The 57,671-nt window shown below is 47.3% G+C and carries 55 protein-coding genes and 1 pseudogene (2 of these 56 only partly in view); 49 read left to right on the forward strand and 7 right to left on the reverse strand.

Annotated elements, in window-relative coordinates:
* Nucleotides 1-455, forward strand: partial view of a DNA internalization-related competence protein ComEC/Rec2 gene (locus tag KNQ14_RS10160; RefSeq protein WP_214860943.1) — the 3' end only. It extends 1,708 nt beyond the left edge of the window; 455 of the gene's 2,163 nt are visible here — the last part of the coding sequence; its start codon lies off the left edge, out of view; its stop codon occupies nucleotides 453-455.
* Nucleotides 456-491: 36 nt separating this feature from the next.
* Here KNQ14_RS10160 and KNQ14_RS10165 read toward each other — a convergent pair whose 3' ends face one another.
* Nucleotides 492-653 carry a YqzM family protein gene (locus KNQ14_RS10165; RefSeq protein WP_023467431.1) on the reverse strand — a complete coding sequence of 54 codons (162 nt, stop codon included), beginning with the start codon at nucleotides 651-653 and terminating at the stop codon, nucleotides 492-494.
* A gap of 97 nt (nucleotides 654-750) precedes the next feature.
* Here KNQ14_RS10165 and holA point away from each other — a divergent pair, with 97 nt between their 5' ends.
* Both holA and KNQ14_RS10175 read left to right on the forward strand, forming a co-directional pair.
* Entirely contained in the window at nucleotides 751-1,755 is a 1,005-nt protein-coding gene (gene holA / locus KNQ14_RS10170) for a DNA polymerase III subunit delta (protein WP_231681748.1), read from the forward strand.
* 13 nt (nucleotides 1,756-1,768) lie between these two features.
* Nucleotides 1,769-2,212, forward strand: a complete 444-nt coding sequence (locus KNQ14_RS10175) for a GNAT family N-acetyltransferase (RefSeq protein ID WP_251055771.1) — start codon at nucleotides 1,769-1,771, stop codon at nucleotides 2,210-2,212.
* Nucleotides 2,213-2,338: 126 nt separating this feature from the next.
* Here the strand turns inward: KNQ14_RS10175 and rpsT are convergent, their stop codons facing one another.
* Nucleotides 2,339-2,599 carry a 30S ribosomal protein S20 gene (gene rpsT / locus KNQ14_RS10180; RefSeq protein ID WP_023467434.1) on the reverse strand — a complete coding sequence of 87 codons (261 nt, stop codon included), beginning with the start codon at nucleotides 2,597-2,599 and terminating at the stop codon, nucleotides 2,339-2,341.
* A 232-nt stretch (nucleotides 2,600-2,831) separates the two neighbouring features.
* Here rpsT and lepA point away from each other — a divergent pair, with 232 nt between their 5' ends.
* From lepA to KNQ14_RS10255, 15 genes are all read left to right on the forward strand, one after another.
* On the forward strand, nucleotides 2,832-4,655 hold the full coding sequence (lepA, locus tag KNQ14_RS10185; RefSeq protein ID WP_023467435.1) for a translation elongation factor 4: 1,824 nt from the start codon (nucleotides 2,832-2,834) through the stop codon (nucleotides 4,653-4,655).
* A gap of 58 nt (nucleotides 4,656-4,713) precedes the next feature.
* A complete protein-coding gene (hemW, locus tag KNQ14_RS10190; RefSeq protein ID WP_214860946.1) occupies nucleotides 4,714-5,859 on the forward strand; it encodes a radical SAM family heme chaperone HemW in 1,146 nt (381 codons plus the stop codon).
* Between the two features lie 304 nt (nucleotides 5,860-6,163).
* Nucleotides 6,164-7,210 (forward strand): heat-inducible transcriptional repressor HrcA, encoded by a 1,047-nt coding sequence (gene hrcA, locus KNQ14_RS10195; RefSeq protein ID WP_371743349.1) that lies wholly within the window; start codon nucleotides 6,164-6,166, stop codon nucleotides 7,208-7,210.
* Between the two features lie 24 nt (nucleotides 7,211-7,234).
* On the forward strand, nucleotides 7,235-7,792 hold the full coding sequence (gene grpE / locus KNQ14_RS10200) for a nucleotide exchange factor GrpE (RefSeq protein ID WP_214747491.1): 558 nt from the start codon (nucleotides 7,235-7,237) through the stop codon (nucleotides 7,790-7,792).
* A gap of 52 nt (nucleotides 7,793-7,844) precedes the next feature.
* Nucleotides 7,845-9,671: a molecular chaperone DnaK gene (gene dnaK, locus KNQ14_RS10205; protein WP_064300340.1), complete on the forward strand. Its 1,827-nt coding sequence runs from the start codon at nucleotides 7,845-7,847 to the stop codon at nucleotides 9,669-9,671.
* Between the two features lie 132 nt (nucleotides 9,672-9,803).
* The gene (dnaJ, locus tag KNQ14_RS10210) at nucleotides 9,804-10,910 is read left to right on the forward strand and encodes a molecular chaperone DnaJ (RefSeq protein WP_023467442.1); all 1,107 of its coding nucleotides are present in this window, start codon (nucleotides 9,804-9,806) and stop codon (nucleotides 10,908-10,910) included.
* Nucleotides 10,911-10,935: 25 nt separating this feature from the next.
* The gene (prmA, locus tag KNQ14_RS10215) at nucleotides 10,936-11,883 is read left to right on the forward strand and encodes a 50S ribosomal protein L11 methyltransferase (protein WP_058704803.1); all 948 of its coding nucleotides are present in this window, start codon (nucleotides 10,936-10,938) and stop codon (nucleotides 11,881-11,883) included.
* Nucleotides 11,884-11,887: 4 nt separating this feature from the next.
* The gene (locus tag KNQ14_RS10220) at nucleotides 11,888-12,634 is read left to right on the forward strand and encodes a 16S rRNA (uracil(1498)-N(3))-methyltransferase (RefSeq protein WP_058704804.1); all 747 of its coding nucleotides are present in this window, start codon (nucleotides 11,888-11,890) and stop codon (nucleotides 12,632-12,634) included.
* 5 nt (nucleotides 12,635-12,639) lie between these two features.
* A complete protein-coding gene (mtaB, locus tag KNQ14_RS10225; protein WP_023467445.1) occupies nucleotides 12,640-13,974 on the forward strand; it encodes a tRNA (N(6)-L-threonylcarbamoyladenosine(37)-C(2))-methylthiotransferase MtaB in 1,335 nt (444 codons plus the stop codon).
* Nucleotides 13,975-14,081: 107 nt separating this feature from the next.
* Complete coding sequence (rluF, locus tag KNQ14_RS10230) at nucleotides 14,082-14,777, forward strand: 23S rRNA pseudouridine(2604) synthase RluF (protein WP_023467446.1); 696 nt, start codon at nucleotides 14,082-14,084, stop codon at nucleotides 14,775-14,777.
* 47 nt (nucleotides 14,778-14,824) lie between these two features.
* A complete protein-coding gene (gene rarD / locus KNQ14_RS10235) occupies nucleotides 14,825-15,706 on the forward strand; it encodes an EamA family transporter RarD (RefSeq protein ID WP_251138376.1) in 882 nt (293 codons plus the stop codon).
* A gap of 16 nt (nucleotides 15,707-15,722) precedes the next feature.
* Nucleotides 15,723-16,607: an EamA family transporter RarD gene (gene rarD, locus KNQ14_RS10240; protein ID WP_214860950.1), complete on the forward strand. Its 885-nt coding sequence runs from the start codon at nucleotides 15,723-15,725 to the stop codon at nucleotides 16,605-16,607.
* A 76-nt stretch (nucleotides 16,608-16,683) separates the two neighbouring features.
* Complete coding sequence (deoC, locus tag KNQ14_RS10245; RefSeq protein WP_023467449.1) at nucleotides 16,684-17,349, forward strand: deoxyribose-phosphate aldolase; 666 nt, start codon at nucleotides 16,684-16,686, stop codon at nucleotides 17,347-17,349.
* Between the two features lie 135 nt (nucleotides 17,350-17,484).
* Nucleotides 17,485-18,459, forward strand: coding sequence for a BMP family lipoprotein (locus KNQ14_RS10250; protein ID WP_214860952.1), 975 nt, complete (start codon nucleotides 17,485-17,487; stop codon nucleotides 18,457-18,459).
* The gene (locus KNQ14_RS10255) at nucleotides 18,456-20,105 is read left to right on the forward strand and encodes a methyl-accepting chemotaxis protein (RefSeq protein ID WP_214860954.1); all 1,650 of its coding nucleotides are present in this window, start codon (nucleotides 18,456-18,458) and stop codon (nucleotides 20,103-20,105) included. Before KNQ14_RS10250 ends, KNQ14_RS10255 begins: the two co-directional genes overlap by 4 nt.
* 76 nt (nucleotides 20,106-20,181) lie before the next feature.
* Here the strand turns inward: KNQ14_RS10255 and KNQ14_RS10260 are convergent, their stop codons facing one another.
* Complete coding sequence (locus KNQ14_RS10260; protein ID WP_035398401.1) at nucleotides 20,182-21,429, reverse strand: murein hydrolase activator EnvC family protein; 1,248 nt, start codon at nucleotides 21,427-21,429, stop codon at nucleotides 20,182-20,184.
* 334 nt (nucleotides 21,430-21,763) lie between these two features.
* Nucleotides 21,764-22,513 carry an SDR family NAD(P)-dependent oxidoreductase gene (locus tag KNQ14_RS10265; RefSeq protein ID WP_023467453.1) on the reverse strand — a complete coding sequence of 250 codons (750 nt, stop codon included), beginning with the start codon at nucleotides 22,511-22,513 and terminating at the stop codon, nucleotides 21,764-21,766.
* Nucleotides 22,514-22,649: 136 nt separating this feature from the next.
* Between KNQ14_RS10265 and KNQ14_RS10270 the strand changes: the two genes are divergently transcribed.
* From KNQ14_RS10270 to KNQ14_RS10280, 3 genes are all read left to right on the forward strand, one after another.
* A complete protein-coding gene (locus tag KNQ14_RS10270) occupies nucleotides 22,650-23,084 on the forward strand; it encodes a YkvA family protein (protein WP_023467454.1) in 435 nt (144 codons plus the stop codon).
* 131 nt (nucleotides 23,085-23,215) lie between these two features.
* Nucleotides 23,216-23,779, forward strand: a complete 564-nt coding sequence (locus tag KNQ14_RS10275; RefSeq protein WP_035398399.1) for a DedA family protein — start codon at nucleotides 23,216-23,218, stop codon at nucleotides 23,777-23,779.
* Between the two features lie 13 nt (nucleotides 23,780-23,792).
* Nucleotides 23,793-24,422, forward strand: a complete 630-nt coding sequence (locus KNQ14_RS10280) for an HAD family hydrolase (RefSeq protein ID WP_214747502.1) — start codon at nucleotides 23,793-23,795, stop codon at nucleotides 24,420-24,422.
* A gap of 85 nt (nucleotides 24,423-24,507) precedes the next feature.
* Here KNQ14_RS10280 and KNQ14_RS10285 read toward each other — a convergent pair whose 3' ends face one another.
* Nucleotides 24,508-25,566, reverse strand: a complete 1,059-nt coding sequence (locus KNQ14_RS10285; RefSeq protein WP_058265069.1) for a PTS sugar transporter subunit IIC — start codon at nucleotides 25,564-25,566, stop codon at nucleotides 24,508-24,510.
* Nucleotides 25,567-25,754: 188 nt separating this feature from the next.
* Here KNQ14_RS10285 and KNQ14_RS10290 point away from each other — a divergent pair, with 188 nt between their 5' ends.
* Nucleotides 25,755-26,750, forward strand: a complete 996-nt coding sequence (locus KNQ14_RS10290; RefSeq protein WP_023467457.1) for an NADP-dependent oxidoreductase — start codon at nucleotides 25,755-25,757, stop codon at nucleotides 26,748-26,750.
* 58 nt (nucleotides 26,751-26,808) lie between these two features.
* Here KNQ14_RS10290 and KNQ14_RS10295 read toward each other — a convergent pair whose 3' ends face one another.
* Nucleotides 26,809-26,973 (reverse strand): hypothetical protein, encoded by a 165-nt coding sequence (locus KNQ14_RS10295; RefSeq protein ID WP_023467459.1) that lies wholly within the window; start codon nucleotides 26,971-26,973, stop codon nucleotides 26,809-26,811.
* A gap of 287 nt (nucleotides 26,974-27,260) precedes the next feature.
* Here KNQ14_RS10295 and KNQ14_RS10300 point away from each other — a divergent pair, with 287 nt between their 5' ends.
* The 13 genes and pseudogenes from KNQ14_RS10300 to pulA all read left to right on the forward strand — a co-directional run bounded on the left by KNQ14_RS10300 (nucleotide 27,261) and on the right by pulA (nucleotide 44,812).
* The gene (locus KNQ14_RS10300; RefSeq protein ID WP_214860956.1) at nucleotides 27,261-29,885 is read left to right on the forward strand and encodes a glycosyltransferase; all 2,625 of its coding nucleotides are present in this window, start codon (nucleotides 27,261-27,263) and stop codon (nucleotides 29,883-29,885) included.
* Nucleotides 29,882-30,886 carry a class I SAM-dependent methyltransferase gene (locus KNQ14_RS10305; protein ID WP_251138377.1) on the forward strand — a complete coding sequence of 335 codons (1,005 nt, stop codon included), beginning with the start codon at nucleotides 29,882-29,884 and terminating at the stop codon, nucleotides 30,884-30,886. Before KNQ14_RS10300 ends, KNQ14_RS10305 begins: the two co-directional genes overlap by 4 nt.
* Nucleotides 30,781-32,097 carry a glycosyltransferase family 4 protein gene (locus tag KNQ14_RS10310; RefSeq protein WP_251138378.1) on the forward strand — a complete coding sequence of 439 codons (1,317 nt, stop codon included), beginning with the start codon at nucleotides 30,781-30,783 and terminating at the stop codon, nucleotides 32,095-32,097. The genes KNQ14_RS10305 and KNQ14_RS10310 overlap by 106 nt, the downstream gene beginning before the upstream one ends.
* 11 nt (nucleotides 32,098-32,108) lie before the next feature.
* Nucleotides 32,109-33,347 carry a glycosyltransferase family 4 protein gene (locus KNQ14_RS10315; RefSeq protein ID WP_251138379.1) on the forward strand — a complete coding sequence of 413 codons (1,239 nt, stop codon included), beginning with the start codon at nucleotides 32,109-32,111 and terminating at the stop codon, nucleotides 33,345-33,347.
* Between the two features lie 278 nt (nucleotides 33,348-33,625).
* Nucleotides 33,626-34,918: a nucleotide sugar dehydrogenase gene (locus tag KNQ14_RS10320; RefSeq protein ID WP_214860960.1), complete on the forward strand. Its 1,293-nt coding sequence runs from the start codon at nucleotides 33,626-33,628 to the stop codon at nucleotides 34,916-34,918.
* A complete protein-coding gene (locus KNQ14_RS10325) occupies nucleotides 34,915-35,715 on the forward strand; it encodes an ABC transporter permease (protein ID WP_023467468.1) in 801 nt (266 codons plus the stop codon). Before KNQ14_RS10320 ends, KNQ14_RS10325 begins: the two co-directional genes overlap by 4 nt.
* Before the next feature lie 11 nt (nucleotides 35,716-35,726).
* Nucleotides 35,727-36,467, forward strand: a pseudogene (tagH, locus tag KNQ14_RS10330) (teichoic acids export ABC transporter ATP-binding subunit TagH); the annotation flags it as partial.
* Between the two features lie 112 nt (nucleotides 36,468-36,579).
* Nucleotides 36,580-37,680 (forward strand): non-hydrolyzing UDP-N-acetylglucosamine 2-epimerase, encoded by a 1,101-nt coding sequence (wecB, locus tag KNQ14_RS10335; RefSeq protein ID WP_214860961.1) that lies wholly within the window; start codon nucleotides 36,580-36,582, stop codon nucleotides 37,678-37,680.
* A complete protein-coding gene (locus tag KNQ14_RS10340; RefSeq protein ID WP_214860962.1) occupies nucleotides 37,677-38,162 on the forward strand; it encodes a hypothetical protein in 486 nt (161 codons plus the stop codon). Before wecB ends, KNQ14_RS10340 begins: the two co-directional genes overlap by 4 nt.
* Nucleotides 38,152-39,540, forward strand: a complete 1,389-nt coding sequence (locus KNQ14_RS10345; RefSeq protein ID WP_023467476.1) for an MBOAT family O-acyltransferase — start codon at nucleotides 38,152-38,154, stop codon at nucleotides 39,538-39,540. Before KNQ14_RS10340 ends, KNQ14_RS10345 begins: the two co-directional genes overlap by 11 nt.
* Before the next feature lie 15 nt (nucleotides 39,541-39,555).
* Nucleotides 39,556-40,731, forward strand: a complete 1,176-nt coding sequence (locus KNQ14_RS10350; protein WP_075642014.1) for a DHHW family protein — start codon at nucleotides 39,556-39,558, stop codon at nucleotides 40,729-40,731.
* Nucleotides 40,732-40,744: 13 nt separating this feature from the next.
* Complete coding sequence (locus KNQ14_RS10355; protein WP_023467480.1) at nucleotides 40,745-41,671, forward strand: LCP family protein; 927 nt, start codon at nucleotides 40,745-40,747, stop codon at nucleotides 41,669-41,671.
* Between the two features lie 228 nt (nucleotides 41,672-41,899).
* Nucleotides 41,900-44,812 (forward strand): type I pullulanase, encoded by a 2,913-nt coding sequence (gene pulA, locus KNQ14_RS10360; RefSeq protein WP_214860963.1) that lies wholly within the window; start codon nucleotides 41,900-41,902, stop codon nucleotides 44,810-44,812.
* A gap of 68 nt (nucleotides 44,813-44,880) precedes the next feature.
* On the opposite strand, the gene KNQ14_RS10365 is transcribed toward pulA, so the two are convergent.
* Nucleotides 44,881-46,140: a dicarboxylate/amino acid:cation symporter gene (locus KNQ14_RS10365; RefSeq protein ID WP_058265080.1), complete on the reverse strand. Its 1,260-nt coding sequence runs from the start codon at nucleotides 46,138-46,140 to the stop codon at nucleotides 44,881-44,883.
* Between the two features lie 313 nt (nucleotides 46,141-46,453).
* On the opposite strand from KNQ14_RS10365, the gene rpsU reads away from it, so the two are divergent.
* From rpsU to glyS, 14 genes are all read left to right on the forward strand, one after another.
* On the forward strand, nucleotides 46,454-46,627 hold the full coding sequence (gene rpsU / locus KNQ14_RS10370) for a 30S ribosomal protein S21 (protein WP_012369719.1): 174 nt from the start codon (nucleotides 46,454-46,456) through the stop codon (nucleotides 46,625-46,627).
* A gap of 21 nt (nucleotides 46,628-46,648) precedes the next feature.
* Nucleotides 46,649-47,095, forward strand: a complete 447-nt coding sequence (locus tag KNQ14_RS10375; RefSeq protein WP_023467485.1) for a GatB/YqeY domain-containing protein — start codon at nucleotides 46,649-46,651, stop codon at nucleotides 47,093-47,095.
* A 169-nt stretch (nucleotides 47,096-47,264) separates the two neighbouring features.
* On the forward strand, nucleotides 47,265-47,786 hold the full coding sequence (locus KNQ14_RS10380; protein WP_235147624.1) for an NfeD family protein: 522 nt from the start codon (nucleotides 47,265-47,267) through the stop codon (nucleotides 47,784-47,786).
* Nucleotides 47,783-48,766, forward strand: coding sequence for a flotillin-like protein FloA (floA, locus tag KNQ14_RS10385; RefSeq protein ID WP_023467489.1), 984 nt, complete (start codon nucleotides 47,783-47,785; stop codon nucleotides 48,764-48,766). The genes KNQ14_RS10380 and floA overlap by 4 nt, the downstream gene beginning before the upstream one ends.
* A gap of 13 nt (nucleotides 48,767-48,779) precedes the next feature.
* Nucleotides 48,780-49,250, forward strand: a complete 471-nt coding sequence (locus tag KNQ14_RS10390) for a hypothetical protein (RefSeq protein WP_023467490.1) — start codon at nucleotides 48,780-48,782, stop codon at nucleotides 49,248-49,250.
* A 171-nt stretch (nucleotides 49,251-49,421) separates the two neighbouring features.
* Complete coding sequence (locus KNQ14_RS10395; protein WP_023467492.1) at nucleotides 49,422-50,384, forward strand: PhoH family protein; 963 nt, start codon at nucleotides 49,422-49,424, stop codon at nucleotides 50,382-50,384.
* A gap of 36 nt (nucleotides 50,385-50,420) precedes the next feature.
* Nucleotides 50,421-52,478, forward strand: a complete 2,058-nt coding sequence (locus KNQ14_RS10400; RefSeq protein WP_055966923.1) for an HD family phosphohydrolase — start codon at nucleotides 50,421-50,423, stop codon at nucleotides 52,476-52,478.
* Nucleotides 52,475-52,951 carry an rRNA maturation RNase YbeY gene (ybeY, locus tag KNQ14_RS10405; protein WP_029341033.1) on the forward strand — a complete coding sequence of 159 codons (477 nt, stop codon included), beginning with the start codon at nucleotides 52,475-52,477 and terminating at the stop codon, nucleotides 52,949-52,951. The genes KNQ14_RS10400 and ybeY overlap by 4 nt, the downstream gene beginning before the upstream one ends.
* A 29-nt stretch (nucleotides 52,952-52,980) precedes the next feature.
* Nucleotides 52,981-53,298: a diacylglycerol kinase gene (locus tag KNQ14_RS10410; protein ID WP_241492327.1), complete on the forward strand. Its 318-nt coding sequence runs from the start codon at nucleotides 52,981-52,983 to the stop codon at nucleotides 53,296-53,298.
* Between the two features lie 48 nt (nucleotides 53,299-53,346).
* The gene (locus KNQ14_RS10415; protein WP_023467498.1) at nucleotides 53,347-53,745 is read left to right on the forward strand and encodes a cytidine deaminase; all 399 of its coding nucleotides are present in this window, start codon (nucleotides 53,347-53,349) and stop codon (nucleotides 53,743-53,745) included.
* Complete coding sequence (gene era, locus KNQ14_RS10420) at nucleotides 53,738-54,646, forward strand: GTPase Era (protein WP_214860964.1); 909 nt, start codon at nucleotides 53,738-53,740, stop codon at nucleotides 54,644-54,646. The genes KNQ14_RS10415 and era overlap by 8 nt, the downstream gene beginning before the upstream one ends.
* Before the next feature lie 3 nt (nucleotides 54,647-54,649).
* Nucleotides 54,650-55,399 (forward strand): DNA repair protein RecO, encoded by a 750-nt coding sequence (gene recO / locus KNQ14_RS10425; protein WP_214860965.1) that lies wholly within the window; start codon nucleotides 54,650-54,652, stop codon nucleotides 55,397-55,399.
* Nucleotides 55,400-55,687: 288 nt separating this feature from the next.
* Complete coding sequence (gene glyQ, locus KNQ14_RS10430; RefSeq protein ID WP_029341034.1) at nucleotides 55,688-56,578, forward strand: glycine--tRNA ligase subunit alpha; 891 nt, start codon at nucleotides 55,688-55,690, stop codon at nucleotides 56,576-56,578.
* Nucleotides 56,571-57,671, forward strand: partial view of a glycine--tRNA ligase subunit beta gene (gene glyS, locus KNQ14_RS10435; protein ID WP_214860966.1) — the 5' portion only. The gene runs 960 nt beyond the window's last position; the window shows 1,101 of its 2,061 coding nt (coding positions 1-1,101); the start codon lies at nucleotides 56,571-56,573; the stop codon falls past the right edge of the window. Before glyQ ends, glyS begins: the two co-directional genes overlap by 8 nt.

Genomic DNA, 57,671 nt, shown 5'->3' on the forward strand with positions numbered 1-57,671 from the left:
AGCGAAACGATTTGATTCGTTCGATCGAAGCAACTGGGACGCGTGTTGAGTTCGTTCAAAAGGGGCAAACGATTCGTCCCTGGTTACATGTACTTGCACCGACAGGACGAAAAGAAGAAGAGAATGATCGGTCTATCATATTACTTGCACAGATCGCCAAACAACGTGTTTTACTGACGGGTGACGCTGGCCTAGCAATCGAGGACGAATTAAGCGTTGGACCAATCGATATTCTAAAAGCAGGTCATCATGGTTCGAACACGTCGACCGGTGAAGAACTCTTGCAGAAGACAAATCCGAAGATTGTCATCTTATCAGTCGGACGAAAAAATCGATACGGGCATCCGCATCCGGACGTGCTTGAGCGGATCGGGACAGATCGGATCGTCTTTCGAACGGATGAGGACGGGAGTATAACTTGTTCTTCAGCGGGCTGTGAACCTATGATAAAATAAAAAAACAGCAACCCCCCAAGGTTGCTGTTTTACTGATTATAGACTTAAGAACTTAATTGCGACACCGATGATGAACAAGACTGCGAAGAAGCCGAATGATGCACCAAAACCAACGGCAGAGTCGAGCGCATCGTTGCGTTTTGATTGAATATCGTTTTCGAACGCGTTTTCACTTGGTGGGCGTACTGAATGTGCCATGCTGCATTCCCCCTTAATAGATTCCGCTTCTAGTATAGCGGAATAAAAGAGGATTATCTATGATGAAGTTAAGAACAAACTGTGAAATGTGGTGGGAATGATGAAAACTCCTTGGCTCGTCAACGGAAAATTAGCGAATTTATACTTATTATATGGAACAGAACGACACTTGTTAGAAGAATGGGAACGTGAAATCGTAAAAGCGGCTCTTCCGGACGGAGAACGCTTTGATTATATGAAAATCGATTTGAACGACCAACCGCTTGATGCGGTACTCGATGAAGCGGAGACGGTCCCCTTTTTAAGTGACTATCGCGTCGTCGTTGCAAAACCTGCAACGTTTCTGACAGGGGCAAAAGATAAAAAACAACATAACCTCGAACGGTTAGCGGATTATATCCTACAACCGGCAGACTACGCGGTCGTCGTCTTGATCGTCGAAGCAGAAAAGCTCGATGAACGAAAAACCGTCGTCAAACGATTGAAGGAGCGCGCGACGGTGTTAGAAGCGAAAAAACCGACGACCGAAGAGTTGTTCCGCTTCGTCCTGGATGCTGTCAACGACAAAGGATACCGGATGGAACGTCCGGCAATCGAGCGACTCATTTTCTTGACTGCTGAGATGTGGGGGACATTAGCCCATGAACTTGAGAAGTTGATGTTGTTTGCAGGGGACCGACCAACAATCGAAATCGAGGATGTCGATTTGCTTGTTCCGCGGACATTAGAGGACAACGTCTTTCAATTAACGGACTACTTGATGAAGCGTCAACTCGAACCAGCGATCCGCTTGATTCGCGACCTTGAAAAACAAGGACAGGAAGTGTTGGCTCTCCTTGGACTGATGGCACGCCAATACCGGATGATGTTGCTGTCGAAACGATTAGCAGAACAAGGATACGGAGAACGACAAATCGCATCAAAAGTCGGAGCTCATCCGTATGCGATCAAATTGGCACTCCAGTCTGCCAAACGGTTTACGTTTGCGCAGCTCGAGCAAGCACTCATCGCCATCACGACGACAGATGAAGGCATGAAAACAGGACGCGGTGATAAGAAGATTCTATTCGATGCGTTGATTGTTCGCTTAGCGACGCTATAAGAGGAGGCAAACGATGATGGAAGTCCAGATCATTACAGCAGAAGAGGTCATCCCATTACGGCATGATGTGTTACGTCCCCATCAACCACGTGAAGCATGTATCTACCCAGACGATGCGCTTGCATCGACGTTTCATCTCGGCGGGATAAAAGCACAACAAATCGTCGCAATCGGTAGTTTCTCGGAACAATCGCATGCACAAGCGCCAGGAGCGACGTATCAGCTTCGTGGTATGGCGTCGAGTGAAGAAGTGCGTGGTGAAGGATATGGTCGGGCGCTGATCGAAGAAGCCCGTCGTCTATTGAAAGAACGACAAGTGACAGCATGGTGGTGTAACGCCCGCGTCACGGCACTTCCTTTTTATGAGCGCCTCGGACTGGAACGTGTTGGAGAACCGTTCCTCATTGAAGGGATCGGTCTTCACTATGTCATGATCGATCGTCTAGACGACAAGTAAGACAAGAAATGGCGGACGAAGGAATCGTTTTACACGAGTCCTTCGTCCGCCATTTCAGATCATATAAAAAATCGCCACTGGAGAACCCTCCTAGTGGCGACCCATCACCGTATTCTTCGGAAAGAATTAAAGTGCGTTTACGAGTTTAGCGAGACGTGATTTGTCACGACCAGCTTTGTTGCTGTGGATGAGACCTTTAGCAGCAGCTTTGTCGATTTTTTTAGAAGCTGTAGCGAAAGCAAGGACCGCTTGGTCTTTGTTACCTTCAGCTGCGAAAGTTTCGACTGCTTTAATCGCTGAACGCATTGCCGATTTACGTTGTACGTTAGCGACGCGGCGTTTTTCAGCTGTTTTAACGCGTTTGATTGCTGATTTAATGTTAGCCATGGATGATTCACCTCCAATAAAACTCATTCGAGATTTATATTCGCATATCTGCAGTTATCGTTCAACAGAACAAACACAATTGTAGCAAACGTTTTTCTTAAAAGCAATACGACGTCTAGGGAATCTTCACATTTTGTTTTTCGGGTAAAACAAAACGAGATAGTACAGTGAAGCGCTTTTTGGTATAATGAACCGTATGTACGTTTGAAAATAAGGTAAGGTGACTCTAAACATGACGAATGAAGACCGTTTAAAGCGGCAGAAGAGTATTCGTAACTTCTCGATCATTGCCCATATCGATCACGGGAAGTCGACGCTCGCTGACCGAATTTTAGAAAAAACTGGCGCGTTGACATCGCGCGAAATGAAAGATCAGACACTTGATGCCATGGATCTCGAACGTGAGCGTGGCATCACGATTAAACTCAACGCTGTTCAATTGAAGTATACAGCAAAAGATGGGGAAGATTACATTCTTCACCTCATTGATACACCTGGACACGTCGACTTCACATATGAAGTCTCGCGTTCACTTGCAGCTTGTGAAGGGGCTGTCCTCGTCGTCGATGCGGCGCAAGGAATCGAAGCGCAGACGCTTGCGAACGTTTACTTGGCACTCGACAACGATCTCGAAATCCTTCCGATCATTAACAAAATCGATTTACCTTCTGCGGATGTCGAACGCGTCCGTCAAGAAATCGAAGATGTCATCGGACTTGATGCATCTGAAGCCGTTCCGACTTCTGCGAAGGCAGGGATCGGGATCGAAGAAATTTTGGAGCAAATCGTCGAGAAAGTACCAGCTCCGACGGGTGATCCGTCTGCACCACTCGAAGCATTGATCTTTGACTCCTATTATGACGCTTACCGTGGTGTCGTAGCATCGATTCGAATCGTCAACGGAACAGTTAAAGTCGGCGATAAGATCCGGATGATGTCGACAGGTAAGGACTTTGAGGTTCTGGAACTTGCCGTTGCGACACCAAAACCATTACGTCAGCAAGAATTGACGGTCGGTGATGTTGGGACGTTGTCTGCGTCGATCAAAACGGTCGGCGACGTACGTGTCGGGGATACGATTACGCTTGCGAAACAGCCAGCTACTGAAGCACTGCCAGGATACCGGAAGATGAATCCGATGGTATACTGTGGACTCTATCCAATCGATGCTGCGAAATACAATGATTTACGAGAAGCGCTTGAAAAACTACAACTCAGTGACGCGGCGCTTGAGTTCGAACCAGAGACATCACAAGCACTCGGATTCGGATTCCGTTGTGGATTCCTCGGGATGCTCCACATGGAAATCATCCAGGAGCGGATCGAACGTGAATTCAACATCGATATGATCACGACGGCACCATCGGTTATCTATCACGTGACGACGACAGCGGGTGAAGTCTTGCACGTCGATAACCCATCGAAGATGCCGGATCAGCAAAAAGTCGAATTCATCGAAGAGCCGTTCGTTAAGGCTGCTGTCATGACACCGAATGATTACGTCGGTGCGATCATGGAGTTGTGTCAAAAGAAGCGTGGGACATTCGTTGACATGCAATACATCGATACGACACGTGTCAAAATCACGTATGAGTTACCGTTATCTGAGATCGTCTACGACTTCTTCGATCAGTTGAAATCGAGTACGAAAGGGTATGCGTCACTTGATTATGAATTGATCGGCTACCAACAGTCGCGTCTCGTCAAGATGGACATCCTGCTCAACAACGAGAACGTCGATGCGCTCAGCTTCATCGTTCACCGTGACTTCGCGTACGAACGCGGGAAAGTCATCGTTGATAAGTTGAAAGAATTGATTCCGCGGATGCAGTTCGAAGTGCCGATACAGGCCGCTGTCGGAACGAAGATCGTCGCTCGTTCGACGATCAAGGCATTACGGAAGAACGTTCTCGCGAAATGTTACGGGGGAGATATCTCTCGGAAACGGAAGCTGCTCGAGAAGCAAAAAGAAGGTAAGAAACGCATGAAGATGGTAGGCTCAGTAGAGGTACCGCAAGAAGCCTTCATGTCCGTTCTATCCATGGACGAAGATTAAACAGGTGGGGGGCGCTTGCGTCCCCTTTTTGGTTTTTATAGAGAAAGGATGAGGCGAAATGGGAATACGCGCCGCATATGTCCACATCCCTTTTTGTGAACATATTTGTTATTACTGTGATTTCAATAAAGTCTTTTTAAAGAATCAGCCCGTCGATGAATACCTCGATGCGCTCGAACGCGAAATTGAACTGACGTTGAAACAATACCCGACGAATCATCTCGAGACGATCTTCATCGGTGGCGGAACACCGACAGCATTGAACGAACCACAGATGCAACGGTTGATGGAAATCATTCAGAAGCACTTGTTGCCACTAACAGGTGATGATTTAGAATACACGGTCGAGTCGAATCCAGATGGTGTATCAGAAGAGAAACTCGATATCATGAAGGCGGGCGGTGTCAATCGCGTCAGTTTCGGTGTCCAATCGTTTGATGACGGTTTGCTCGAACGCATCGGTCGGACGCACCGGGAAGCAAAAGTCGCGCAGACGCTCGACGCAGCAGCGAAACGGTTTGATAACATCTCCGTCGACTTGATGTTCGGCTTACCGAATCAGACGCTCGATCAGGTCCGCTACGACGTCTCGCGGGCACTTCAATTACCGATCACGCATATCTCCTCCTATTCGTTGATTTTAGAACCGCACACGGTCTTTGCGATTCAAGAGCGAAAAGGAAAGTTACCGCTACCGACGCAAGATCTCGAGGCAGAAATGTATCAAGTGATGATCGATACGATCGAAGCAGGTGGATATGCGCAGTATGAGATCTCGAACTTCGCGCAAACAGGAAAAGAGAGTCGTCATAATCGCGTCTACTGGGAAAACGATGAGTACTACGGATTCGGTGCAGGATCACACAGCTATATCAATCAGACGCGTCGTGCGAACATCGCACCAATTCCGCACTATATCAAGGCGGAAGGGTTACCGGTTCGAAAAGAGACGCCGTTGACGAACGTCGAGCGGATGGAAGAAGAGATGTTCCTCGGACTTCGAATGAAGGATGGCGTATCACTCGAACGTTTCCAGACGAAATATGGAGTAGCGTTTGAAGATGTGTTTGGTGATGTCATGAAACGTTTATTGCCAAACGGTCTCGTCGAACAGACGGAGACACATATCCGTTTGACGCCAGCCGGTGTTCCATTAGCGAACGAAGTCTTTGCAGAATTCATCGGTGAAGCGCAGGTTCAATGAGTCTTGAATAAATGAAAGGAAGCGGTGTTCCCTTAAAAAAGAGGAAGACCGCTTCTTTTCATTTTTTGGATTTCCTTAAAAAATAGGCAGTCGTTCCGATGACCGCGATGAACAGCCAGACAAAGACTCCTGCCATTGCCAATAATTCAATCATCCGATTCATCCTTTCCATTCTTTGTTTCACTGTATCGCAGAATGGGAAACTGTTCAAAGGGTCACGCAATTCGGTTGACATCGGACGGACAATTCCTTATAGTAAAAGATGTAATTAGCACTCGTTAAAAGTGAGTGCTAACAAAATAAGGTGGTGAAGAAGGTGCTGACGGATCGTCAATTGTTGATTTTACGTGCAATCGTCGATGATTACATCAAGACTGCTCAACCCGTCGGCTCACGGACGCTCTCCAAGCGAGACGACGTGACGTTCAGTTCCGCGACCATTCGTAACGAGATGGCGGACCTCGAAGAGATGGGTCTGATTGAAAAGCCACACACTTCCGCAGGACGGATTCCTTCCGAACTCGGATATCGTTTTTATGTCGACCATCTGATTCGTCCGGAAAGCATCACACCAAAAGAAGCGCAGGCATTGAAATCACTCTTTGCCCATTCCGTGAATGAGAATGATCGGTTGATTCGGCACACAGCAGACCTGTTGAGCGATTTAACCCATTACACGACGCTTGTACTTGGACCAAAAGAAGAGGGACAACGCTTGCATCATCTGGAATTGATTCCTCTTGCCGAAGGTCGTGTCGTCATCGTTCTCGTCACGGAGACAGGACATGTCGAACACAAGACATTGCAATTGAATCAAGCGTTGTCCCAAGAAGCAGCGAGCCGGCTGATGGAACGTCTGAATCAGACGTTACGCGGTACGCCGCTCTCAGCCTTACGCAGTCGTCTGCTCGAGGAAATCCGTCGCTTCCGTTCAGAGCATTCTGAACAGACGGTGTTGCTTTCGAAGGCACTTGATCTCGTATTGACGGATCAAGAGGAACGACCGTTCATTTATCTGGGCGGGAAAGCCAACATGTTCGATCAGCCCGAATTTCAGGACGTCGCAAAACTACGACCTGTTCTCGAGTTGATCGAACAGCAAGAAGCCATTCTCGACTTCCTACGACCGAATCTCGATAATCAAATCCTGATCACGATCGGGAGTGAGAACAATGTGGATGCATTAAAAGATTGTAGCGTCATCCGGGCCCATTATTCGGTCGACGGTGTCTCGATCGGGACACTCGCCTTGATCGGACCGAAACGGATGGATTACAACCGGGGAATCAACTCGATCATCCATCTACTTCAAGCATTCCAAACCGAATTGCATAAGAACAATTTGGATTGAATATAGAAAGGGGCTCGATTCAGAGTGGAAGAAAAAGAACAGAATCAAAACCTCCAACAAGAAGAAAACGTGACAGAGCCGACTGAAACCGTCGAAGTCACAGAAGAAGAAGTCATCCAAGCGGATCTCGTCGAAGATGAGAAACCAGACTTCGAAGCACAACTCGCAGAAGCAAAAGCTTCAGAGTTACGCCTCCGTGCGGACTTTGAGAACTTCAAACGTCGCAACCGTGTCGAAGCGGAGAACCGCGCGAAGTATTCTTCACAAGCGATTGTCGAAAAGCTATTGCCGCTCGTCGATAACTTGGACCGTGCGCTCCAAATCGAGACAGAAAACGATGAGACGAAATCCGTCTTGACGGGTGTCGAGATGGTAAAACGTCAACTCGTTGAAACGCTTCAAAATGAAGGCGTCGTCGAGATTCCAGCTGTCGGTGAAGCGTTCGATCCGAACTTACACCAAGCGGTCGTTCAAGAAGCGAGCGAAGAACACGAATCAGGTGTCGTCATCGCTGAATTCCAAAAAGGGTACAAATTGCACGATCGTGTGATTCGTCCGAGTATGGTTAAAGTAGCTGAGTAATCAGCAAGTAGGCACTTGAATATTCTAATCATTGAAAGCGAGGAAATAGATCATGGCAAAAATCATCGGTATTGACTTAGGTACAACGAACTCATGTGTTGCAGTAATGGAAGGTGGCGAACCAGTCGTCATCGCTAACGCAGAAGGAAACCGTACGACACCATCTGTCGTCGCATTCAAAAACGGCGAGCGTCAAGTAGGGGAAGTCGCAAAACGTCAAGCGATCACGAACCCGAACACGATCATGTCGATCAAGCGTCATATGGGTACGGACTATAAAGTAGAAGTCGAAGGCAAAGACTACACACCACAAGAAGTCTCTGCGATCATCCTTCAAAAACTAAAAGCGCAAGCAGAAGACTACCTTGGTGAAAAAGTCACAGAAGCTGTCATCACAGTACCTGCTTACTTCAACGATGCAGAACGCCAAGCGACAAAAGATGCTGGTACGATTGCTGGTCTTGATGTAAAACGGATCATCAACGAGCCTACAGCGGCAGCACTCGCATACGGTCTCGAAAAAGGCGAAGATCACACGATCCTCATCTATGACCTTGGTGGCGGTACGTTCGACGTGTCGATCCTTGAACTCGGTGATGGTGTCTTTGAAGTTGTTTCAACTGCTGGTGACAGCCGTCTTGGTGGAGATGATTTTGACCAAAAAATCATCGACCATCTCGTAGCAGAATTCAAAAAAGAAAACGGCATCGATCTTGCTCAAGATAAGATGGCGCTTCAACGTTTGAAAGATGCAGCTGAAAAAGCGAAAAAAGACCTTTCAGGTGTTTCTTCAACACAAATCAGCCTTCCGTTCATCACAGCTGGCGCATCAGGTCCACTTCACTTGGAAATGACGCTTTCACGTGCGAAATTCGATGATCTCACAGCAGATCTCGTTGAACGTACGATGGAACCAACGCGCCGTGCTATGAACGATGCAGGTCTAACACCAGACAAAATCGACAAGATCATCCTCGTTGGTGGTTCGACTCGTATTCCTGCAGTTCAAAAAGCAATCCAGGACTTCACTGGTAAAGAATCGTTCAAAGGAGTTAACCCGGATGAAGTCGTTGCCCTCGGTGCAGCGGTTCAAGGTGGCGTATTGACAGGAGACGTCAAAGACGTCGTTCTTCTCGACGTAACTCCACTCTCACTCGGTATCGAGACAATGGGTGGCGTGATGACAAAATTGATCGATCGCAACACAACGATCCCAACTTCGAAATCACAAGTCTTCTCGACTGCAGCAGACAGCCAACCAGCTGTTGACATCCACGTCCTCCAAGGGGAACGTCCAATGGCAGCAGATAACAAAACACTTGGTCGCTTCCAATTGACGGATATTCCGCCAGCACCACGTGGTGTGCCACAAATCGAAGTTAAATTCGACATCGATGCGAACGGTATCGTTAACGTTTCTGCGAAAGATCTCGGAACGAACAAAGAACAGTCGATCACGATCCAATCATCAAGCGGTTTGACTGAAGCGGATATCGAGCAAATGGTCAAAGATGCAGAAGCAAACGCGGACGCAGACAACAAGCGTAAAGAAGAAGTCGAATTACGCAACGAAGCAGACCAACTCGTCTTCGCAACAGATAAAGCAATTAAAGACCTCGGTGAGCAAGTCGCTGAAGCTGATAAAGAAAAAGCAGAAGCTGCAAAAGAAAAAGTAACAAAAGCTCTCGAAGGAACAGACATCGAAGCAATCCGTTCTGCAAAAGACGAATTGTCGACAGTCGTCCAAGAGTTGACACAAAAAGTCTACGAGAACATGGCACAGCAACAAGCTGGCGCTGAAGGCGCACAAGCTGGTAGCCAAGACGACAACGTCATGGACGCTGAGTTCGAAGAAGTCGACGAGAAAGACAACAAGTAATTCATCCGACCGATTTTTCGGGCGCTAGAGAGAGCCAAAGCGTATCCGCGCTTTGGCTCTTTCCATGTCGCACGAAGTTCGGTAAAATCAAACAGTATGAAATGAATCGGAATAGAGAGAGGAAGACTGCACGTGGAAAAACGCGATTATTATGAAGTACTAGGCGTCGCGCGCGATGCCTCATCAGCGGAAATCAAACGCGCGTACCGTAAGCTTGCCCGGACGTACCACCCGGACGTCAACAAGGAAGCAGATGCGGATGCGAAATTCAAGGAATTATCGGAAGCATATGAAGTGTTATCCGATGACAATAAACGAGCACGTTATGACCAATTCGGTCACCAAGATCCATCACAAGGTGGCGGTGGATTCAGTGGAGCTGAAGGATTTGGTGACATCTTCGACATGTTCTTCGGTGGCGGACGTCGTCAAGATCCAAACGCACCACGTAAAGGACAGGATTTACAATACGTCGAGGAAATCGACTTCATGGAATCGGTCACAGGCGTCGAGAAGACGATCACGATCCCAGTCGAAGAAGATTGCGGTACATGTCATGGTTCGGGTGCCAAACCAGGAACACATCCGGAAACATGTAAACGATGCGGTGGTTCGGGTCACATCAACGTCGAACAAAACACGATGTTCGGTCGTGTCGTCAACCAAACGACATGTTCGACATGTCATGGCCGTGGACAAATCGTCAAGGAGCCATGTGAAACATGTCGTGGAGCCGGTCGCGTCCGTAAAAACAAAGATGTCCGTGTCAAAATTCCAGCAGGGATCGACAATGGGCAACAAATCCGTTTAGCAGGCAAAGGGGAAGCTGGTGTCAACGGTGGACCAGCGGGTGACTTGTATGTCGTCGTTCGTGTAGCAGCACACGAACTGTTCGAACGTGTCGACGATCATATCGTCATGGATATGCCACTGACATTCGCGCAAGCAACACTCGGTGATGAGATCGAAGTGCCGACTGTTCACGGTAAGGTCAGTCTGAAGATTCCAGCCGGCACACAGACAGGATCGCGATTCCGTCTCCGCGGAAAAGGGATGCCGAACGTCCGGTCCGGTCACCATGGCGACCAGTACGTCAATGTCGTCGTCATTACACCGAAGAATCTGACGGAACGTCAAAAAGAACTCTTACGGGAATTCAATGAAATCAGCGATGAAAAAGGTGTCGAAGAGCAACACGAAGGTGTCTTCAGCCGGATCAAGACATTCTTCACAGGGTGATCACTACAGAGGAGCGTGACAAGAAATGAAATGGTCAGAGATCTGTGTCCATACGACACAAGAAGCCATCGAAGCAGTTTCAAACATCTTACATGAAGCGGGAGCAAGCGGAGTCGTCATCGAGGACGTCGAAGATTTCGAGATGATGTCCCACCGCGAAGATAACTTCGGTGAAATTTGGGATGAGACGAAACGAGACGAGTATCCGACACAAGGTGTACTCGTGAAGGCGTATCTTGCAGAAAGCAGCGATTTGACGGACACGATCAAAGGCATCGAACATGATATCCAGCAGTTGACGAACTTCGGTTTGTCGATTGGCACGGGTGCTGTCACGCTGACTCAAGTAGATGAAGAAGATTGGGCTCATTCATGGAAACAATTCTATAAGCCAGTCAAGATTAGTCGCCATCTGACGGTCGTCCCGATGTGGGAAGATTATACACCACAACCGGATGAAAAAATCATCGAGCTCGATCCAGGCATGGCATTCGGAACGGGAACACACCCGACGACGGTCCTCTGTATTCAAGCGATTGAGAACTACTTGCAAGAGCAAGACCGTGTCGTCGATGTCGGAACGGGATCCGGTGTCCTAGCGATTGCAGCAGCGAAGCTTGGGGCAAAGGATGTCTTTGCACTGGATTTAGACGAAGTCGCTGTCAAATCGGCGACAGAAAACGTCGCTTTGAACGAAGTCAGTGAGCAGATCACGGTCCGTCAAGGCGACTTGATGAAGGAATTGAGTGAGCCGGTCGAGTTGATCGTCGCAAACATCTTAGCGGAAGTCATCCTCCTCTTCGTCAAGGATGCTTATACATTGACGTTACCAGGCGGTCATTTCATCGCTTCCGGTATCATCAGTCAGAAGAAGGATATGGTCGTACAAGCGATGCAAGAAGCAGGTTTTACGATCGTCGAGACGACGAAGCTTGAGGACTGGGTCGCGATCATCGCGAAACGGGAGGAGTAAACGCATGCAACGGTATTTCGTCGAGCCCTCGATGCGTCAGGGAGATGTCTTTCATCTCCCGAAAGACGACGCACACCATATGAAAAACGTCATGCGGATGGAAGTCGGCGGAGAGATTCTCGTACTCGACGGGACAGGTCTTTACCGGTGCCGTCTGGAAGCACTCGATAAACAAGCGGCTTCTGCCCGGATCGAAGAGACTCTACCGATCGAGACGGAATTACCGATTCGTGTGACGATCGCCCATGGATTGCCAAAAGGCGATAAGATCGAACTCGTTGCCCAAAAAGCAACGGAACTCGGGATCCATCATCTACGAATTTTCGAAGCCGACCGTTCCGTCTCGAAATGGGATCAGAAGAAGGTTCCGAAAAAGATTGAACGCCTCGAAAAAATCGTCAAGGAAGCAGCGGAACAATCGTACCGTGCTCACTTGCCGACAGTCGACTTCGTGGCGTATGATGAAGTCTTACAGGATGCATCGAACTACACGGCTTGTCTGGTTGCCTATGAAGAATCAGCAAAACAAGGGGAGGCCTCCGTCCTCGCTACGACGCTTGCTGGATTGCAAGAGGGTGATTCCCTTCTTGTCGTCATCGGACCTGAAGGTGGGTTCGCTGAAGCAGAAATCGCACGTTTGACGGATGCCGGTTTTAAAAAAGCCGCTCTAGGGCGCCGCATCTTACGGACGGAAACGGCACCGTTGTATGTCCTTTCCGCCGTCTCGTATCATTTTGAATTGAAAGGGTGAACGAAATGGCAACTGTTGCCTTTCAAACGCTTGGCTGTAAAGTCAACCATTACGAAACAGAAGCTGTCTGGCAACTGTTCAAGGACGCTGGTTACGCACGCGTTGATTTTGCTGATCATGCGGACGTGTATGTCGTCAATACATGTACGGTCACGAATACCGGAGATAAGAAAAGTCGCCAAGTCATCCGACGGGCGATTCGCCAAAATCCGGATAGTGTCATCTGCGTAACGGGCTGTTATGCCCAAACGTCTCCTGCTGAGATCATGGCGATTCCTGGCGTCGATGTCGTCGTCGGAACGCAAGATCGGCATAAAATGATTGGATACATTGAACAATTCCGTGAAGAACGCATGCCAATCAATGCGGTCGGAAACATCATGAAAGCAAAAGTCTATGAAGAACTAGATGTACCGGCCTTTACGGACCGGACGCGGGCTTCGCTGAAAATTCAGGAAGGCTGTAACAACTTCTGTACGTTCTGTATCATCCCATGGGCGCGTGGTCTCATGCGGTCTCGTCAACCAGAAGATGTCTTGAAGCAAGCACAACAGCTCGTTGATGCGGGTTACAAAGAAATCGTCTTGACGGGAATCCATACAGGTGGATACGGAGAAGACTTGAAAGACTACAACTTAGCGAAATTACTTAAAGCACTCGAATCCGTCAATGGACTTGAACGCTTACGCATTTCGTCGATCGAAGCGAGTCAAATCACGGACGAGGTACTCGATGTCCTGAAGGACTCACCAATCGTCGTTCGTCACTTGCACGTTCCGATCCAGTCTGCATCCGATACGGTCCTTCGCCGGATGCGCCGCAAGTATACGATGGCGGAATTCGGAGAACGGATCACGCGTCTGAAGGAAGTCCTGCCTGACTGTGCAATCACGTCGGATGTCATCGTTGGTTTCCCAGGTGAGACGGAAGAAGAGTTCATGGAAACGTTCAACTTCATCAACGATCATAAGTTCAGTGAGTTGCATGTCTTCCCGTACTCGAAACGGACGGGAACACCAGCTGCGATGATGGACGATCAAGTCGAGGAATCAATCAAAGAAGAACGCGTCGCGCGTTTGATTGCTTTATCAGATCAACTCGCGAAGGAATATGCTTCGAAATACGAAGGAGAACTGCTTGAGATCATTCCGGAAGAATTTTCGGAAGAAGCAGGCGGTCGTCTCGTCGGTTACACGGATAACTATCTGCGTGTTGCAATCGAAGGCGATGAGTCAATGATCGGACAACTCGTTCGTGTCAAAATCACGAAAGCCGGCTATCCGATGAATGATGGTCAATTCGTTCGCATCATGCAGACATTAAAAGACGCTGCGGTCTAATCGAAAGGGCAAAGGAAACCTCTGGTTTTCTTTGCCACTTTTTTTGTTTTCATTTCAGGAATGCGCTACACTGAATACAGTTCAATTAAGGAAAGAGGATATCATTCATGCGAATCAACAAATTCATTAGCGAAACGGGCTTTTGCTCAAGACGTGCTGCCGATAAACTGATCGATGCAGGTCGTGTGACGATCAACGGTCTGACAGCAGAACTCGGCTCGCAAGCTGAAGAAACGGACGTCGTCGAAATCGACGGTCAGCCGCTCCAGACAAAACCAAAACCTGTCTACATCGTCTTAAATAAACCAGTCGGCATCACGTGTACGACAGAGCTTGATATCGAAGGAAACATCATCGATTTCGTCAATCATCCGAAGCGGATTTTCCCAATCGGTCGCCTCGATAAAGATTCAGACGGCTTGATTCTTTTGACAAATGACGGTGATGTCGTCAACCGGATCTTACGAGCAGAAAACAATCACGATAAAGAATATATCGTAACCGTCGATGCACCAATTACGGATACGTTCATTCAAGGGATGGCGAGTGGTGTTGACATTCTCGGTACGACAACGAAGGAATGCATCGTTGAACCACTTGAGACACGGACATTCCGGATCATTTTGACGCAAGGGTTAAATCGTCAGATTCGCCGTATGTGTAAAGAGTTCGGCTACCGAGTTAAGCGTCTCCAACGCGTCCGGATCATGAACATCGAGCTTGGCGATTTACCGATTGGTTCTTGGCGCGATTTGACAGAAGAGGAATTACGCGAGTTGTTTACGACGCTTGACGGGCAATAAGGTTCAATGAAAGTCGCCACTGGCGGCTTTCTTCATACATAAGGGGGATGACCGTGGATAAACGGGGTATGAGTGCGACATTCGTCGCCTACGTGATTGGTGGACTATTGCCGATCTACAAAGTATTTGCTGCTGGTATTCCAGCATGGACGGTCGTTTCAATTCGGATATTGAGTGCGTTCATCTTCGTGACGTTGTTACTACGCCTGACGAAGAAATTCCAATTCGTTCGTCAATTATGGCAAAACAAACGCCAGCGCTATACCGTGCTTGCGGCAGGGCTCGTATTAGGTGGGAACTGGTCGCTCTATCTTTACGCCATTGGGGAAGGGTATATCGTTGAGTCGTCACTCGGGTATTACATCAATCCGCTCGTCAGCGTCTTGTTCGGTTTGATCTTTTTTAAGGAACGATTGACGCGTCCGCAAGTGATTGCGATTTTATCAGCAATCACCGGTGTAATGATTTTAACGCTCGGTTATGGTCAATTTCCGATCATCGCCTTTTCACTTGCCGTCTCGTTCGCATTTTACGGTGTACTAAAGAAAAAGGCAGCAGCCGAACCATTATCCGGATTATTTTTAGAGACACTGGTCACGCTCCCATTCGCTCTCTTGACGCTTGGTGTGACAGATAGTCAACCGCTTGCGATGCCGACGAATGCGCTGGTTGCGATCATCATGCTCGGGATCGCAACAGCAGTCAAATTGATGTTATTCGGATACGGAATGCCGAAAATCCCGTTCGTCTACGTCGGGATTCTCCAATACATTGCCCCGACGCTGACGCTGCTCCTTGGAATTTATCTATTTAATGACGTCTTTACGACGATTCACTTCATCGCTTTCCTGTTCATTTGGATTGCTGTTGCTCTCTTTACGATCAGCGGTTTATCGGCAGGGAAAATGCGAATGAAGAAGGTATCATAATGAAAGAGGGGATTACGTGAATCTACCAGGATTCTTTGCGACACTTGTCGCGTATATCATTTGGGGACTCTTACCGCTCTACTGGAAGATGCTCGCCAATGTACCGAGTGAAGAGATACTGGCACACCGGATCATCTGGTCATTCTTATTTCTGCTCATCTTATTATCATTTCAAAAAGCGCTTGGAAAGTGGACGACGGCGTTACGCGATCCGTTCACGCGGCGACTCTTTTTCTTAAACGGACTGATCATCAGTCTGAACTGGTTCATCTATATCTGGGCCGTCAATCATCAATTCATTGTCGAAGCGTCGCTTGGTTATTACATCAATCCGCTTGTCAGCATCGTCTTTGGTGTCTTCTTCTTTCGCGAGAAGCTTTCACGGATCGAGTGGATCTCGATTGTTCTTGCGACATTCGGTGTCCTGATTTTGACGATTGGCTACGGCGAGTTTCCATGGATTTCGATCGCGCTTGCCTTAAGCTTCGGCTTTTATGGCGTCGTCAAAAAGCGACGACCGCTCGAATCAACGGTCAGTCTGACGCTCGAGACGATGGCGCCGCTTCCGCTTGCTTTGATTTTCCTCGGCTATTGGCAAGTACAAGGAACGTCTTCGATGACCGAATCTGTCGGTACGACGACCGGACTCATCTTGACCGGGATTGTCACCGCTGTTCCACTTTTGTTATTCGGATTCGGGGCACAACGGATTCCGTTCACATGGGTCGGATTTCTCCAATTCGTCGCACCAACCTTGTCGCTTGGACTCGGTGTATTGCTGTATCACGAACCATTTACTAAAACGCACATGGTGGCGTTTACATGTATTTGGACAGCAGCGATCGTCTTTACGCTCAATGGTGTCTGGATTCGGAAAAAACAGCTCCGAAAAGTCGCTTAAAAAGATAGAAGTCTGACCTCTTGCGTGATAGAATAAATACAGAGTCTAAGGGATACCCTTAAGGAGGACAACAAACATGAATTTAGCAGGAATGATCGACCATACGGCACTGAAGCCAGAAACATCACGTGCTCAGATCGAAACACTTTGTAAAGAAGCATTAGAATACAAATTTGCAAGCGTCTGTGTTAACCCAACATACGTCGCGTTAGCAGCAGAACTCTTAAAATCAGATGACGACGTCAAAGTATGTACAGTCATCGGCTTCCCACTTGGAGCAAACACACCAGAAGTGAAAGCATTTGAAACAAAAGATGCGATCCAAAACGGTGCAACAGAAATCGATATGGTTCTCAACATCGGCGCATTAAAAGATGGCGATCTTGAGTTAGTTGAACGTGACATTCGTGCGGTTGTCGAAGCGGCAAACGGTACACTCGTTAAAGTCATCTTCGAAAACTGCCTTCTTACAAAAGAAGAAATCAAAACAGCTGCTGAACTTTCAGTTAAAGCAGGTGCTAACTTCGTGAAAACATCGACTGGTTTCTCGACTGGTGGTGCTACAGTTGAAGACATCCGTCTCATGCGTGAGACAGTTGGTCCTGACATCGGTGTTAAAGCATCTGGTGGCGTTCGTGACTTCGAAGGTGCAAAAGCAATGATCGATGCAGGTGCATCACGCATTGGTGCATCAGCAGGAATCGCAATCGTTACAGGTGGTACATCTGATAGCGATTACTAAGAAGATCTGACATGTCCCTCTTTTATAGAGGGGCATTTTTTTGTTATGGGATTATTCTGAATTTAAATTTTGTATTAAGAAGTCAGACATCGCTTCCGATAATCAGATGTAGAATGTCGGAAGGGTGTGGAATAGATGAAACGATGGAGCGGAATCATACTGGCATCGACACTTAGCCTCGCAGGGTGCGGCAGTGTCATCGATGATCCAGAACGGGCAGTCAAGGAGCGAAAGGAAATGGCAGTCGTCTTGTCGGATGTTGGTCTTGGCGATCAATCATTCAGCGATGCGGCGATGAGCGGTATGGCGTTGTTACGGGAGAAGGAAGGGTGGTCAATCGATTACCGAGAGTTGAACGAAACGAAGACCTATAAAGCAGCATTCGAAGCGTTAGCCAAAAAGAAGCCGACCGTTATCGTCGGACTCGGCTTTATGGGACAGACGGATCTTGAAACGGTTGCTAAAAAATATCCGAAACAACAATTCGCCTTGATTGATGCTGTATCGACGTTACCGAACGTACTCTCGGTTACGTTCAAAGAGGAGGAAGGAAGCTATTTAGCGGGTGCGGCTGCAGGTATCCAAACGAAGACGAATACGATTGGTTTCGTCGGTGGGATGAAGTCACCTCTGATCGAAAAATTCGAAAAAGGATACATAGCTGGCGCAAAAGCCGTCAATCCAAAAACAAAAGTACTCGTCGAATACGCAGAGGACTTTGCAGCGCCTGAAAAGGGACGGACGCTCGCAAACGAAATGATGCAGAAAAAGGCAGACGTGTTATACGCAGCAGCGGGGTTGACGGGAAGCGGTGTCCTTGAGGCAGCGCAAACGAAGGGGAAAAAAGCGATCGGTGTCGATAGCGATCAGACCCCGATCGCACCTGACGCTGTCATGACGTCAATGCTAAAACAAGTTGATCTTGCGATCACGAAAATCGGACAAGATGTGGCTGCGAAAGGTCTACAGTCCGGACAAGTCGTCCTGGGTGTCAAAGAAGGGGCAATCCAGTTGGCTCCAATCCGAAACACAAACTTTACGGACGGGGAACGAAAAAAATTAGAGCAGCTACAACAAGACGTGCTCGAAGGTAAGGTGACGATCCAATGACGTTACGGAAACGATTTTTACTCTCCACGTTAGTGACGATTTTGAGTGTCGTCATCTTGATGGGATGGACTTTGTTCCAACTCCGTCAAATTCAGTCCTATAACGAAGATTACGGGAAACAGCTCGTTGAGATCTCAGAGCTTGAAACGAAGCTCTTATATGAACAGGCAGCATGGAACCGACTGGCAAGCCAACCGTCTGAAAGTCAGGCGGAGCAAGTACAGGCACTTAGCAAAAAGAACGAACAAGCCTTGAACCAGTTACAAAAGACGTATTTGATTCCAGCATTTCAAGAAGAGTTGAACCGGGCGGATATGAAATATAAGACGCTTGCTGCGAAACGGACGGAACTGACGGACGCGATGAATCCGATTGAGATTCGCTCCCATGCCGCACGAATCGAAGGTGTGCTCAGTGATCTCTATACGTTACATACGAAAAATGGAGAGTTTTATGATGTCTTACAACGTGAAGCAAAAGACGAGACATTGAACCTGACGCGGACCGTCATGATTGCGACATTCATTCTCCTGATTGGTCTTGCGTTATACAACTGGTACTTCGCACGTAGCATCACGCGACCAATCAGCCGTGTCGTCCGGACAACAGAACAGATTTCGGACGGAGACTTATCGCAGGAATTAGTCGTATCCGGTCGAAAAGATGAGATTGGTCGACTCGAGACAGCGGTTGCGCAGATGCAAGGAACATTGCATGAGGTCATCGGAACGATCAGTCGTTCGTCGAATACGATTCGTCAGATGAGTACGGAAGCGACGACGGAGAACGCGAACATCGTTGAAGTTTCTGGTAACATGACCCATGCGATCAATGAGATGGCGAGCGGGACACAAACGGTGTCGGACGATATCCAGACGACAGTCAGTACGATGTCCGATATGCAACAGCTCTTTGAAGAGAGTGAACAACGTGCACAAACGGCTTATGCAGAAGGACAGGCGGCCGATCACGTGATGGTTCAAAGTAGTTCCATCATGGAACAACAGGCCGCATCACTACGTGCATCAACAGAACAAAATCGCGAACTTGGTCATAAACTGGAAGGTTTCTTAGAGCAGACGCAACAAATCGAACAGATGGCGCAACTCGTCGCTGGAGTTTCTGCACAGACGAATTTATTATCACTTAATGCGGCCATCGAGGCGGCGCGGGCTGGGGAAGCCGGTCGTGGATTTGCCGTCGTAGCAAGTGAAGTTAAAAAGTTAGCGGATGAGACAAATGAGGCGACGCGCTCAATCTTCTCACTCGTTCGTTCGATTCGTCAGGATGGTGCTGTCTTACAAGAAGCACTCGTGCAAGCGGAGCGGGAGCAGACGAATCAGGTCGAGAACTTCACACACGTTCAAGAAGCATTCGGTGAGACGCGTCAAAAGGTAGCAAGTGTGACGGAAACGCTCGATTACGTGACGAAACAACTCGTTCATTCGAAACAACAAGCCCGTCATGTCGTTGGTCAAGTCAGTACAGTCAGTGGCGTCATGGAAGAACTTGCAGCCGGAAACGAAGAAATTGCTGCTTCGATGCGTGATCAACAGGCATCGTTCGAACAGATTCATCAATTGATGCAAGAACTCGAATCGACGACGACGTCGCTTGACAGTCAGACACATCAATTCAAAATTTAATGAACACAGCAAAAAGTGCACGCTTTCTCAGGAAGAGAAGGCGTGCACTTTTTCTTGAATCGACTTATTAGACTTATTAGAAGAAGCTTTCTGGATCGAGCTCATTCGTCCGTCCATTCGCATCATACTGGTATCCACCATCGTGGATTTCAAAATGCAAGTGTGGACCAGTTGAGTTACCGGTGCTTCCGAGAACACCGATTTGCTGTCCTTGTTTGACTTGTTGTCCCTGTTTAACGTTTAAGGCATTCATATGAGCATACACGGTCGTATATGTTTTCCCGTCGATATTATGAGAGATATAGACGTGATTTCCGTAAGGACCACCTGAACTTGCTAAGATGACTGTTCCGCTTGCAGACGCAACGATTGGCGAGTTGAGTGGACCAGCGAAGTCTGTTCCGTTGTGGTACGCATAACCATTACTTCCGCTTGCTGCACCCATTCCTTGCGAAACAGAGCCTTGAGCAGGTTTGATGAATTTACCTTTTGCTTTTGAGATGACTTTCGTACTGGCCTTGCTAACAGATGCTGGCGCTGCCGATTGTTTCGCGGCTTTTGCGGCAGCTGCTTTTGCAGCACGAGCTGCCGCTTTTTCAGCTGCTTCCTGTGCCTTCAGTTGGGCCGATGCCTCTTTCAGGCTGAGGATATTGGATTCTATTTTTTTCTTTTGTGACGTCAAGCGTTTCAAAAGGGCTGTTCGTTTTTGTTTCTCTTCTTTCAGTTCACGTTGTTTCTTTTTCAAAACATTACGATCTTCAATCAAGTCTTGGCGTGTCTGCTTCAATTCTTCTTTCGCAGCTGCCAGTTCTTTTTTGTTTGATTCGTAATCTTTTAACAAAGAAGCATCGCTTTCCGCAATCGTATTGAAGGCATTGAAGCGGCTAATCATATCACCGACATCTTTTGCGCCGAAGACGGCTTCAAGCAGCGGGGCATTATCGGCTTTAGACTGACGAACTGCCAGGCGATCACCGAGCATTTTTTCTTGCTTCTTGATTTTCTTTTGTAACTTTTCGATTTTATCTTCTAATCGAGCAATCTGTTTCGTGTTTTCGTCGATCTTCTTTTGATTTTCGACGACTTGTAATGTCAGCCCGTTAATCTGTTGATCCAGGGCGTAGACTTGTTGCTGTGCTTTAGATAATTGATTATTTTTTTGAGACAACGCCTCGCGTTGCTTCGATTGTTGTTGCTGGTTTTGTTGTTGCTTTTCTTTATATGAACTTGCCGCGTCGACGGGAGTTGTCGTCATGAGCGGACTTGCGAGTAAAGTGAGTGTCATGAGCGATAGCCCGAGTGACTTTCCGAAAGGTCGTTTCATAAACTAAGCGTCATTCCTTTCCCTTGTGAAGTGTTACCTATCCCACTCTAACAAGAAAATCGAAAAATCCACTTTACAATTCTTTTAAAAAAATACAAGAGAAACTAGCAGAAAGTATGAAGAATTTATGAAAATAACGATAGAGAAGTAAAAGGACATGCTTGAATCGTTGATATAGAAGGAAAAATTGAGGAACGATTGATTGATTTCCGAATGATGTCATAGGATATATTTTTGTAACATCATATAAATAGAACGTTTATTAATGTTTGAAAAAGGTATAAGTATAGTTTTTGTGAAATGAAAAAGTGCCCCGAAAGGCACTCAGCACGAATCATTCTTCATAAATCATCTTTCGTGTCATTCCACCGTCTAGGACCAATGTTTCGCCCGTCAAGAAATCGTTATCTGGGTGTGTCAGATAGAGAGCCGCACGAGCGACATCACTTGGTTTTCCGACGCGACCAGCTGGATGTTGACTATGATCTTCAGGTGATAATTCTTGATAGTCACCGGTTTCAATCCAACCAGGAGCAATCGCGTTGACGAGAATTCCGTCTTCTCCAAGTGAGACAGCAAGTGCATGGGTCAGAGCAAAAATGCCACCTTTCGTCGACGCATAGGATTCCGTATGCGGTTCCGACATAAAGGCGCGGGTCGAAGCAAGGTTGATGATTCGACCACCACTTTTACTTTGTTTCAAATAGGGTGTAGCCGCCTTAGTTGTCAAGAAGATGCTACGCAGATTCGTATGATGAACTCGGTCCCATTCCTCAAGCGATAATTCGAGTAATGGTTTTCGAATCATAATTCCAGCGTTGTTGATGACAATGTCGATGCGACCAGTATGTTCAATCGCTTTTTCAATCAACAGTTGAACGTCTTTTTCATGTTGGATATCGAGGTGATAGAAATAAGCCGTACCACCATCTTCTTCAATTTGTTGGACCAATTCGTCTCCTGTCATCTGATCGATATCAGCAAGAACGACATTTGCGCCATGCGCAGCATAGGTGCGGGCGAGTTCTGCACCAATTCCATTCGCAGCTCCTGTAATGATGACGGTTTGATTAACATGATTCATAAAAATCATCCTTTCTGTAACGCTTCTCTCCCTTTTTTACCGTTCCATCATATCCTGAAACCTGACAGGATTATCATCCGTAGGAACAGGGAAATAGAAAAGCGTTGAAGTTACTTTAGAATGGGGGAAAATAGGAATGAAATTCTCGAATCAACAATTAGAAAAACAACAAAATCAATATGCCGAAGATGCAAAAGATTATATCGATCGTCCGAAAAAGACGAATTCGTTGTTACAACGAGCAACTGCAAAGGTAAACAGTAACTCTCGTTTGTCCGTCGTCTTCTCACCGTTGACGTTATTCGTCGATATGATTCGCGCGTACCAATCAGGTGAATATCGCAACATTCGTCGTACGACGATCTTAAAAGTAATCGGAGCGTTGATTTACCTCGTGTCACCGATTGACCTCGTACCTGATTTCGTACTCGGATTTGGTTTCGCAGACGATATCGCGGTCATCCTTTTCGTCACGAAAACAGTCTTTGAAGAATTGACACGTTTCAGTGACTGGCAAGATGAACAACAAAAGCGCCGTACGCAACCAGTACAAAGTGAGGATGCGTATTAATCAAATAGATGATCCGAGCGACTTCACTATGAGAAGTCGCTCTTTCTGATGTAAAAAGAGCCGTTTCCTGTACGCCTTCTTGAAAGTTCGATACACTAGAAATAGTTGGTAAAGGGGGAGGAGGGACGAAGATGGGACATCACTGGATGGAGTCATACGGTTATATTGGCATCATGATGACGCTCATGTTTCCATTCATACCGAGCGAAGTGCCGCTAGCGTATGCCGGATATCTCGTCCACACGGCACAGGCGAATCTGCTATTCATGTTGTTCCTCGCTGTAGTGAGCTTCGTCATTAGTCAGAACCTCTTCTTTACGATTGGTCAGTTCGGGAGTGAACGGTTATTGAACCGTTTATTCAAATGGTTTCGGATTTCGGAAACAAAAATGCTTCAGTTTCAGACACAAATGGAGACGAAGGGACGCTATATTCTCCTTCTGTCCCCGATGTGGCGCATCGGATTTGCGATTGGTGCCGGTCTGACTGGTGTTTCACGCTGGACGTTTACCGTCGTGACGACGATTTCCTTTTTCCTTTGGTCGGCGATCTTCATTTGGGGCGGGAAAGCCGTCGGGCATGAATGGCGAAAATTGCACCATCTCAATCATCCAATAGTTTGGATTGGTTTAGGTGTGTTGATTACGGTTGGCTACTTGATTCAAAAAAAGAGAAAAGCAAAAAAAGAAATCTAAAAGGAGTGGGAACATGGGAATTATCTTATTCGATATTGACGGTACATTGATCGATTCAACGGAACAGATGACAGAAGCAATCCATCGGGCGATGGAGGACATGCCGCATCTTCCAAAACCTTCTAAAGCTAGTGTACAAGCAAGTTATGGTTTAGCAGGAAGTGCCTTTTGGCGTAAGGCGATTCCGGAAGCCTCAGAAGAGGATATTCGGTTGATTCGTAAAAAAAGACATGGTCATCTAGAAGCGACGATGGCAGAACAGAATGTCTTGTTTGATGGAATTCGATCCTTATTAGAAGCGCTAGTGTCTGCAGGACATACCATTTCAACAGCGAGTAATTGTGGCAACCACTATCTTAACCTTGTGCTGGATAGTCAAGACATTCGTTCGTTTTTCACGAGTCCGAAATGCTTAGAATCCGTCAACGGGAAAGAAAAGGCGGATATTTTACGAGCGCACCGTGAGGAGTTTGGGGAAGAGTCCTACTGGATGATCGGGGATCGGTCTTCCGATGTGGAAGCGGCTCGTAAGGAAAAGATGCCGGTCGTTTTATGCCAGTACGGTTTTGGGACACAATCCGAGTGGGATTCGGCAGACCATGTCATCGAGTCACCGCTTGACTTACTGACAGTGATCAAATAAATGCACCAAAAAGCCAAGCTCGATCCGTCGATTTTTTAGACGGTCGGCTTGGCTTTTTTGTGATGAGAGAACGATAACGATGAACTTACTCGAAATCCAGTCGGTATGGTTCTGCACTCATCCATGGACGGAATCTCCGGAAGAGTAGGTGGAACACTAGACAAAGGATGACCGGCAAGAAGATGAATAATCCCAGAACAAATGTCATGTTGAACAATGTCCAGCCTCCTGACATCAGATGTAACGCATTGATCGGACCGATTAATCCAGACATTCCGAAGCCGGCACTAAACGGTGTACCTTGGACGCCGAGCATTCCTGCTAGTGCGCCAAGGATAGCAGCACTACACATGACAGGAAGAATCATCAAGGGATTACGGATGAAGTTCGCCATCTGGATTTTAGGAGAACCAAGAAAATGAGCAATCGACGTTCCGCGCGAATTGGCTTGCCACCCGGCAATCGCAAGACCGAATCCAGCGGCACAGACGCCTAGATTTGCAGCTCCGGCGGCAACACCCGATAGACTGATGGCGGTCGCAATACCGACCGTTGAAAGCGGAGAGACGATCAGTACGGAAAAAGTAATCGCAATCAGAATACCCATTAAGACGGGTTGAAGTGCCGTAAAGTCTGAGATGACATGTCCGATCGCTGTCGTGATCCGTGTCACGAACGGATACGTCAAAACACCAATCCCACCGGCACCGACAATCAAAATCGTTGGCATGACAAGCACCGTATACGTCTTGAAACGTTCACCGATCAATAAGACGATTGCCGTCGCAACAGCTGCCGTCAGTCCGGCATTGATGACGTCGCCCGTGCCGACGAAAACGAAGGTCGCATCTGCACGAGTTGCAACGCCTGAGCCAACGACCGTCGCGAGTCCAATCGACGTGGTCGCAATCGGTGTCACTTTAAATTGCATGGCTACGGCAACACCAATCACCATCGGCAAAAGGCGCATCGCGAGTGTAGTGGCATCTAAAACATGCTGGGCTCCGGATACGTATGGCAACAACGCCTTAGCGAGTTCACCGAGTAGTGCTCCCGGAATGAGGGCAACGAGAATTCCGATACTGAGTCCGTTTAAAACATGAACAGCAAATTGACGTGGCTGACGCAAAATAGATGAATCCATACAAGTCCTCTCCTTATGTAATGCTTTTGTGCATAACAGTATAAAAGTTATGAATTGTGTTTTATCTTACGGTAAGAACAGAAGGACGTCAAGAAAAAGTTAGAAAATTCCAAACAAGCAAAGGATTCGTCTTTCAGAAACGGAATTGTTACAGTGAAGAAGTACATTGAATGAGGAGGTCATGAATCATGTCAGAACAACGTATCGTATTAGCAGCACGACCAAACGGAAAACCAACAGGGGAAACATTCCGCTATGAATCATTTGAGTTAACAGAGCTGAAGGAAGGACAAGTCGCACTGGAGTCACTCTATATCTCGGTCGATCCATATATGCGGGGTCGTATGAACGATGCGCGTTCTTATTCGCAACCATTTGAGATTGATGAACCGATTCACGGAGGTGTCGTAGCACGTGTCATCGAGTCTAAAAGTGAAGGGCTCAAGTCAGGTGATGTCGTTGTCGGGATGCTCGATTGGGCAACAAAAGTAGTCGTCGATGCGAAAACCGTTCGTAAAATCGATGAGCAAATCGCACCGATTTCAACAGCACTTGGTGTTCTCGGAATGACAGGGATGACAGCGTATTTCGGATTGCTTGATATCGGGAATCCACAACCAGGGGAAACGGTCGTCGTATCGGCAGCAGCAGGGGCTGTTGGATCGATCGTTGGTCAAATCGCTAAAATCAAAGGCGCACGTGTCGTCGGAATCGCAGGAAGTGACGAAAAGCTACAACACTTGAAAGCAGATCTTGGTTTTGATGAAGTCATCAATTATAAAACGGAAGACATCCGGGAAGCGTTAGACCGGACATGTCCAGACGGCATCGATGTCTATTTTGAAAACGTCGGTGGGGAAATCGGTGATGCAGTTCTTGATCGACTCAATCCATTCGCGCGGGTACCAGTCTGCGGTGCCATTTCTGGATATAACGCACAACAGGACATCGGTCCACGTGTTCAATCGAAATTAATCATCGCGCGTGCGCGCATGCAAGGTTTCTTAGTGGGCGATTATGGCAAACGATTCAAGGAGGCGGCTGAGCAACTCGGTCAATGGGTTAGTGAAGGAAAGTTACAATACGAAGAGACGATCTTTGAAGGATTCGATCGTGTACCAGATGCTTTCCTTGGCTTGTTCGATGGGTCGAACACGGGGAAACTATTAGTAAAAGTGAAGTAAATATGCCAAAAGAGGTTGCGGAATCATTTCCGCAACCTCTTTTTCAATGGCGTAAGATTCATGAATCTTTTCGATCGCGCTCGAGCTCTTCAGGATCAGGATCCGGATGTTGTGTTTCCGCAGGCTTGATGCCGGGATCGGATGTCTCAGCTGGATCAGGATCCGGGTGAAGACCAACGTCTGCCTTTTCATCTGGTAAATCATGATTTTTTTCGTTTAACATGTCCAGTCATCTCCTTTTATCAATACGTAGTAATGTTTCCCCGTTTTTTAAATCCAAAACAATCAGGGTGCATAGGATTCGTTTTTGAAAACATGTGAATGACTTCCACGGACAAGAAAGTGAAAGCGGTCGATTTCCTAGGAAATACAGGTTGACTGAACTGGAATGTAAGGAAAATCCAAAAAAGCTTCATGAAGTCTTTACAAAAACCTTGCAAGTCCTTCAAGTAGCCTTTGAACTGCTTCCGTAGACTAAGAAAGAGTTGAAAAGAGGAAGGGTGTTTACGTGTGAGTGATCAAAAATGGAAACGACAAATCATGCAACAACTGAACTGGGTCCGCGAAGAGAAAAAACGGCTGACGAGCGCGACGACCGCAAGTAAAGATGCACTCGAAAAACTCCGTCAGTTAGACGTCTTGCGACTGCCGACGGTTCGAACTTCTAATAACACGACGACACGTTACCGACAAAATAGCCAAGCGTCACTACTAGATCAATTGGATGTCTCACATATACCGATCCGGACGACGACGCGTTATTATGAAAAACGATCAATCGAAATAGCCATCGTCTGTTCGGAATTCATGTATGCCTACTATGAAGATGCGGCTCATCTTCATTACGTTAATTCTGATACGTTTGAGGATGTCTTCAAACGCCCAATTGATCTATTTTTAGTTATTTCGTCTTGGAAAGGACTCCAAAATGATGATTGGAAAGGTGTCGCCACACCGAATTCCAAGAAGCGAAACCGATTACTTGCGATGATGCAAGAAGTGAGAGATAAAGGCATTCCAGTCGTTTTTCAATCGACAGAAGATCCGAGCAATCATGAACGTTTTCAAGACGTGGCGCAAGCTGCGGATTACGTTCTGACTTCAGATGAGGCGATGATTCCTGAATACCGTGTCTTATGTGGACACGATCGGATCATGGCGATGCCGTTTGGTGTCAATCCACTGATTCATAATCCAATCGGGGCGACACGTAGCCGAAAGAAGGGCGTCTTATTTGCCGGTAGCTGGATGGCGAAATATCCGGAACGTGTGAAAGATACGGAAATGTTATTTGATGGGGTGATGCAATCCTCGCACGAACTCGATATCGTGGACCGAAATTATCATCTCGACTTACCAGCTTATCAGTTTCCGGAGCGCTATCAATCACGGGTCGCACCAGCGATTCCTTATGATGCCTTACAACAAGTCAGTAAATGTTATGACTGGGTTTTGAACTTGAACAGCATCAAATACAGCAAAACGATGTGTGCCCGTCGCGTTTATGAATCACAAGCACTCGGGAATTTGATTCTGTCGAATTACAGTATCGCCGTCAATAATGAATTTCCGAATATTTTTACCGTGCATGACGCACAAGAGGCGACGGCAATCGTGGAGCGCACGTCGCAAGAAGAAATCGAACGGTTACGAGCAGAAGGACTTCGTGCCGTCATGACGGGGCATACGGTCTTCGAGCGGATGGATCAGATTCTAGCGTTCATCGGGCGCATACCTGAGACACAAAAACATCGTTTACTAGTCGTCGTCGCTCAGGACGGAGAAGACATCCGTAACGTAATCGATCGCCAAAGCCTCACACCCGACGCAATCGTTTCTGTGGATGCATTAACGGAGCAACTTTACAATCAAGCAGATCTCGTTGCTTGGATGGATGGACAGGAATCCTATGGTGAGTATTATCTAGAGGATCTTGTGAATGGTTTTAAATACAGTGATGCCAGCATCGTTCGTAAAGGGAGTGATCATCCGTATCATGTACAAGAGATGAGCGGTAGCCGAAACGGCGCGATCGTTTGGCGAGCAGATCTCGAATATGACGCATTCCAAGCAGATGAACTGAACGGAAGAACACTGTTGCTCGATCAATTTGAATGGAATGAACAGGTGGTAGTACCGACCAATCAGACACCGCAACTGTCGGTCGTCGTTCCGATCTATAACAATGGAAAACACCTCACGTATAAATGTTTCGCCAGTCTCACGCGGATGGACCGATTCATGGAGTCGGAGATTTTACTCGTAGATGATGGATCGACGGACAGAGCGACACGTCAAGCCGTAGAGCGTCTCGCACGACGCTATGAAAATGTCAGAACCTATTTCTTTGAGACAGGTGGAAGCGGTAGTGCTTCACGTCCACGCAATAAAGGAGTCGAGATGGCATGCGCTGACTACGTGACGTTCCTTGATCCGGATAACGAGGTACTCAGTGATCGATACGCCTTTTTGCTTCAGGAACTAGAAAATGATCCATCACTTGATTTTGTGGCGGGTCATATGAAAAAGCTGGCCGAGAAGACGAGTATCATCGCCTTGCCGACGATTCGTAAACAGGGACGAACAGTTTGTGAAGATCCGAAAGCTTTTCTATTGAAACATCGGTTTGCGGTACAAAGCATTCAAGCACTCGTCGTCCGTCGCACGTTCCTGCTCGAGCATCAATTGGAACAGGTCGTCGGTGCGGTCGGTCAGGACTCTTTATTCTTCCAGGAATTGATGCTTCGCGCGAACCGTGTCTTACTCGTCAATCGAGTCATCCATTATTATTACGCAGCCGTTGCAGGGTCAACGGTGAACGCATTGACGGTGAAGTTCTTCGAACGAAGTGTCGTCCGAGAGCGGGCACGCGCTGAGAAATTCGCTCGTTATGGAGTGCTAGAAGAATACAAGGAAACACGATTCGAGCATTTCTTTGAGCATTGGTATCTTGTCAAATTACGCTACTGCAGTGATAAGGATTTTGCACCAAGTGTCGCATTGTTGCGAACAATCATCGGATTCTATGAACCCATCACGTTGACGAACCCATTGATCCGTCAGTTCATAGAACTTGCGGATCGACAGGAGACGGATCGACTTCAACACTTATTACTCGAGGAGGTGCAGAAATGACGGCATCGATGAAAACAGCACGCCCCAAGGATCAAATACGAGCTGCCTACTACGATCAGTTAGGTGGTGGATTCGGTAAAAAAGTCCGCGCACGTGTTCACTGGATCGTTCGACAAGCAAAAGGGGAGCACATTTTAGATATCGGATGTTCGGGTGGAGTTGTTCCGATTTTACTTGGACGGGAAGGGAAACACGTCGTCGGAATCGATGTACTACCGGAAGCAATCATCGAGGCCAAACAAGCCTTACTGGAGGAACCGGTATCCGTTAAAGAAAAGGTGGAATTACATGAAGCAAATGTCATGACATACACACCTGACATTCAATTCGATACGGTCTTGATGACGGAAGTACTGGAACATATCGGAGAGCCAGAGCGCTTTATCGCCCGTGCCGTCTCGTTCATCGCACCAGAAGGACGACTCGTCATCACAGTCCCATTTGGAGTAAACGATTATGCGGATCACAAACGGACATACTATTTAAATCAATTGCTTGAGCAGTTGACACCCTTCGGTAAAATCGAGACGGTCGAGCGGATTGATAAGTGGCTCGGAGTCACGATTCAAGTCTATCCGGAACCTCAAGAGGGTCGATCGATTTTACCAGAGGAAGTCGAATGGCTCGAGGATGCCTTTGAAGAGGTGGAACGATTGCATCTGGCAACGATCCTTGATTTAAAACGCAAGCAACAGAATCTAGAACGGAAAGTGCAACGGTTAGGAGAACAAACGGAAGAATTGGAACATATTCGAGCAGAATCGCTACGTCATGAACAGCAACTGCAGGAACAGCATGAACAATACAAGATGCTCGAAGAACAATATGCCGTATTGCTTGATCGATTTGAAGGATCGCTGGTGACAAATCTAGAACTGCTGGAGGCGAATGCGTCATGGAAATCAAAATACCGCTCACTCGCGCGCTCAAAACTCGGAAAAGTCGTCGTCCGCTACTGGAAGTTCCGACGTCAACTCAAACAACGCCGGAGTCGTCGATGAATGTCTTGATGATTTGTCAAAATTTCTATCCGGAAATCGGGAGTGCTGCAAACCGAATGAAGAATATCTTCAAGCGGATGGAACAAGCAGGAAATGATGTCCATGTGCTAACGTCAGAACCGCTCTATCCGACGGCAGAACTTTATACGGACTCGATGTTCTGGGATGAACCGAGCCTTGATACGGCACATGTAACCCGGATCCAACCGCGTGACGTCCGGGCGACGAATAATTTATGGCGGCGTCTTCGTTTGTTCGTCGAACAATTCGTGCTCGCGATTAAAGAGGTGCGACATGATCCGAAATCCTATGCCTACATCTATGCGACGACGCCATCCATCTTCATGGGACTCGTCGGGGTCGTCGCGAAACATGTCAAAAAGGCTCCCTTGATTCTCGATGTACGTGACTTATGGCCGGAATCGTTGATTGGCGTCGGCATCACAAAATCGCGTCTCTTATTGACTCCGCTCTATTGGCTTGAAAAATGGATGTACCGTCAGGCAGATCAATTGGTCATCAACAGTGAGGGATTTCGATCGTATATTGAAGGACGAGGCATTGCACCGGAAAAAATTCATTATATTCCAAACTCGATCGAGGAAAATGAGTGGTTGATCAAACGTCGTAAAGTATCGGAACAAGTCCGCGTCGTGTATACAGGAAATATCGGTCTCGCACAAGATGTGTTCTTGTTGCTTGACGTCGCACAGGAACTTCAACAAGAGGAGGATATCTGTTTTCAAGTCGTCGGTTACGGCTATCACAAGCAAACGTTCGAACGACTCGTCAAGGAACGTGGATTAACGAACATCGAATTTCTTGACGCGATGCCACGCTGGGATGCGTTGAAACAACTTGCGAAGAGTGACATTGCCTTTGCAACACTCGTCGAAAGTACAGCGTTCGATACGGTGACACCAGGAAAAATCATCGACTACATGGCGATGGGGTGTGCCATCGTCGGAGCGGTATCCGGACACGCGGCGCATGTCATCGAAGAGGCAGGAGCGGGTTACGTGTCTGTCCAGCGAAAAAAAGAGGAGATCGTCGATCATATTCTTGAGTTATCACGAAATCCAGAGAAACGTGCAGCGATGGGACGAGCGGGTGTGGATTACGTCCAACGCCATTTCGATTGGGAACAAAATCAACAGCGTTTGTTCGAAGCCATTGAACAAACACAGTCACGAAAGGCGGTCACAGAATGAAGCGCATTGGGATGTTTGTTTGGAATCCGTTTACGAATGACGCTCGTGTCTTACGTGAATGTACAGCACTCGTCGAGGCAGGACACCGCGTGGACCTATACTGTCTCAATGACGGCACACTTCCAGAAGTCGAATACCCGATGTCAGGGTTTCGCGTCATTCGAATCGACCGGACGCCACCTTTTGCGAGGTGGCTCCCGTTCTTTCGCAAACGGAAAAAACGGACTCTTGTGATCGGATTGATGGGGGCGCTTCTTGCACCATGGCTGATTCCCGTGATGCTCGTGCTCTTTTTACTCATGCGAAGTCGATTCATCCGTTACGCCCTATATAACAGTTTCGGCATTCTTCGTATGACACGTGCTGCCCGGAAGCATGATTATGACGTCATGCATGCGAACGATGTCAATACGTTACCACAAGCGATTGGAGCGGCGCGTGGTGCACAAATCGTCTATGACTCGCATGAAGTCCAAACCGATCGGACAGGATACGGAAGCATGCAAGGGAAACTAGAGCGCTGGTTGCTTCACTTCGTCGATCAGACGATCGTTGAAAATGACACACGTGCGGATTACCATCAAAAGTTATATGGAACTCGACCGTCCGTCTTACACAATTATCCGTTTTACGAACCGATTGTTCCGCAACCGCGACCGTTACGCGAAGAGTTAGCACTCGCACCAGACGAGCCGATTTTGTTGTATCAGGGCGGGATCCAAGAAGGACGTGGCCTAGAGCGACTTATTGAAGCGATGCCGTTCATCGATCGAGGAACACTTATTTTCGTTGGAGATGGAAAGTTAAAAGGGAAACTCATGCAACTGGCTACGCAATCATCGGAAAAGTCTCGAATCCGCTTCATTGAGAAGGTTCCGCTTGCTGAACTACCCAGTTACACGGCAGCGGCGACGGTCGGCTTTCAAGTCCTCCAGAACGTTTGCTTCAATCATTATTCCGCTTCTTCGAATAAACTATTCGAATACATGGCGGCGTTGATTCCTGTCATCGCGGCCGACTTACCAGAAATCCGTCGTGTCGTCGAAACAGAAGGAGTTGGATTAATCGTCGATGTCGAATCACCGCAGAGTATCGCCGAGGCGGTCAATCGTCTAGTGAAGGATGAGAACTTGCGACGGGCGATGCAGGAACGAGCAAGCGTAGCAAGGAGACAATACAACTGGGAGCAAGAAAAAGGTCGACTTCTTGCTGTCTATGACTCGATTTTCATGGAATCTAGCGCAAAATAAGAAAAATAGTCAACGACTCGAAGGGAAATCCACGTGCAATGAAGGAGGATTCCTGACGAGTCGTTTTGTTTCATTCGAATAGACACGAAGGATTCGCGAAAGCTTCATAAGATTTACAAAAACGATAGAAAACACTGGAAATGTAAGGTCTGTGAAGAATGGTTTAAGAGATGGTTAGAAGCATTGGAAAGCAAAGGAAATGTCGTTATGGTCTAGTTACAGCCAAGCCACAGACCGTTCGTTGGCTAGTATGACTAACTCGATGGAGGAATGACAAAATGAAACTTTGCACAATCGGACTAGGATATATTGGATTACCTTCTTCTGCGATGTTCGCGGATCATGGCACGGAAGTCGTAGGTGTCGACATCGATCCACAAATCGTCAATCTTCTGAACACGGGAACGATTCATATTGAGGAACCAGGACTCGAGGAGGTCATCAAACGGGTCGTCGCGAACGGAAAATTCCGAGCGACACTTACGCCAGAACGAGCCGATGTTTTCTTAATCGCCGTTCCAACGCCGAACTTAAACGATACGTATAAATCATGTGATTTGAAATATGTCATTTCAGCGGTCAACAACATGCTGCCATTCCTTGAAAAAGGAAATGTCGTCATCGTCGAATCGACGATTGCACCACGTACGATGGATGATCATGTCCGTCCCTTAATCGAAGCAGCTGGATTTACGATCGGTGAGGACATTTATGTCGTCCATTGTCCCGAGCGTGTCTTGCCAGGACAAATCTTACATGAACTTATCCATAATAACCGAATCGTTGGTGGATTGACGCCAGCGTGTGCGGAGGCAGGGGCTGCCGTCTACGAAACATTCGTTCAAGGTGAAATCGTCCGGACAGATGCCAAAACAGCCGAAATGTCGAAGTTGATGGAGAATACGTTCCGCGATGTCAACATTGCTCTCGCAAATGAATTAACGCAAGTATGTCATCAACTAGAGATCAACGTCTTAGATGTGATTGAGATGGCGAACATGCACCCACGGGTGAACTTGCATCATCCGGGACCGGGAGTGGGTGGTCACTGTCTCGCAGTCGACCCGTACTTCATCGTCGCAAAAGCCCCATCGCTTGCACGCATCATTCATACGGCACGACAAACGAACGTTCAGATGCCGCAATTCGTTGCCGATCAAGCGGCTCGCCTCGTCGGTTCCCGTGTTCGTCCAAAAATCGCCGTCTTTGGTGTCACGTATAAAGGAAACGTCGATGATATGCGCGAGAGTCCAGCTGTCGAAGTCATTGAACAATTGCTCGACCGTGGACTTGACGTCGCTGTCTGTGATCCACACGTCGAACGTTCGATCTCGACACGTTTCGAACTCGTTGATGAGCTGGAAGCGATTCAAGGCGCTGATTTAGCGCTTGTCTTGGTCGATCATGATGAATTCAAACAATTCGATTCACGTCGTCTCGCAAACTACATGCGGACACCGTTGCTCTTCGATACGAAAGGGATCGTCAAAGCGCTCGACGCTGTCAAAGTCCTGAACTTCGGTAATTTGCATACGCACCGCGTGACGGAAGTGGATGCGAAAGCGATATGAACGCGTTACGAACGATTGGGGGAGAGTTGAAGGATCATCTATATCTGATCTTTCGGCTCTCGCTTTATGAAACAAAGAGTCAATATAGCATGCAATACCTGGGTTGGTTTTGGGAGATCATGACGCCACTACTCCAAATCGGTGTCTACTGGGTCGTATTCGGCTTCGGGATTCGTGGTGGGCATCCAGTCGATGGAATTCCGTTCGTTTTTTGGCTCGTCAGCGGATTGATTGCTTGGTTCTTCATCGGTAGTACGATTCCAAGTGGTTCCCGGTCGATTTATGGTCGGGTCGCTCTCGTCTCGAAGATGCACTTTCCATTGAGTACGATTCCAGCGTATGTCATTTTGGCACAATTCTACCGTCATCTCGCGATGATTGCTTTGACGATCATTTTAGGGTGTGCTTTCGGTTACTTCCCGGGATGGCATACGTTTGAACTCCTATATATCGTACCGGCGGGCGTCGTATTCCTCTATGCGGTTTCCTTATTATTATCCGCACTTGCGACGATGATTCGAGATGTACAAAACATGGTGACATCTGCGATCCGCATGCTGATGTATTTGACGCCAATCATGTGGATTCCGCCAGATCACTCGTTATTCAAGATGTTGTTGATGCTAAACCCACTCGTTTATTTGATTGAGGGGTATCGGTCCGCACTCATCGGAACCGGCTATCTGCTCGATCATATGTGGTACGGCGTGTACTTCTGGTGTATGACGCTCGCAATCTTACTTGTTGGAGCATCGATTCACATTCGATTCCGACGCTATTTCATCGATTACGTATAGGAGGGAGAACGATGGGTCATGTCGTGTTTGAGAATGTATCGAAACGGTACATGCTCTATGCCCGACCGATCGACAAGCTAAAGGAAGTGTTGTTCGGTAAGGTGAATGGAAAATCGTTCTATGCTCTGAAGAACGTCTCCTTTTCTGTGGAAGAGGGAGAAATCGTCGGTGTCGTTGGCATCAACGGAAGTGGAAAATCGACACTATCGCATCTGCTTGCTAACGTGACACCACCGACGTACGGTCGGGTCACATTGGGTGGAAAGTCAGCATTGATTGCCATCTCTAGTGGATTGAATAGTCAACTGACAGGGCGAGATAACATTGAATTAAAAGGGCTGATGATGGGCTTGACGAAACGCCAAATCGAGACGATTACTCCAGAAATTCTAGAGTTCGCTGATATCGGGGAGTTTATCGATCAGCCGGTCAAGACATATTCGAGCGGCATGCGAGCTCGAATTGGTTTTGCGATCTCGATTCATATTAATCCAGATATCTTGATCATCGACGAAGCACTCTCAGTCGGAGACCAAACGTTTACCGAAAAGTGCCTCGATAAGATGCGTGAATTCCGCGATCAAGGGAAAACGATTTTTTTCGTCAGTCATTCGCTCAGCCAGGTAAAGAGTTTCTGTACAAAAATCCTTTGGTTGGAATACGGGGAAGTACGTCTATTTGGTCCGACGAACGAAACGTTGGCTGAATACAATAAATATCTATATTGGTACAAACAGTTATCAAAAAAGCAAGCCTCCCATTACGTAGCTAAGAAACGAACGGAACGGATTGGTTCCGTGGATCAGCAAATGATGGGCGAGACGATTGAACAATCGTCATGAAATGAGATAGGGGATGAAGTAAATGAAACGTGTCATGCTTGTATTCGGAACACGACCAGAGGCGATCAAAATGGCGCCGGTCGTCAAAGCACTTGAAAATCGTCAGGACGTCGAACCAATCGTCGTTGTTACAGCACAGCACCGAGAGATGCTCGATCAGGTCCTTGAACTGTTCGAGATCACTCCGGACCATGACTTGGATTTGATGCGTCCGCGTCAGACGTTAGAGGAAATGACGGCGCGTATTTTAAACGCGATGCGTCGCGTCCTCGAAAAGGAACAGCCGGATCTCGTCCTTGTCCATGGGGATACGACGACGACGTTCGCTGCTTCTTTAGCGGCGTTCTATCAACAGATTCCAGTCGGTCATGTGGAAGCAGGATTACGGACATATGAAAAGTATGCGCCGTTCCCTGAAGAGATGAATCGTCAATTGACAGGTGTGTTGGCGGATTATCATTTTGCACCGACTGAACAGGCCGCAATGAACTTACGTGCTGAGAACAAGCAGACGCCAATCATCGTAACCGGTAATACGGTCATCGATGCGTTGAAGACGACTGTATCACCGACATATACACATCCTGTCCTATCGCGCCTAGAGAAGTCGGGACGAAAACTCGTTCTTTTGACGGTTCATCGCCGTGAGAATCATTTACAACTGGCAACGATTTTTGATGCAATCGAGCGACTAGCGAATGAACATCCAGAAATCGAAATCGTCTATCCGGTTCATCCGAATCCGGTCGTACTAGAGGCGGCAGCTCGCTTGGAGCATCATCCGCGGATTCAATTGATCGAACCACTTGATGTATTTGACTTCCATAATCTTGCGGCTCGGGCATCCTTCATTCTGACTGACTCAGGTGGGATTCAAGAGGAAGCACCTTCGCTCGGCGTGCCTGTTCTTGTCTTACGGGAGACGACAGAACGTCCAGAGGGGGTCGAAGCTGGAACGTTGAAGCTCGTCGGGACGAACCCAGAGATGATTTATACGATGAGTCATCAATTGTTGACGGATCAGGCGTTCTATCAATCGATGGCACAAGCGGCGAATCCTTATGGCGATGGACAGGCAGCAGAGCGAATCGTCGATGCCATCATGAGTGAGGTACCTGTATGAGTCAACGTATTCCTCCAGCGATTTATCAGTTCTTTCCATTCGGAACGCAGGAAAAAATCTTGCTTGAGGATGCTACAGATGGTGTCTATTTTGATTTTCAAGAAGCGACGGCAGACGACAAATTGTACATTCAGTTGTTTGATCAAGGATTTCAACATCCGCCTTCAAAGTTATACCGATCAGACGCAACGATTACAGGAGATCTCATCGAGGTGACCTGTCATTTCGAAGTCGATGCACCATGTGTCGTTCAGTTATTCAAGATGCAATATGGACAGAAAAAACGGATGGGATCGGAAACGGAAACCTTCACATTGACGAATGCGACAGTCGTTCATGTACAGATGAAACGAGTACCAGGAGCGAAGTATTTCAAGGTGGCATGGAAGTTCTTGCAAGAGGGGAGCTTCCGGGTCCATCTCCGGGACATTCAGATTGTGCAACATGTCACGGCAGGGGAGGAAGCGACGTATGCTATTTAGTTCGACGATATTCTTATTTCTGTTCTTACCGACTGTGTTGATCGTCTATTACCTACTCCCACGCAGCTTCCGAAATGGCTGGTTATTAGTGACGAGTCTATTCTTTTATGCATTCGGAGAACCGCGTTTTGCATTGCTGATGCTACTGAGCGTCACAATCAACTACTTCTTCGCCTTGTTTGTCGATCTGTATCGACACCGAATCGGCGTCAAGTGGATCATGTTCAGCATGATCGTAGTCAATCTGGGGTTACTCGGCTGGTTCAAGTACAGCGGATTTTTTGTTCGTTCAGTCAACGAGACATTCGGATTAGGATGGTTCGTACCAGAAGTCGTCTTGCCACTCGGGATCTCGTTCTATACGTTTCATGCGATGAGTTATGTCATCGACATCTACAAAGGGAAGGAAGCGGTGCAAAAGAATCCGCTTGACCTCGCCCTTTATATCGCGTTCTTTCCCCAACTCGTCGCGGGTCCGATCGTTCGCTATAACACGATTGCGAGCCAAATCGAGTCACGAGAAGAGACGGTTTCCGATTTTGCCCGAGGGGTTCGTCGGTTTACGATCGGCTTAGCTAAAAAACTGATTCTTGCCAATGGATGTGGTCAGGTCGCGGATGCCATCTTCAATATGAAAGATCTTTCGATGGGGCTTGCTTGGATCGGCATCATCGCCTACGCCTTACAAATCTATTTCGATTTTTCGGGATACAGCGACATGGCGATTGGACTAGCTTTGATGTTCGGATTTCATTTTCTTGAGAATTTTAACTATCCCTACATTTCAAAGTCAGTTTCTGAATTTTGGCGTCGTTGGCATATTTCGCTTGGATCGTGGTTCCGGGATTATGTCTACATCCCGCTTGGTGGAAATCGTGTCTCACCATGGTTACAGTATCGCAACTTAGCAATTGTCTGGATGCTGACAGGTCTTTGGCATGGTGCGAGTTGGACGTTTGTCGCGTGGGGAGCGTATTACGGAATCTGGATCATGCTCGAGAAAGCATTTCTCGGGAAATGGTTGGAGAAAATGCCAGTCTTCTCGACCGTTTGGACACTCGTACTCGTGTTGGTCGGTTGGGTATTCTTCCGTTCCGAGACGTTCCCAGAAGCCGTTACGTACATTCAAGCGATGTTCGTACCAGATGTAATCTGGGATGAACGCGCGAGCTACCAGCTTGTCCAAAATGGTGTTCTATTGCTTGTCGCGTGTATCGCAGCGACACCGATTCCGAAAATCATCGGAGAGCGATTAGTTGTGTCACTCGGAAGAATTGGTACGACGATGCAGTATGGGTATGCGATGTTGCTACTATTTTTGGCGACATCAGCACTTGTTGCAAGTACGTTTAACCCATTCATCTATTTCCGCTTCTAAAAAGGAGGTCTACTGATGGCACAGCCACTTGAAACAGAAAATAAGCAGGGACAAAAACGGACGACTTCTTTTGAACGGATCATGATGTGGGTGACGACAATTAGTTTTTTACTCATCTTGTTAACGATTGGTATCGGAACGATCGTCCGAGAGGATCGTGTGCGTTCCCAGTTAGAAAACCGTACGCTCGCACAATCGGTCAATCCGACGATCGAAGGAATCGCGACTGGAAAAGACATGCTGAAGATGGAGACGTATTTCACGGATCAACTACTTTTGCGGGGAACGTTCGTTGAGATGCAAGCACTACTATCGAAGGATGTCTTCAGACAGCCATTTCGTAATGGAATCTATACAGCTAAAAATGGCTATATGATCGAACCGAGTGCCTCGACTCAAGTCCAGATTCCAAACGCGTTTCAGCAATTCGTGCAAGAAGTCGATCGACCCGTATATATGGCGCTAGCTCCATCGAAGACGGTCATTGCTGAACGCGATCAGTTGATCCCATCGTATGTTGCTTCGAATGCACGGACACGTTACGCAGGAATGATTCGGGACTTCAAGGCTGCCGGGATGACGAATTTGTCACTTGATCAATTAAAACTAACGGACTACTTCAAGACGGATCATCACTGGAATATCGACGGGGCAGCGTCAGCATACCAGACGATTACGAAGGGGATGGGCTTGCAACCGGTCACACCATCAAAAGCAGATCGTAAAGAGGATGAGCATACCTATTATGGTTCATTAGCGCGAAAGACGACGCTTGCGTACGCGACGTCCGGTGATCAGTTAGCTTATTATGGACCAGCATTCTTTAAAGGGATCGATGTCTGTTACGACGGGGCATGCGATCGCCCAGTCATTGATGAATCCTTCGTTCAGCAGGAGGGAGATTACGTCGATCGGTATGAAGTATTCTTGCGCGGGAATCACGGCATCATGTCGATGAAGGAGCAGACGAAGAATGATCGCCCAACGATTCTCGTCTTAAAGGATTCATTCGCGAATCCCGTCTTACCGTTCCTTGCTAAAAGTGCCAATCTGGAAGTCGTCGACGTTCGTTATGTGCCAAAATCATTCGACGTCTCGCAGTTCGCTAAACAAAAACAAGTCGACTCCGTATTGTTCCTGCATAATTCGAACATTGCTGGATTGATGAAGACGTATGAAAACACACTATGAAGGAGTTCATGACATGAGATCCCGAATGGCGAAAAGAAAACCACGCCTTGTTTGGCGCGTATTGAGTGCGCTCCTACTAGGGTTCGTTCTGATTGCTAGTACATCAGCTGGTTTAGCTTTTTTAAAAGTGAAGCAAACGGCAGACGCGTTTTTAACACCGTTAGATGGAGAGCGGCCGAAGCCACTCGAATCGATGAAGCCGGTCAATGTCTTGTTACTGGGCGTGGATGAACGGAAAAATGATAAGGGACGTGCCGATGCCATCATGCTTCTTTCATTCAATCCAAAAACAAGACAAGCGACTTCCCTGTCCATTCCAAGAGATATGCAGGTAACCGTGCCGTCTGGCGAAAAGACTAAAATCAATCATACCTATGCCTATGGGGGGGTGAAAGAGACAGTCGAGACGGTGGAGCAGACGTTTGAGACCGATATTCCTTATTATGCGAAAATCAACATGGATGGATTGATTGAGTTGGTCGATGCTGTTGGGGGTGTCACGGTCGACAATCCATCTGCCTTCAGTTGGAACGACCGTCGTCTTCAAAAGGAGTATGAGAAAGGGAAAATTCATCTGACGGGTCTTGAAGCGAGTGGTTACGCTCGGATGCGAAAGCAAGATCCACTCGGCGATATGGGACGACAAATTCGTCAGCGTCAAGTGCTAGAAGCCGTCGGAATGAAGCTTGCTGGACCACAGTTGTTGACGCAACTCGAAAAGATTACGGACGTCATGAAAAACAACTTTACGACGAATATTGGACTCGATGTCGCAGCGCAACTAGCGCAGGAAAATCAGCGGGGGTTCGAACAATTAAAGCCGCTGAAAATCGAGGGAGAAGGATATATCGCAAGTGATGGTGTCTGGTATTTCTTTGCATCGGACGAATCAATGGAACAGACGAAGCAGACAATCGCTAAACTTCTTGCACGATCGTAAGCTATAACTAGTAGTACCATCAGACAAATCAGGATGAGCGTCTCTAGCACATGATTGTGGAGACGCTTTTTTTCTGTCTTCCTCTGATGTAACTCCCCATTCTTTTTGAAAAAAAGTGCTTGGTTCAAAAGTCTTATTTTCGACCAAACCGATGAAATAGGCTTTGACAGGACTTGTAAACGGATGCAAAATGAAAACGATTACATACCAAAAGGAGATGGCTACCGTATGAAACGCATGAGATTCGTTTGTATCGTTGCGCTAACGTTTGCACTGATATTTAGTGGACTCTCTTTATCTGGTCAAGCACTGGAAAAAGGGAAGTCGACATTGGTCATCATTCACTACAAGGCAGACCCGAATGCCACGAAGGATTGGAATCTGTGGTTATGGGCAAATGGACCGGATTATTTTCCGAATAAAGCTCATGCTTTTAACGGCGAGGATGCTTACGGAAAAATCGCAGCTTATGAATTCCCAGTTGATCAGCCGGAAAAAATCGGCTTTATCGTTCGAGATGATAACTGGAACAAAGATGGGGGATCTGAGAATGATCGCTTCATTACGAAAGACATGATTAAAAATGGTGTTGCTGAAATCTGGATCGATTCGGGAAGTAAGAACATCTCGACAGTCAATCCAAGCAATGGAGCAGATGTCGAAAATATCGACACGAACATCCACTATTACCGGTATGACAATGATTATGAAAAGTATGGCGTTTGGTCTTGGCCGGAAGAGCAGGATGGCAAGCGATTCGAGTTTGACAAGCAAGATGAGTTCGGTGCCGTTGCCAAGGTAACACTCGATAATCCGACGAAAGCACGTCTTGCAGGCGTCATTCCTCATCTTGAAGGATGGTCGGAAAAAGACGGAGCTGATCGTTTCTTTTATGCAGGGGCGAAAGACATCTGGTTGATTGAAGGGGATCAGACGGTATACTACAGCAAACCGGAAATCGATCGCACACCGAAAATCACAAGCTTTTTAGCAGATGACTTCCGGACGATGACATTAAAAACGAATGCACCGTTGACGGAAGAAGACGTAAAGGCATTTACGTTTGAAGGCGTGACGAATCCAGCCGTGTCAGCAATCGATGCCAAAACGGTAAAAGTCGAAGTCACTTCAGATATCGATTTAGCAGAAGTCGTCCGAGCGTCTCATCCTGTTTTTGGAGAAGCAGTCCTTGAAGCGGGTAAAGTGCTCCGTTCGAAAGCATTCGATCAAAAGTATGCCTACGATGGAAAACTCGGTGTCGACTATCAAAAGTCAAAGACGACGTTTAAAGTTTGGGCACCGACAGCACAAGCGGTCGAGCTCGAATTGTATCGCTTACCAAAGCAACAAGCTGCTACGACAAAAGATATCACGCGCGAAATCAAGATGGAACGAACGGATCGTGGTGTGTATCAAGTGACGGTCAAGGGCGATCTTGACGGTGTCGGATACACATACGAAGTCAAACATGCCAAAGAATCGACGCGTGCGGTTGATCCGTATGCGACAGCAGTCGCCGTCAATGGCGACCAAGGTGTCGTCGTCGACTTACGCGAGACGGATCCAAAACGCTGGACAAATGGAAAAATGCCACTTCGCCATGCGACAGATGCGATCATCTATGAATCACACGTCCGTGATTTATCGATGTTTGATGTGACGAACTCGGGTTACGATTCAGGTATCAAACAAAAAGGGAAGTATCTCGGCGTCATCGAGCCAGGTACACGTTTAACGAAGGATGGTAAAAAAACGAAGACGAAGACGGGACTTGATCATCTGAAGGAACTTGGCATCACGCACGTTCAGTTCATTCCAGTCTATGATTTCAACACAGCTTCCGTCGATGAGACGAACCCGCTTAAATCGTATAACTGGGGTTATGATCCAAAGAACTATAACGCACCAGAAGGATCGTATGCGACAAACCCCTATGATCCAAAAGTCCGAATCAAGGAAATGAAGCAGATGATTCAAGGGCTACATGACAATGGACTTCGTGCTGTCATGGATGTCGTCTACAACCACATGTTTGACGCAAAGGCATCAAACCTTGATAAAATCGTTCCTGGTTATTACTACCGTTATACAGAAGGCGGCGATTTAGCGAACGGAACGGGTGTCGGAAACGATACAGCGTCTGAGCGTCAAATGATGCACAAATTGATCGTTGATTCTGTCTCTTACTGGGCGAAAGAATACCACTGGGACGGATTCCGATTTGACTTAATGGGCATTCATGACGTCAAGACGATGAATGCTGTCAAACAGGCGACAAAACGAATTGATCCGTCGATTCTCATATTCGGAGAAGGGTGGAGCCTTGGAACACCGCTTCCAGATTCAGAGAAGGCCAACCAAACGAATACAAAACAAATGCCAGGAATCGGACATTTCAATGACAACCTACGCGATGCGCTCAAAGGTAGCGTCTTCATCGATTCAGATGCTGGTTTCATTAACGGAGCAACGGGTCTTGAAACGCGCATCAAACGCGGAATCGTCGGAGAGATTGCTTATAACAAAGAGATTCAAGGATTTACGCAAGAACCAGATCAAGCGATCACTTACGTTGAAGCACATGATAACCATACGCTCTGGGATAAGTTGAACCTGACGAATCCGAAAGACAATGACGCAACGAAGACAAAGATGCATCGTTTGGCTTCAAGTATCTTGTTGACGTCTCAAGGAACAACGTTCATCCATGCAGGACAGGATTTCATGCGGACGAAGGGCGGCGACCATAACTCATATAAATCACCGGATTCTGTCAACCAGCTCGACTGGAAACGGAAGATGGACCGTCAACAAGACGTTGATTATATGACAGGATTGATCGAGTTACGCAAAAAGAATCCAGTACTTCATTTAGCAACAGCAAAAGACATTCGTCGTTACCTGACGTTTGAAGCAGCACCGGCTCAAGTCATCGCGTATCGACTAGATGATGCTGCGCCGAAACAAAAAGAGGATCTCTATGTCATTCACAATGCAAATCGAAAAGCAGTCGACATGAAGTTACCAAAAGGAAAATGGAAGCTGCTTGTAGACGGTAAACAAGCAGGATCCAAAACAATCCGTAAAGTATCAGGTACGGTTCGTGTCGAAGGACTTAGCTCATTCGTCTTATCAAAATAAGTGAACAAATAAAAAAGGACGTTCCGCAGTTGGCGGAACGTCCTTTTCGTCAGTCGAGAAACGTGCAATCAAGCGTAACGCTCATCCGTTTCTTCGTTCTCTTCTTCTTTCAGATTACCTTCTTCCGATTTCGCGACGATGACGGCACATGCTGCGTCACCAGTGATGTTGACGGCTGTCCGCATCATATCAAGAAGACGATCGACACCGATGATTAAAGCGATTCCTTCGACCGGTAGATTGACCGATTGAAGAACCATCGTCAACATGACGAGACCGACACCTGGTACACCAGCTGTACCGACTGAGGCGAGAACAGCTGTCAGGACGACCGTCGCAAGTTGACCTGGCGTCAAATCAACAGCGTAGACTTGCGCGATGAAGACAGTCGCGACACCTTGCATGATTGCTGTTCCATCCATGTTGATCGTCGCACCGAGAGGCTGGACGAAACTTGAGACGGAGCGCGGAACCTTCAACTCTTTTTGAGCCGTTTGCATCGCAACAGGAAGTGTTGCGTTCGACGAAGACGTCGAGAAAGCGAACAGCATGACAGGTGCGAATTTCTTAAAGAAGAAGAACGGGTTCATCTTCCCAAGAAGTGAAACGGTCGAACCATACGTCAATACGGAATGGACGAATAGTGACAAGATGACGACACCCATATAAAGCCCCATCGCCTTTAGGGAATTAAGTCCTTGTGAACCAACGGCTGATGCGATTAGGGCGAATGCTCCAAGCGGTGCCATCTTCATGACAAGCGTGATCAAGTACGTCATTAAATCATTACCCTGCTCGATGAATGTCCGTAGTGTCGAGACTTTTTGACCGAGGAACGTGATTCCAAAACCGATAAAGACACTAAAGACGATGATTTGCAGCATATTACCTTCTGCCATCGACGTGATCGGGTTCGTCGGGAACATACCGACGATTGTATTGATAATGCTCGTATCTGGTAGATTTCCGTTATCATATTCCAGACCTTGCGTCTCGAAGTTACCGAACGTACCCGGCTTGATCAATAATGACAAACCGAGAGCAATGACAATCGCGACAGCCGTCGTCGTCATGAAGTAGCCAATTGCCTTTCCGCCGACACGACCAAGCTCTTTTGGATTACCAAGACCCATGACGCCGAGGGCGATCGAGAAGAAGACGATCGGTACGACGAGCATCTTAATCAAGTTCAGGAAGATCGTCCCGATGGGTTGTAAAGCATATTTATTCAATCCCTCATAAATCGACTTATCCGGTAAGCTAGCAAGAATGATTCCGAGGATCACCCCGAGAATCAATCCCCAGATGATGCGCTTTGCTTCTTTCATAAGTGATGTCACACTCCTTTATTTGATAATTGTCTATATTTTGACACATCATCACCCTTTTTGACAAAACATTTTAAAAAACACGTGATAACGCTTACAAAAAAGTTTCTGGATTTTGATGCAGGAATGACTAGATTTTGTTGTCAAACGGATGCAACCATGAGAGGATAGATAAGAACAAAAAGGAACAGCGTAGGGTACAGAAAAGTCGCTAGAATCAACTGTTGACCAAATTGTATATTCCTACTATAATGTTGTATGACGTGTCTGACACGTTTCCTTTAGTCGGTAATATCGGAGGGAGGGAAAACTAGTGGAAACTCGTGTACGTAAAAATGAATCACTTGAAGACGCACTTCGTCGCTTCAAACGTGGTGTTTCAAAAGATGGTACGCTTGCAGAAGTTCGTAAACGTAAACACTACGAAAAGCCAAGTGTAAAACGTAAGCTTAAATCGGAGGCTGCGCGTAAGCGTAAGAAGTTCTAACGTTAGAGAGGGTGTATCCTCATGAGTCTTCAGGAGCGTTTGACAGCGGATATGAAAGAAGCCATGCGTCTACGTGAAAAAGATCGTCTTACGACGATTCGGATGGTGAAATCATCGCTGCAAAATGAAACGATCAAACTCGGTAAGCAAGAATTGACAGACGAGGAAGAATTAACAATTCTTTCACGTGAAATGAAGCAGCGCAACGACTCCCTCCGAGAATTCGAAAGCGCTGGTCGTCACGATCTCGTCGAGAAAATTCAAGCAGAGATTGTCGTGCTCGAAGCTTATATGCCAAAACAGCTTTCCGAGGAAGAAGTACAGGAAATCGTCGACGCAGCTATTGCGCAGACGGGTGCCTCTGCTCCTTCAGATATGGGGAAAGTAATGGGTATCGTCATGCCACAGCTTAAAGGCAAGGCAGACGGTGCGTTAATTAATCGACTCGTCAAACAACGGCTCGCTTAATACATGAAAAAGGTGTCCTTCGGGGCACCTTTTTTGTCGTTCCTGTCACAATTAAAAGTTTCTTAATGAATTCAGAATAGTCATGAAACCTTTTTGTTTTGAAAGCGTATATAATTATAGTAACGAATCAAAGTGCAAAAGAAGCAGCTTCTGACACGAATGAAAAGGGGTGAACGTACGCATGACGTTTAGCTTAGGAATGATTTTGGCGGTCTTCATGATTGGGGTCCTCATGTTACTGGTCGAAATATTCGTCACAGGGTTCGGAATCTTTGGAGTCCTCGGAATCGGTGCGGTCCTTGCTAGTCTGATCATGGCAGGCGCTACAGTTGGTCAAGTAGGTATCGCAATCGGACTTGCTGTATTTCTATCGCTTGCGGCCGGATACTGGGCGTATCGCAGAATTAAATCAAATCAGTCGTTACTATGGCGCGGTTTGATTTTGACGGATTCGACATCGTCTGAAAAAGGCTATCTCTCCCATCAAGACAAAGTACAACTGTTAGGACAAGAAGGAGTCAGTTTGACGCCTCTTCGTCCATCAGGAACGATTGAAATCGATGGGAATCGAATTGATGCCGTAACGGAAGGGACCTTCATTCAAGCGGGGGAAACAATCGTCGTAAAAGAAGTGACGCATGGACGCGTTATTGTTAGAGTCCAACATACGAAGGAGGAGTCCCACACATGACACCTGAACTATTGACCGTATTACTCATATCTGGAGGAATTTTAATTTTCCTCGCCATCTTCTTCACGCTCGTTCCGATCCCACTTTGGATCAGCTCGCTCGCAGCAGGCGTACGTGTATCGATCTTTACATTAGTCGGGATGCGACTACGTCGAGTGACACCATCTAAAATCGTCAATCCGTTGATTAAGGCAGTTAAAGCGGGATTGAACTTGAATACGAATCAACTGGAAAGTCACTTCCTTGCCGGTGGTAACGTTGACCGCGTCGTCAATGCCTTGATTGCAGCACACCGTGCGAATATCGAGTTGAGCTTCGAACGCGCAGCAGCGATTGATCTTGCTGGTCGTAACGTTCTGGAAGCTGTTCAAATGTCGGTTAACCCGAAAGTCATCGAAACACCATTTATCGCCGGTGTGGCAATGAACGGGATTGAAGTAAAAGCGAAAGCCCGGATCACGGTACGTGCGAACATTGATCGTCTCGTCGGTGGTGCTGGGGAAGAAACGGTCATCGCACGTGTTGGTGAGGGTGTCATCTCAACCATTGGTTCGTGTAATGACCAAAAAGAAGTACTTGAGAATCCAGAGATGATCTCACGGACGGTTCTTGCGAAAGGACTCGATTCGGGTACGGCGTTCGAGATTCTCTCGATTGATATCGCGGACATTGATATCGGTAAGAATATCGGTGCGGTTCTGCAGACGGATCAAGCAGAAGCAGATAAGAACATTGCGCAAGCAAAAGCGGAAGAACGTCGCGCAATGGCGATCGCAAGTGAACAAGAGATGAAATCACGTGTTGAAGAGATGCGTGCGAAGGTTGTCGCTGCTGAAGCGGAAGTGCCGCTTGCGATCGCTGAAGCGATGCGTGACGGTAACTTTGGCGTCATGGATTATGCAAACTACTTGAACGTGACGGCAGATACGAAAATGCGTCAAGCAATCGGTGGGCAATCATCACCAAATGACTCACAATAAAGGGTGAGACGGTATGGATATCATATGGGTCGGATTGATGATCGCATTCGGTGTCATCTCCGTCATCTCAAAAGCAGCGGATAAAAAACCGAAGCAGACGAACCGGACACCTTCAAAGGAGTTCGGCGACTATGTGAAACAAATAACCGAACAGGTCGATACGGCGCGACAAGAGATGGTACCTCCACCTGTCGTTCGTAAAAAAGCACCCGCGAAGAAACAACCGGGGGTAACGCAAACAAAAGCGCGACCCGTTCATGAACGAACGGAATTGCAACAACGTTTGGACCAGCGTCAGAAACAACATTCGAAAAAAGGGATGTCCTCTTCGACGATCGGTGAAATCAAAGATAGCGTCGCAGACGGTGCTATTGGAACGTCGAGTCGTTCAGCATCAGCGACGAGACTCTCACAGGATGAAATGCGTCGTGCCATCGTCTGGAGTGAGGTTCTGGGTGCACCCGTTTCAAAACGAAAACGATGATGATTAGACAGTGAGTCGATCCTACGAAACGCGTAGGATCGACTCTTTTTATTTCCCAAAAGGTGGGAACGGGTTTTTCTTTCCATCTTTTCGGCGGAAGTGCTAAAGTGGAAGAGATTAGATATGAAGCGATGACAACTTGTTATCCATGACTAGGAGGCCATTCACAACGTGATATTCAACGAAAGAATCCCATTTGCATTTTCGAATTCAGAACAGATTCAAGCATTCGTCGGTCCGAATGATGCAGTCTTACGTACGATGGAAGCAGAACTTGACGTTCAGCTTACGCATCGAGGAGATGAGCTGTTGGCACAATCCGAACAGGAGCAGTCTGTAATCTTAGCAGGACAGGTCGTAGGCGTCTTGAAACAACTTGTGAATCGTGGAGCTGTTTTGACGGAGCGTGACGCGACGAGCGCCATTCAACTGGCACGTCAAGATCGGGTGGATGAACTACTGGAACTTTACGATACGGTCATTCATACGAATCATAAAGGAAAACCACTTCGTGCAAAGACACTCGGTCAAGCACGTTACGTTCGGGGAATCGACCGCTGTGATTTGACATTTGGTATTGGACCAGCGGGAACCGGAAAAACGTATCTTGCTGTCGTGATGGCGGCAAAAGCGTTAAAGGAAGGTCACGTCAAACGACTTGTCCTGACGCGTCCAGCAGTAGAAGCAGGAGAAAATCTAGGATTCCTTCCAGGGGATCTGAAAGAAAAAGTCGATCCCTATCTACGTCCTCTATACGATGCGCTACATGACGTACTTGGTGTCGAACATACGGCTCGTCTGCTTGAGCGTGGCGTCATCGAGATCGCGCCGCTCGCTTACATGCGTGGACGGACACTTGAACATGCCTTCGTCATTCTTGATGAAGCGCAAAATACGACACGTGAACAAATGAAGATGTTCTTGACGCGTCTCGGATTCCATTCGAAGATGATCGTCACAGGCGATTTGACACAAGTCGATCTTCCGCGAGGAAAAACGTCTGGTCTACAAGAAGCGTTACATTTGCTCGGCAATGTCAAAGGGATTCATTTTGAGCACTTTGGCTCAGCGGATGTCGTGCGTCACCCACTTGTCCGAAAAATCGTTGATGCTTATAGTCAGGATTTGACCTAAGCCGTTACGAAAATAGATGGAAAAGGGGGAGATGATATGCGCAAGGTTGGGGTCTGGGTCGGGCTTTTGACAGTAGTATTCTATCTCGTCGTATCGACGATGATGTATGTCAGTGTTCGGCCAGAAGCCTTGTCCGCAGAACCATTCTCAATTGCAGAAGAAGATATCCGGTCACCCTTGACGATGGAGGACCGGGTTGCAACAAATCAAATCAAGGAAAATTCGGTTGCTGCAATCGAGAGTCAGTATACGATCAAACAAGAGTATGCAGCACAACAAATTGATAAAGTCGAACAACTTTTTGCGAGTTTGTCTGGTATCAAAAAAACAAATGAGATCGGTAAAATCAAACAGCGTCTGCGTGGAACGGAGGCGGCAACTCTTTTGAAGGATGATGAGTTACGCTTGCTTGTGACGTCGACGACAGCACTACGGAATACGACACGTGACGTCGTCATCACCGCGATTGAAGAAGCGATGCGTCAACGTATCTCGTCTGATGGTGGTGAAGTAGCGGAGGCACGTGAGAATGCGCGAACGGATATTGAACGTTCGCCACTGTCCTTTTCGCTAAAAGCAGTCGCTAAAGCGATGACCGATCAACTGATCGTGACGAACTACGTCTATGATCCGGAAAAGACGGAACAGCTTCGTAAGCAGACGAGTGATAAAGTTGAACCAGTCATCATTTCAGAAGGCGAAGTGATCGTTAAACGAGGCGAAGTGATTTCACAAGATGCCTATCGTCAGCTACAATTAGTCGGCTTGATTTCTGATCGACAGTCGTTGAAACCGTTACTCGGGGCGATGCTTGTCAGTGCGTTGATGACTGCCTTTTTATTTGGATTCATTCACCGTTCAAAACTGCGATACGCTCAAATGGGGCGGATTCGATTATTCGGGCTTGTCTACCTCGTCGTCAGTCTACAATTACTCGTCATGTATGGTATGGCGTTCTTAGCAGACGACATCAATCCAGCATTTTACTTACTCACGCCGACCGCTTTTGCTGCGCTCGTCTTGCGCAATTTATTGAACGAACGGATTGCATTATCGAGTTCTCTGTTTACGGCGCTTGCCGGAACGTTCTTCTATAGTACGAACCAGAACTTCAGCTTCAATATCGCAATCTATTTATTGGTCGGTGGTTTAGTCGCAACGTTTTTCCTGCGCTCTAGTTTGTCACGACGTCGTATTTTCATGAGCAGTGTTTCGATTGCCGGAGCAAACATCGCGATTTTCTTAGCATTCGTCCTGTTACGAAGTGGTACGTTCGAACTACGAGAAACGCTGATTTTAATCGGTTTTGCGATTGCGAGTGGTATCTTGAGTGCCGTCCTAGCAATTGGACTATTGCCGTTTCTTGAGATGACGTTCGGTATTTTAGCACCGACCCGTCTACTCGAACTGTTGAACCCGACGCATCCGTTACTCAAAAAACTATTAGTTGAAGCACCGGGAACGTACCATCATAGTATGATGGTCGCGAACCTAGCAGAAACAGCCTGTGAAGCAATCGGAGCAGATGGCTTGCTTGCACGAGTCGGCGCCTACTATCATGATTTAGGGAAAACGCGACGACCGCTTTATTTCATTGAGAACCAGCATGGACGCAATCCCCATGATCGATTGACACCGGAAGAGTCGGCACGTGTCATCTTGGCACATACCGAGGATGGTGTTGAATTACTCGAAGACGCAAAACTGCCTGCAGCGATCATCGATATTTGCCGCCAGCATCATGGAACCTCTCTGCTGAGATACTTTTATGTCAAGGCAGCAGAACAAGGTGAGGTCGATGAGGAGACGTTCCGTTACACGGGTCCGAAACCACAAACTCGTGAAGCGGCGGTCATCATGATCGTTGACTCGATTGAAGCGGCAGTTCGTTCGATGAAAGCTCCTTCAGAAGAAGGAATTCGGGACTTGGTCGCGAAAATCATTCGTGAAAAGATGATGGATGATCAATTTGCGGAATGTGACATTACGACACGTGAGATTTATCGCGTTGGTGAAAGTGCGTGTCATACCTTATCCGGTTTGTTCCATGAACGAATCGAGTATCCAGAATTAAAGAAAGAGGCAACGACATGAATATTTATATGACAGACGAAAATAATCGTCTAACGGAAGAACAACGACAGCTTGTCGAATCGATTTTGATTTACACGGCGGAACAAGAAGAAGTCGATTCAAATAGTGAGTTGTCCGTGACTTTCGTCTCAAACGATGAGATTCAAGAAATCAATCGTGAATGGCGTGGAAAGGATCAGGCGACAGACGTCATTTCCTTTGCGATGGAAGAACTCGGAGAAGATGAAATCGATTTTGGATTGCTCGAAGACGAACCAATCGTCCTCGGCGATTTGATCATTTCCGTAGAACGGTGTCGTGAACAAGCGGCAGAGTATGGGAATCATTTTGAGCGAGAGCTCGGTTTCCTCGCTGTCCATGGTTTTCTCCATTTACTCGGATACGATCACATTGAAAAAGCAGATGAGGAAGTCATGACGAAGCGACAGGAGGAAATCCTGCATCACTTCGAGTTATATCGGGGCACATTGTGAAAAGCTGGTGGCAACCGTTTCGACATGCCATGAACGGATTGCGCCAATCGATTCGAGAAGAACGGCATATGAAAGTTCACGTGACAGTTGGTGCCATCGTGTTGCTTGTCGCCTTTCTATTACCCTTGACGTCTGTCGAGCGAGCGATCCTCTTCTTGACGGTCGGGATCGTCATCAGTGCCGAGATGTTCAATACAGCGTTTGAGCGCGTCGTTGATCTCGTGACGCAGGAATGGCATCCACTGGCAAAAGCAGTCAAGGATATTGCAAGTGGAGCTGTTCTTGTGTTGGCGCTTACATCTATTGCAATTGCACTATGCATCTTCATCCCATATTTGGTACAATAAGAATCCGGCCTTTTTGGCCAATACCGTTCCTAAGAAGGGGATACTCACATGAAAACAGAACAATTACTCGAACAAGCTAAACGTGCACGCGAAAAAGCGTATGTTCCATATTCGAAATTCCAAGTCGGTGCTGCTCTACTAACAAAAGACGGACAAGTCTTCCATGGTTGCAATATTGAAAACGCTGCATATGGTCTTTGTAACTGTGCAGAACGGACAGCAATCTTCTCTGCGTGGGCACAGGATGCGCGCGAGTATGCAGCGATGGCTGTCGTTGCGGACACGGAAGGACCGGTCGCACCGTGCGGACAATGCCGCCAAGTGCTATCAGAGATGTGTGACGCGGATATGCCAATCTATTTGACGAACCTTAAAGGGGATGTCACAGAAACAACAGTGGGTGCCCTCTTACCAGGAGCATTCACGAAAGGGGATTTACATGTTTAAAGAAGGATTCAAATCGGGCTTTGTCTCGATCATCGGACGCCCGAACGTCGGAAAATCGACATTCCTCAACCGTGTCATCGGACAAAAGATTGCCATCATGTCTGATAAGCCACAAACGACGCGAAACAAGATCCAAGGTGTCTATACGACAGAAGACGTTCAGACGATTTTCATCGATACACCAGGGATTCACAAACCAAAACATAAACTCGGCGACTTCATGATGAAGGTCGCGACGAACGCATTGCGTGAAGTTGATGCGATTTTATTCATGGTCAACGTGACGGAACCAAAAGGAAAAGGTGACGATTTCATCATTGAAAAATTGAAGGAACTCGATACACCCATCATCCTCGTCATGAATAAGGTCGATTTGATTCATCCGAATGATATTCCGCCCATCATCGAGTCATATAAAAATGAGCTCGAGTTTGCGGCAGTCGTTCCGATCTCTGCGCTTCAAGGGAACAACGTCGGACCGTTACTTGAAGAAATCGCGAAGATCTTACCGGAAGGACCGATGTATTATCCGGAGGATCAAGTCACTGACCACCCGGAGCGTTTCATCATCTCAGAGATGATTCGTGAGAAAGTCTTGCAAAAGACACGCGATGAAGTACCACACTCAATCGCGGTCGCGATTGATCAAATCAAGACGCGTGAGAATGGAAACATGGTCGATGTCCATGCGACGATCTTGATCGAGCGCGATTCCCAAAAAGGAATCATCATCGGTAAACGCGGAGCACTTCTAAAAGAAATCGGCTCCGAAGCACGAACGGACATCGAGATGTTACTCGGAACAAAAGTTTACCTGAACTTGTGGGTCAAAGTCCAAAAGGATTGGCGTAACAAGGCCGGTCAATTGCGTGAACTTGGCTTCCGCGATGACGAGTATTAAGCGATGATCGATAAGGCGGAAGGGCTTGTACTACGAACGGTCGTATACGGTGAATCGAATAAGATCGTCACGCTACTGACACGTGAATACGGCAAGCTCGCCGTCATGGCGCGAGGAGCGAAGAAGCCGGGTAGTCGTTTCAACGCGGCAAGCCAGCCTTTCGTTCGAGCCGTCTATATCTATCCACGGTCACGTGGTCTCGGTCAGTTAAAATCGGCAGACGTCATCACGAGCCACGCGCATATCCGGCAAGATGTCGTCTTGATGGCGTATGCGATGTATCTACTGGAGCTGGCAGATAAAGCGCTTGATGAACGAGTGCCGCAACCGGCACTCTATGATTTGTTCGTTGAAGGACTGGAGGCGATGGATGAAGGACTTGATCCCGACGTCGTCTCTTTCATCATCGAGTTGCGCCTGTTGCGTCATCTAGGGATTGCGCCGCACTTGAACGGCTGTACGATTTGCGGGAGTGCTGAAGCACCGTTTGCTTTTTCGTTACACCACGGCGGTCTACTCTGTCGCCGGCACCGTCATGAGGATGAACATGCCGTCTTTATGTCAGAGGCAGTCGCGAAGATGCTCTACGTGTTTTCCGTCTATGATTTCTCGCGAATCGGGACCGTGACGGTGAAGCCGGAAACGAAGCGTCTACTGCGTCAAATCATGGATGCTTATATGGAACGCTACAGCGGGTTACGCCTACGTTCAAAACGTGTCCTCGACCAGTTGATTAATTTCGGCAACGATTGACAGCAACAAGCGGGTTCGGTAGAATAAATGCGGTAGAAGCAACTAAATGAACACGATGACGAAAAGGAGTACCGTCTTTTTCTCAATCAAGCGATTCCAGGGTGGTGCGAGCTGGGAGTGAGAGGGGCGCGAATGGCGTTTCGGAGTGTTCTTTGTCAAAAAGAGTGGCATGCGATGCATGCAAGTAGGGTGGAACCGCGGGCTCGTCTCGTCCCTATGTGCAACGATTGTTGTACATAGGGGCGTTTTTTGCGTTCCTTAATCATTTCGGAGGTGAAAGTCGTGAAGATGACAGTACAAGACATGATCTTGACATTACAAAAATTTTGGGCAGAACAAGGCTGCTTGACGATGCAAGCATACGACGTAGAAAAAGGAGCCGGTACGATGAATCCGATGACGTTCTTACGGAGTCTCGGACCAGAACCATGGAACGTTTGTTATACAGAACCATCACGCCGTCCGGCTGACGGTCGTTACGGGGAAAACCCGAACCGTCTGTATCAACACCATCAATTCCAAGTCATCATGAAACCATCACCTGACAACATTCAGGAATTGTACTTACAAAGTCTCGAGTTGCTCGGTATCAACCCACTCGAACATGATATCCGTTTCGTAGAGGATAACTGGGAGAACCCGACATTCGGTGCTGCAGGTCTCGGCTGGGAAGTATGGCTGAACGGAATGGAAATCACGCAATTCACGTATTTCCAACAAGTCGGTGGAATCGAGTGTAATCCGATCGCAGTCGAGATCACTTATGGAATCGAGCGTCTTGCGTCGTACATTCAAGACGTTGAGAGTGTCTTTGATCTCGTTTGGACGGATGGCTTCAAATACGGTGATATCTTCTATCAACCGGAGTTCGAACATTCGAAGTATACGTTTGAAACGTCAGATGTCGCCTTACTCTTCACGTTGTTCGATCAATATGAAAAAGAAGCGAATCGCGCCTTGGACGAGAACCTCGTTTTCCCAGCGTATGATTACATCTTAAAATGTTCACATACCTTTAACCTTCTTGACGCGAAGGGGGCGATTTCCGTCACGGAACGTACAGGATTCATCCATCGTGTCCGGAACATGTCGCGCCGTTGTGCGCAAAGTTTCATCGAAGAACGGGAACGTCTTGGCTTCCCATTGATCAAGTCGAAAGCAGGTGAGTCACATGCATGAATTATTACTTGAAATCGGTTTAGAAGAGATGCCGGCTCGATTCGTCCTTCAATCCGAAACACAACTCAAGGAACGCGTGACGCGTTTCCTTGAAGAAGCTCGGATTGAGTTCACAAGCGTCGAATCCTTCTCGACACCACGTCGTCTTGCAGTGTATGTCAAAGGTCTCGCAGCACGTCAAAGTGACCTCGAAGAGACATTAAAAGGACCAGCAAAACGTATCGCGATGGACGAAGCAGGGAACTGGACGAAAGCAGCCGAAGGGTTTGCGCGTGGTAAAGGGTTAACGACGGACGATCTCTTCCTTGGAGAAGAAAAAGGAGTCGAGTATCTCTATGCGACACGTAAGGAAGTCGGACAAGCGACAGCCGATCTACTTCCTGGACTAAAACAAGTCGTCGAAGCGATGACATTCCCGAAAAACATGCGTTGGAGCACACAATCGTTACGTTATATGCGTCCAATTCGTTGGTTGATTGCCCTGCTTGACGATCAAGTCATCCCGTTTGAAGTCGCATCCGTCGAAACAGGTCGGACATCACGTGGACATCGTTTCCTCGGGCAGGACATCACGATCCTGCGTCCGAACGCTTATGTTGAAGCGCTCGCAGGAGAAAACGTCATCGTCAGTTACGAAGCACGTCGTCAATTGATCGAAGAACAAATTGCAGCGCTTGCGGCACGCGAACAATTCGAAGTGCCGATCGATGCGTCTTTACTTGAAGAAGTCACGAACCTCGTCGAGTATCCGACAGCCTTGTTCGGTGCATTTGATGAAGCGTATCTTGAGTTACCAGAAGAAGTCTTGATCACGACGATGAAGGAACACCAACGTTACTTCCCGGTCAAACGTGACGGGGCGTTGCTCCATTATTTCGTGACGGTACGAAACGGAAACGCAATACATCTTGAAAACGTCGCACGCGGAAACGAAAAAGTCATCCGTGCCCGTTTAGCAGATGCGCAGTTCTTCTATGAAGAAGATAAAAAAGCAGATATCGATGAACAGGCGAAACGTCTTGATAAAATCGTCTTCCATGAAAAATTAGGAACGACAGGCGAAAAAGTCCGTCGCGTCCGTCAGATGGCACTC

The organism is Exiguobacterium sp. s161 (assembly GCF_018619045.1).
In the GTDB taxonomy this organism is placed as follows: Bacteria; Bacillota; Bacilli; order Exiguobacteriales; family Exiguobacteriaceae; genus Exiguobacterium_A; species Exiguobacterium_A indicum.

Bases quoted from the DNA above. Each gene is read 5' to 3' on its own strand.
- KNQ14_RS10165 (WP_023467431.1), bottom strand. From the start codon at position 653: ATGGCACATTCAGTACGCCCACCAAGTGAAAACGCGTTCGAAAACGAT.
- holA (WP_231681748.1), top strand. From the start codon at position 751: ATGATGAAAACTCCTTGGCTCGTCAACGGAAAATTAGCGAATTTATAC.
- KNQ14_RS10175 (WP_251055771.1), top strand. From the start codon at position 1,769: ATGATGGAAGTCCAGATCATTACAGCAGAAGAGGTCATCCCATTACGG.
- rpsT (WP_023467434.1), bottom strand. From the start codon at position 2,599: ATGGCTAACATTAAATCAGCAATCAAACGCGTTAAAACAGCTGAAAAA.
- lepA (WP_023467435.1), top strand. From the start codon at position 2,832: ATGACGAATGAAGACCGTTTAAAGCGGCAGAAGAGTATTCGTAACTTC.
- hemW (WP_214860946.1), top strand. From the start codon at position 4,714: ATGGGAATACGCGCCGCATATGTCCACATCCCTTTTTGTGAACATATT.
- dnaK (WP_064300340.1), top strand. From the start codon at position 7,845: ATGGCAAAAATCATCGGTATTGACTTAGGTACAACGAACTCATGTGTT.
- prmA (WP_058704803.1), top strand. From the start codon at position 10,936: ATGAAATGGTCAGAGATCTGTGTCCATACGACACAAGAAGCCATCGAA.
- KNQ14_RS10220 (WP_058704804.1), top strand. From the start codon at position 11,888: ATGCAACGGTATTTCGTCGAGCCCTCGATGCGTCAGGGAGATGTCTTT.
- mtaB (WP_023467445.1), top strand. From the start codon at position 12,640: ATGGCAACTGTTGCCTTTCAAACGCTTGGCTGTAAAGTCAACCATTAC.
- rluF (WP_023467446.1), top strand. From the start codon at position 14,082: ATGCGAATCAACAAATTCATTAGCGAAACGGGCTTTTGCTCAAGACGT.
- rarD (WP_251138376.1), top strand. From the start codon at position 14,825: ATGACCGTGGATAAACGGGGTATGAGTGCGACATTCGTCGCCTACGTG.
- deoC (WP_023467449.1), top strand. From the start codon at position 16,684: ATGAATTTAGCAGGAATGATCGACCATACGGCACTGAAGCCAGAAACA.
- KNQ14_RS10250 (WP_214860952.1), top strand. From the start codon at position 17,485: ATGAAACGATGGAGCGGAATCATACTGGCATCGACACTTAGCCTCGCA.
- KNQ14_RS10255 (WP_214860954.1), top strand. From the start codon at position 18,456: ATGACGTTACGGAAACGATTTTTACTCTCCACGTTAGTGACGATTTTG.
- KNQ14_RS10260 (WP_035398401.1), bottom strand. From the start codon at position 21,429: ATGAAACGACCTTTCGGAAAGTCACTCGGGCTATCGCTCATGACACTC.
- KNQ14_RS10265 (WP_023467453.1), bottom strand. From the start codon at position 22,513: ATGAATCATGTTAATCAAACCGTCATCATTACAGGAGCTGCGAATGGA.
- KNQ14_RS10270 (WP_023467454.1), top strand. From the start codon at position 22,650: ATGAAATTCTCGAATCAACAATTAGAAAAACAACAAAATCAATATGCC.
- KNQ14_RS10275 (WP_035398399.1), top strand. From the start codon at position 23,216: ATGGGACATCACTGGATGGAGTCATACGGTTATATTGGCATCATGATG.
- KNQ14_RS10280 (WP_214747502.1), top strand. From the start codon at position 23,793: ATGGGAATTATCTTATTCGATATTGACGGTACATTGATCGATTCAACG.
- KNQ14_RS10285 (WP_058265069.1), bottom strand. From the start codon at position 25,566: ATGGATTCATCTATTTTGCGTCAGCCACGTCAATTTGCTGTTCATGTT.
- KNQ14_RS10290 (WP_023467457.1), top strand. From the start codon at position 25,755: ATGTCAGAACAACGTATCGTATTAGCAGCACGACCAAACGGAAAACCA.
- KNQ14_RS10295 (WP_023467459.1), bottom strand. From the start codon at position 26,973: ATGTTAAACGAAAAAAATCATGATTTACCAGATGAAAAGGCAGACGTT.
- KNQ14_RS10305 (WP_251138377.1), top strand. From the start codon at position 29,882: ATGACGGCATCGATGAAAACAGCACGCCCCAAGGATCAAATACGAGCT.
- KNQ14_RS10310 (WP_251138378.1), top strand. From the start codon at position 30,781: ATGGAAATCAAAATACCGCTCACTCGCGCGCTCAAAACTCGGAAAAGT.
- KNQ14_RS10315 (WP_251138379.1), top strand. From the start codon at position 32,109: ATGTTTGTTTGGAATCCGTTTACGAATGACGCTCGTGTCTTACGTGAA.
- KNQ14_RS10320 (WP_214860960.1), top strand. From the start codon at position 33,626: ATGAAACTTTGCACAATCGGACTAGGATATATTGGATTACCTTCTTCT.
- KNQ14_RS10325 (WP_023467468.1), top strand. From the start codon at position 34,915: ATGAACGCGTTACGAACGATTGGGGGAGAGTTGAAGGATCATCTATAT.
- wecB (WP_214860961.1), top strand. From the start codon at position 36,580: ATGAAACGTGTCATGCTTGTATTCGGAACACGACCAGAGGCGATCAAA.
- KNQ14_RS10340 (WP_214860962.1), top strand. From the start codon at position 37,677: ATGAGTCAACGTATTCCTCCAGCGATTTATCAGTTCTTTCCATTCGGA.
- KNQ14_RS10345 (WP_023467476.1), top strand. From the start codon at position 38,152: ATGCTATTTAGTTCGACGATATTCTTATTTCTGTTCTTACCGACTGTG.
- KNQ14_RS10350 (WP_075642014.1), top strand. From the start codon at position 39,556: ATGGCACAGCCACTTGAAACAGAAAATAAGCAGGGACAAAAACGGACG.
- KNQ14_RS10355 (WP_023467480.1), top strand. From the start codon at position 40,745: ATGAGATCCCGAATGGCGAAAAGAAAACCACGCCTTGTTTGGCGCGTA.
- pulA (WP_214860963.1), top strand. From the start codon at position 41,900: ATGAAACGCATGAGATTCGTTTGTATCGTTGCGCTAACGTTTGCACTG.
- KNQ14_RS10365 (WP_058265080.1), bottom strand. From the start codon at position 46,140: ATGAAAGAAGCAAAGCGCATCATCTGGGGATTGATTCTCGGGGTGATC.
- KNQ14_RS10375 (WP_023467485.1), top strand. From the start codon at position 46,649: ATGAGTCTTCAGGAGCGTTTGACAGCGGATATGAAAGAAGCCATGCGT.
- floA (WP_023467489.1), top strand. From the start codon at position 47,783: ATGACACCTGAACTATTGACCGTATTACTCATATCTGGAGGAATTTTA.
- KNQ14_RS10390 (WP_023467490.1), top strand. From the start codon at position 48,780: ATGGATATCATATGGGTCGGATTGATGATCGCATTCGGTGTCATCTCC.
- KNQ14_RS10400 (WP_055966923.1), top strand. From the start codon at position 50,421: ATGCGCAAGGTTGGGGTCTGGGTCGGGCTTTTGACAGTAGTATTCTAT.
- ybeY (WP_029341033.1), top strand. From the start codon at position 52,475: ATGAATATTTATATGACAGACGAAAATAATCGTCTAACGGAAGAACAA.
- KNQ14_RS10410 (WP_241492327.1), top strand. From the start codon at position 52,981: ATGAACGGATTGCGCCAATCGATTCGAGAAGAACGGCATATGAAAGTT.
- KNQ14_RS10415 (WP_023467498.1), top strand. From the start codon at position 53,347: ATGAAAACAGAACAATTACTCGAACAAGCTAAACGTGCACGCGAAAAA.
- era (WP_214860964.1), top strand. From the start codon at position 53,738: ATGTTTAAAGAAGGATTCAAATCGGGCTTTGTCTCGATCATCGGACGC.
- recO (WP_214860965.1), top strand. From the start codon at position 54,650: ATGATCGATAAGGCGGAAGGGCTTGTACTACGAACGGTCGTATACGGT.
- glyQ (WP_029341034.1), top strand. From the start codon at position 55,688: ATGACAGTACAAGACATGATCTTGACATTACAAAAATTTTGGGCAGAA.